The 57,671-nt window shown below is 43.2% G+C and carries 45 protein-coding genes and 1 pseudogene (1 of these 46 only partly in view); 24 read left to right on the top strand and 22 right to left on the bottom strand.

Annotation, left to right across the window (positions count from 1 at the left end; all coding sequences use genetic code 11):
* From MHI01_RS01745 to MHI01_RS01785, 9 genes are all read left to right on the top strand, one after another.
* Positions 1–2,164: the 3' portion of a glycoside hydrolase family 52 protein gene (locus MHI01_RS01745; protein ID WP_340982363.1), read on the top strand. It extends 26 nt beyond the left edge of the window; 2,164 of the gene's 2,190 nt are visible here — the last part of the coding sequence; its start codon lies beyond the left edge, outside the window; the stop codon is at positions 2,162–2,164.
* The gene (locus MHI01_RS01750) at positions 2,161–4,308 is read left to right on the top strand and encodes an alpha-glucuronidase family glycosyl hydrolase (protein WP_340982364.1); all 2,148 of its coding nucleotides are present in this window, start codon (positions 2,161–2,163) and stop codon (positions 4,306–4,308) included. Before MHI01_RS01745 ends, MHI01_RS01750 begins: the two co-directional genes overlap by 4 nt.
* 81 nt (positions 4,309–4,389) lie before the next feature.
* Entirely contained in the window at positions 4,390–5,457 is a 1,068-nt protein-coding gene (locus MHI01_RS01755; protein WP_340982365.1) for an NAD(P)-dependent alcohol dehydrogenase, read from the top strand.
* A gap of 167 nt (positions 5,458–5,624) precedes the next feature.
* Positions 5,625–5,891, top strand: a complete 267-nt coding sequence (locus MHI01_RS01760) for an HPr family phosphocarrier protein (RefSeq protein WP_026081056.1) — start codon at positions 5,625–5,627, stop codon at positions 5,889–5,891.
* A 144-nt stretch (positions 5,892–6,035) separates the two neighbouring features.
* Positions 6,036–6,287 carry a type B 50S ribosomal protein L31 gene (locus MHI01_RS01765; protein ID WP_036613829.1) on the top strand — a complete coding sequence of 84 codons (252 nt, stop codon included), beginning with the start codon at positions 6,036–6,038 and terminating at the stop codon, positions 6,285–6,287.
* A gap of 149 nt (positions 6,288–6,436) precedes the next feature.
* Entirely contained in the window at positions 6,437–6,742 is a 306-nt protein-coding gene (locus MHI01_RS01770) for a Dabb family protein (RefSeq protein ID WP_076317704.1), read from the top strand.
* 150 nt (positions 6,743–6,892) lie between these two features.
* A complete protein-coding gene (locus MHI01_RS01775; protein ID WP_340982366.1) occupies positions 6,893–7,654 on the top strand; it encodes an SDR family NAD(P)-dependent oxidoreductase in 762 nt (253 codons plus the stop codon).
* A gap of 256 nt (positions 7,655–7,910) precedes the next feature.
* Complete coding sequence (poxB, locus tag MHI01_RS01780) at positions 7,911–9,638, top strand: ubiquinone-dependent pyruvate dehydrogenase (protein WP_127549174.1); 1,728 nt, start codon at positions 7,911–7,913, stop codon at positions 9,636–9,638.
* 323 nt (positions 9,639–9,961) lie between these two features.
* Positions 9,962–10,717: an SDR family NAD(P)-dependent oxidoreductase gene (locus MHI01_RS01785; RefSeq protein WP_076250445.1), complete on the top strand. Its 756-nt coding sequence runs from the start codon at positions 9,962–9,964 to the stop codon at positions 10,715–10,717.
* A gap of 108 nt (positions 10,718–10,825) precedes the next feature.
* Here the strand turns inward: MHI01_RS01785 and MHI01_RS01790 are convergent, their stop codons facing one another.
* The 4 genes from MHI01_RS01790 to MHI01_RS01805 form a co-directional block, all read right to left on the bottom strand.
* A complete protein-coding gene (locus MHI01_RS01790; RefSeq protein WP_340982368.1) occupies positions 10,826–12,010 on the bottom strand; it encodes an MFS transporter in 1,185 nt (394 codons plus the stop codon).
* A 228-nt stretch (positions 12,011–12,238) separates the two neighbouring features.
* On the bottom strand, positions 12,239–12,523 hold the full coding sequence (locus MHI01_RS01795; RefSeq protein ID WP_036613842.1) for an ArsR/SmtB family transcription factor: 285 nt from the start codon (positions 12,521–12,523) through the stop codon (positions 12,239–12,241).
* Positions 12,524–12,693: 170 nt separating this feature from the next.
* Positions 12,694–13,035 (bottom strand): ribosomal protein L7/L12, encoded by a 342-nt coding sequence (locus MHI01_RS01800; RefSeq protein WP_340982369.1) that lies wholly within the window; start codon positions 13,033–13,035, stop codon positions 12,694–12,696.
* A 40-nt stretch (positions 13,036–13,075) separates the two neighbouring features.
* Positions 13,076–14,275, bottom strand: a complete 1,200-nt coding sequence (locus MHI01_RS01805) for a cytochrome P450 family protein (RefSeq protein ID WP_340982370.1) — start codon at positions 14,273–14,275, stop codon at positions 13,076–13,078.
* Positions 14,276–14,427: 152 nt separating this feature from the next.
* Here MHI01_RS01805 and MHI01_RS01810 point away from each other — a divergent pair, with 152 nt between their 5' ends.
* The 10 genes from MHI01_RS01810 (at position 14,428) to MHI01_RS01855 (ending at position 31,193) form a co-directional block, all read left to right on the top strand.
* Positions 14,428–15,441, top strand: coding sequence for an aldo/keto reductase (locus tag MHI01_RS01810; protein WP_445744887.1), 1,014 nt, complete (start codon positions 14,428–14,430; stop codon positions 15,439–15,441).
* A 420-nt stretch (positions 15,442–15,861) separates the two neighbouring features.
* Positions 15,862–16,962 (top strand): ATP-binding protein, encoded by a 1,101-nt coding sequence (locus tag MHI01_RS01815; RefSeq protein WP_074095349.1) that lies wholly within the window; start codon positions 15,862–15,864, stop codon positions 16,960–16,962.
* Positions 16,950–19,418, top strand: a complete 2,469-nt coding sequence (locus MHI01_RS01820) for a DUF5682 family protein (protein WP_340982371.1) — start codon at positions 16,950–16,952, stop codon at positions 19,416–19,418. The genes MHI01_RS01815 and MHI01_RS01820 overlap by 13 nt, the downstream gene beginning before the upstream one ends.
* The gene (locus tag MHI01_RS01825; protein ID WP_255319861.1) at positions 19,403–20,626 is read left to right on the top strand and encodes a VWA domain-containing protein; all 1,224 of its coding nucleotides are present in this window, start codon (positions 19,403–19,405) and stop codon (positions 20,624–20,626) included. The genes MHI01_RS01820 and MHI01_RS01825 overlap by 16 nt, the downstream gene beginning before the upstream one ends.
* A 19-nt stretch (positions 20,627–20,645) precedes the next feature.
* Positions 20,646–24,203, top strand: a complete 3,558-nt coding sequence (locus MHI01_RS01830; protein ID WP_340982372.1) for a DUF4132 domain-containing protein — start codon at positions 20,646–20,648, stop codon at positions 24,201–24,203.
* 4 nt (positions 24,204–24,207) lie between these two features.
* Positions 24,208–26,040 carry a hypothetical protein gene (locus MHI01_RS01835; protein ID WP_340982373.1) on the top strand — a complete coding sequence of 611 codons (1,833 nt, stop codon included), beginning with the start codon at positions 24,208–24,210 and terminating at the stop codon, positions 26,038–26,040.
* Positions 26,027–26,305, top strand: a complete 279-nt coding sequence (locus MHI01_RS01840; protein ID WP_036613852.1) for a hypothetical protein — start codon at positions 26,027–26,029, stop codon at positions 26,303–26,305. The genes MHI01_RS01835 and MHI01_RS01840 overlap by 14 nt, the downstream gene beginning before the upstream one ends.
* A 236-nt stretch (positions 26,306–26,541) precedes the next feature.
* A complete protein-coding gene (locus MHI01_RS01845; RefSeq protein WP_340982374.1) occupies positions 26,542–27,084 on the top strand; it encodes a sigma-70 family RNA polymerase sigma factor in 543 nt (180 codons plus the stop codon).
* Positions 27,085–27,097: 13 nt separating this feature from the next.
* Entirely contained in the window at positions 27,098–28,513 is a 1,416-nt protein-coding gene (locus MHI01_RS01850) for a hypothetical protein (RefSeq protein ID WP_340982375.1), read from the top strand.
* A gap of 172 nt (positions 28,514–28,685) precedes the next feature.
* Positions 28,686–31,193: a WG repeat-containing protein gene (locus MHI01_RS01855; RefSeq protein ID WP_340982376.1), complete on the top strand. Its 2,508-nt coding sequence runs from the start codon at positions 28,686–28,688 to the stop codon at positions 31,191–31,193.
* A gap of 154 nt (positions 31,194–31,347) precedes the next feature.
* Here the strand turns inward: MHI01_RS01855 and MHI01_RS01860 are convergent, their stop codons facing one another.
* Together MHI01_RS01860 and MHI01_RS01865 are read right to left on the bottom strand one after the other, a co-directional pair.
* Positions 31,348–31,821, bottom strand: coding sequence for a YbaK/EbsC family protein (locus tag MHI01_RS01860; RefSeq protein ID WP_253508905.1), 474 nt, complete (start codon positions 31,819–31,821; stop codon positions 31,348–31,350).
* Between the two features lie 54 nt (positions 31,822–31,875).
* Positions 31,876–32,433 (bottom strand): helix-turn-helix domain-containing protein, encoded by a 558-nt coding sequence (locus MHI01_RS01865; protein WP_340982377.1) that lies wholly within the window; start codon positions 32,431–32,433, stop codon positions 31,876–31,878.
* Positions 32,434–32,879: 446 nt separating this feature from the next.
* Between MHI01_RS01865 and MHI01_RS01870 the strand changes: the two genes are divergently transcribed.
* From MHI01_RS01870 to MHI01_RS01890, 5 genes are all read left to right on the top strand, one after another.
* Positions 32,880–34,679 carry an ABC transporter ATP-binding protein gene (locus MHI01_RS01870; protein ID WP_340982378.1) on the top strand — a complete coding sequence of 600 codons (1,800 nt, stop codon included), beginning with the start codon at positions 32,880–32,882 and terminating at the stop codon, positions 34,677–34,679.
* Positions 34,676–36,424: an ABC transporter ATP-binding protein gene (locus MHI01_RS01875; protein WP_340982379.1), complete on the top strand. Its 1,749-nt coding sequence runs from the start codon at positions 34,676–34,678 to the stop codon at positions 36,422–36,424. Before MHI01_RS01870 ends, MHI01_RS01875 begins: the two co-directional genes overlap by 4 nt.
* Positions 36,425–36,510: 86 nt before the next feature.
* The gene (locus MHI01_RS01880) at positions 36,511–37,473 is read left to right on the top strand and encodes an ABC transporter substrate-binding protein (protein WP_340982380.1); all 963 of its coding nucleotides are present in this window, start codon (positions 36,511–36,513) and stop codon (positions 37,471–37,473) included.
* A 415-nt stretch (positions 37,474–37,888) separates the two neighbouring features.
* A complete protein-coding gene (locus MHI01_RS01885) occupies positions 37,889–38,077 on the top strand; it encodes a hypothetical protein (protein WP_340982381.1) in 189 nt (62 codons plus the stop codon).
* A 314-nt stretch (positions 38,078–38,391) separates the two neighbouring features.
* Complete coding sequence (locus MHI01_RS01890; RefSeq protein ID WP_081746009.1) at positions 38,392–38,790, top strand: RDD family protein; 399 nt, start codon at positions 38,392–38,394, stop codon at positions 38,788–38,790.
* 675 nt (positions 38,791–39,465) lie between these two features.
* Here MHI01_RS01890 and MHI01_RS01895 read toward each other — a convergent pair.
* The 16 genes and pseudogenes from MHI01_RS01895 to MHI01_RS01970 form a co-directional block, all read right to left on the bottom strand.
* Positions 39,466–39,765, bottom strand: a complete 300-nt coding sequence (locus MHI01_RS01895; RefSeq protein WP_340982382.1) for a hypothetical protein — start codon at positions 39,763–39,765, stop codon at positions 39,466–39,468.
* Complete coding sequence (locus tag MHI01_RS01900; RefSeq protein ID WP_340982383.1) at positions 39,735–40,082, bottom strand: hypothetical protein; 348 nt, start codon at positions 40,080–40,082, stop codon at positions 39,735–39,737. The genes MHI01_RS01895 and MHI01_RS01900 overlap by 31 nt, the downstream gene beginning before the upstream one ends.
* A 51-nt stretch (positions 40,083–40,133) precedes the next feature.
* On the bottom strand, positions 40,134–41,180 hold the full coding sequence (locus MHI01_RS01905; RefSeq protein WP_340982384.1) for a 5-methylcytosine restriction system specificity protein McrC: 1,047 nt from the start codon (positions 41,178–41,180) through the stop codon (positions 40,134–40,136).
* On the bottom strand, positions 41,167–43,272 hold the full coding sequence (locus MHI01_RS01910) for an AAA family ATPase (RefSeq protein ID WP_340982385.1): 2,106 nt from the start codon (positions 43,270–43,272) through the stop codon (positions 41,167–41,169). Before MHI01_RS01910 ends, MHI01_RS01905 begins: the two co-directional genes overlap by 14 nt.
* Positions 43,273–43,446: 174 nt before the next feature.
* Positions 43,447–44,574, bottom strand: coding sequence for a WG repeat-containing protein (locus tag MHI01_RS01915; protein WP_340982386.1), 1,128 nt, complete (start codon positions 44,572–44,574; stop codon positions 43,447–43,449).
* A gap of 102 nt (positions 44,575–44,676) precedes the next feature.
* Entirely contained in the window at positions 44,677–45,465 is a 789-nt protein-coding gene (locus MHI01_RS01920) for a hypothetical protein (RefSeq protein ID WP_340982387.1), read from the bottom strand.
* A 437-nt stretch (positions 45,466–45,902) separates the two neighbouring features.
* Positions 45,903–47,593: pseudogene (ilvD, locus tag MHI01_RS01925) on the bottom strand (dihydroxy-acid dehydratase).
* Between the two features lie 15 nt (positions 47,594–47,608).
* Positions 47,609–48,274, bottom strand: a complete 666-nt coding sequence (locus MHI01_RS01930; RefSeq protein ID WP_340982388.1) for a GntR family transcriptional regulator — start codon at positions 48,272–48,274, stop codon at positions 47,609–47,611.
* A gap of 513 nt (positions 48,275–48,787) precedes the next feature.
* Positions 48,788–50,764: a sigma-70 family RNA polymerase sigma factor gene (locus MHI01_RS01935; protein WP_340982389.1), complete on the bottom strand. Its 1,977-nt coding sequence runs from the start codon at positions 50,762–50,764 to the stop codon at positions 48,788–48,790.
* Between the two features lie 573 nt (positions 50,765–51,337).
* A complete protein-coding gene (locus tag MHI01_RS01940; RefSeq protein WP_340982390.1) occupies positions 51,338–52,654 on the bottom strand; it encodes a sensor histidine kinase in 1,317 nt (438 codons plus the stop codon).
* On the bottom strand, positions 52,641–53,336 hold the full coding sequence (locus MHI01_RS01945) for a response regulator transcription factor (RefSeq protein WP_036673666.1): 696 nt from the start codon (positions 53,334–53,336) through the stop codon (positions 52,641–52,643). Before MHI01_RS01945 ends, MHI01_RS01940 begins: the two co-directional genes overlap by 14 nt.
* Before the next feature lie 26 nt (positions 53,337–53,362).
* Positions 53,363–54,487: a dimethylarginine dimethylaminohydrolase family protein gene (locus tag MHI01_RS01950; RefSeq protein ID WP_340982391.1), complete on the bottom strand. Its 1,125-nt coding sequence runs from the start codon at positions 54,485–54,487 to the stop codon at positions 53,363–53,365.
* A gap of 159 nt (positions 54,488–54,646) precedes the next feature.
* On the bottom strand, positions 54,647–54,964 hold the full coding sequence (locus tag MHI01_RS01955) for a hypothetical protein (protein ID WP_340982392.1): 318 nt from the start codon (positions 54,962–54,964) through the stop codon (positions 54,647–54,649).
* Between the two features lie 86 nt (positions 54,965–55,050).
* Entirely contained in the window at positions 55,051–55,542 is a 492-nt protein-coding gene (locus tag MHI01_RS01960) for a hypothetical protein (RefSeq protein ID WP_340982393.1), read from the bottom strand.
* A 286-nt stretch (positions 55,543–55,828) separates the two neighbouring features.
* Positions 55,829–56,848 (bottom strand): DUF4367 domain-containing protein, encoded by a 1,020-nt coding sequence (locus MHI01_RS01965; RefSeq protein WP_340982394.1) that lies wholly within the window; start codon positions 56,846–56,848, stop codon positions 55,829–55,831.
* On the bottom strand, positions 56,809–57,393 hold the full coding sequence (locus MHI01_RS01970; RefSeq protein WP_076317726.1) for an RNA polymerase sigma factor: 585 nt from the start codon (positions 57,391–57,393) through the stop codon (positions 56,809–56,811). Before MHI01_RS01970 ends, MHI01_RS01965 begins: the two co-directional genes overlap by 40 nt.
* Positions 57,394–57,671: the final 278 nt, after the last annotated feature.

Genomic DNA, 57,671 nt, shown 5'->3' on the forward strand with positions numbered 1-57,671 from the left:
TAATGCACATCACGCACCGATTGGTGCTTTTGCGAGTTTTACACTGGGTTACAAAGGAGCCAAAGGCGGGCTGGGTCTTGAACTCGGCAAGCCGGCTGACCAGAATGTATATATTGGATTACAATCTCGCGATGGCGACAATTATCAGGCGCTTCCTTTTTATGAAGCTTCCGAGGATGAGAGTAGCCGCTATGATGTAGAGAAGTTGGAGAATGGGGACACTGCGTCGACAACAGCGACCAAAGTTCCACAACCTCTTATTACGGCTTTTCGCGATGAAGATATTACCCGTGAATTTACCTCAGGTACGGATACGTGGACTGCTGGAGATCTGACGTTCCGTATCTACTCGCCTGTACGTCCAGTACCTGATCCAACGAATGGGGATCGTGAAGAATTAATGGATGCACTCGTACCTGCCGTATTGGTTGAGATGACGATTGACAATACGGAAGGTCAACAATCCCGCAAAGCCTACTTTGGCTATCAGGGCAATGATCCGTACTCTGCGATGCGTCTGATTGGAGGACCGGAAGGTGGCTCCATCACAGGTGTGGGACAAGGTCGACTTACAGCGATTATGTCAGCAGATGATGGACTGTGGCCCGCACGCGGATTTACGCTGGAGAAACTGTTGCAGGAGAAACATCGGGAGAATCTGGCATTTGGACTTGGCTCAACCGCTGCACTACTGATGGAGGTGCCGGCTGGAGAGAAACGTACGTATCAATTCGCAGTATGTTTCTATCGCGGGGGCATTGTGACGACCGGCATGGACACAACGTATTGGTATACGCGCTATTTCTCCAATATTCAGGCAGCAGGAGAGTATGCACTACAACGCTTTAGTGAGTTGACTGCATCCTGTGGAGAGGTTGAACAGCGCCTTGGATCGGCTGCTTTGACCGAAGATCAATCATTCATGCTTGCTCATTCCATTCACAGCTATTATGCCAGTACTCAACTGCTGGATGCCGATGGCGAGCCACTCTGGGTGGTGAACGAAGGGGAGTATCGGATGATGAACACACTTGATCTGACGGCTGATCAGTTGTACTTCGAGCTTGCCTTGAACCCATGGACGGTGCGTAATGAGCTGGAGTGGTTTGTGAAACGATACAGTTATACGGATCAGGTTCGTTTCCCGGGGGAAGAGAAGTTATATCCGGGCGGAATAACCTTTACCCATGATATTGGTGTTGCCAATGTGTTCTCACGCCCTGGACACTCGGCATATGAGTTGGTTGGCATTGACGACTGTTTCTCACAGATGAGCCACGAGGAGCTGGTGAACTGGCTCTGCTGCGCGACAGTATACATTGAACAGACACAGGATCAAGCTTTTGTGAAAAACATGTTGCCTGTTATCGAGGATTGCTTCGAAAGCATGCTTAATCGTGACCATCCCGACGCAGAGCAGCGTAACGGTCTGATGGGTCTGGATAGCAGTCGTACCCAAGGTGGAGCGGAGATTACAACTTACGACAGCCTGGATGTGTCACTTGGTCAGTCTCGCAATAATATCTATCTGGCGGGTAAATGTTGGGCGGTCTATGTTGCATTGGAGAAGCTGTTCGCAACTGAGAAGTTGGCAGATCTGTCCCATCAAGCAGGGATTCAAGCAGATCGCTGCGCTGCCAGTATTGCTGCACAATTGACTGATGGCGGCTACATTCCAGCTGTTATTGCAGAAAATAATGATTCTCGAATCATTCCGGCGATTGAAGGTTTGGTGTTCCCGTACTTTACAGGCTGTGAAGCAGCACTGGATGTCAATGGTCGCTTTGGCCCTTATCTGAAAGCACTCCAAACTCATCTGAAGACGGTTCTTGTACCGGGAACATGTCTGTTCGAAGATGGGGGCTGGAAACTGTCCTCAACAAGCAATAACTCGTGGCTGAGCAAAATCTATTTGTCCCAGTTTATCGCTAGAGAGCTGCTGGGTGTGGAATGGAATGAGACAGGCAAGGCAGCAGACGCGGCTCATGTCAACTGGCTTCTGCATCCGGAGGAATCCTACTGGTGCTGGAGTGACCAGATCCTGTCTGGTGTGGCGGTTGGCAGCAAGTACTATCCGCGTGGTGTAACGTCGATTCTATGGCTACTCGAAGGAAAAGGGAATCACCTTGGGCAGATCTATGCCAGCAAGGAGGCGGTACAATGAGCCAATCCGTCGTTCAATCTGCTTTGTCAGGTCCACAGTATGATGCGTGGCTGGGGTATCACTCTAAATTGCCAGGAGCGAATGGACTTGCCCAAAAGACGGCTCCTGCGTGGAGCAAGCTGATATTGGTGGAAGAGAACCATGGAGTGATCACAACAGCTCTGACCGAACTTTCACGGGGACTGGGAAGGTTATATGGCGTGAAACCGTCGGTCAGTCATCTGTCTGATGCTCAGGAAAGTGAACGGAACAATCATGCTTCCACTCCCGCAATACGAATCGGCACTTGGACAGGGAGCGATTTGGTGGCTGGGTCGTTCAGTGAGACAGAGCGTTCAACTGTTCAAGGAGAAGGCTATGTCATTCGTGAGAACGAGACAGAGGGTGTACTGGTCATTGGATCAGAGACCCCCCAAGGTGTGCTGTATGGTGCATTCCATCTGCTTCGAGAGCTGACAATGGATCAAGGAAGTGCACATGAGGCGGATGACGCTGTGAATAAGTGGAGCTTCATTACAGAGCAACCAACCAATGCGCTACGGATAATTAATCAGTGGGATAACGTGGACGGCAGCATTGAGCGTGGGTACGCAGGAGAATCCATTTTCTATGATAACGGGGAATTCACGCTGGACTTGGGACGCATCCGGGATTACGCACGTTTGCTCGCTTCCACGGGAATCAATGCTATATCGATCAACAACGTCAATGTACACCGCCGTGAGAGTCTGTTTCTGACGGAACGTTATCTTAATGATGTGGCGAAGGTTGCTGCTGAATTCAGAGCGTATGGCATTCGATTGTTTCTGAGCGCCAACTACGCGAGTCCAATTGAGATTGGTGGATTGCGTACGGCTGATCCGCTGGATGCGCAGGTACGGGAATGGTGGAATATTCAAACGGCCAAGGTGTACGCAACGATTCCGGATTTTGGCGGTTACCTGATCAAGGCAGACTCCGAGCATCGTCCGGGACCATTCACGTATAACCGTGATCATGCCGATGGTGCGAACATGCTGGCCGAAGCCCTTCGGCCATTCGGTGGATTGGTTATCTGGCGTTGCTTTGTCTATAACTGCAAGCAGGACTGGCGGGATCGTTCCACTGACCGTGCACGTGCAGCTTATGACCACTTTACGCCGCTGGACGGGCGTTTTGCCGAAAATGTCATTTTGCAGATCAAAAACGGGCCGATGGACTTTCAGGTGAGAGAGGCGGTATCCCCGCTGTTTGGTGCCATGGAAAATACAAATCAGGTGATTGAATTTCAAATTACACAGGAGTATACCGGGCAACAACGTCATCTCTGTTATCTGGTTCCCCAGTGGAAAGAAGTATTGGATTTTGACACATACGCCAAAGGCGAAGGTTCAGAGATCAAGCGAATTGCGGACGGTTCTCTGTATAAACGACCATACAGTGGCTTCGCCGCAGTATCTAATATTGGTGCAGATGCCTGTTGGACAGGACATCCGCTCGCGCAGGCGAATCTATATGGATACGGAAGACTTGCGTGGAATCCGGAGCTGTCGGCGGAAGAGATTGCCGATGAGTGGGTGAGACTCACATTTGGACATGAAGACGAAGTTGTGCGGCAGGTTACGGGCATGCTTCTGACTTCACTAGAAATCTATGAGAATTATACGGCGCCTCTCGGTTTAGGTTGGATGGTTAATCCGGATCATCATTACGGGCCGAATGTAGATGGATACGAGTATTCCAAATGGGGAACGTATCACTTTGCCGATTGTCATGGCATTGGTGTAGATCGAACCGTGAACAGTGGTACAGGATACACTTCACAGTATCACCCTGAGAATGCTGATCGTTATGAGTCCGTAGACACCTGTCCGGATGAGCTGATCTTATTTTTCCATCACGTGCCATACACCCATGTTCTGCATTCGGGTAAAACGGTCATTCAGCATATTTATGATACACACTTTGAAGGTGTTGAGCAGGCGGAGGCGTTAGCCGAGACATGGAGAGGGCTGGAGGGCAAAATCGCCCCAGTCATTTTCAGCAAAGTTGCTTCATTACAGGACAACCAGGCCGAACATGCGAAGGAATGGCGGGACATGATCAATACGTACTTCTATCGCAAGAGCGGCATTGCGGATGAACAAGGTCGAACAATCTATTGATTGGTGATATGAAGAAAGAAGATACCTTGTTTTCTTTGATGTACAATAGACAGCATGGACATACATGAGGAGGAGAACCGTATGGGACAACATCAACTGCCCGAGACCATGAAGGCCGCTGTCATGACAGAGCCAGGACACATTATTATTGAGGAACAACCTGTCCCGCAACCGGCTTCGGATGAGGTGTTAATCCAGGTTATGGCTGTCGGGGTGTGTGGCTCAGATGTGCATTATTTTGAACATGGACGCATTGGCAGATTTGTGGTGGAGAAACCGATCATTCTGGGTCATGAGTGTGCGGGGATCATTGCTGCTGTTGGCTCGAACGTATCACGTCTGAAAACAGGGGATCGGGTTGCTATTGAGCCTGGGGTGACTTGCGGACGCTGCACGGCATGCAAGGAAGGTCGCTATAACCTGTGTCCGGATGTACAATTTCTAGCGACCCCTCCGGTGGATGGGGCATTTGTACAATACATGGTGATGCGTGAAGATATGGTATTCCCGATCCCGGATCATCTGTCTTATGAGGAAGCAGCTATGAACGAGCCATTCTCTGTTGGTATTCACGCTGCACGCCGCAGCAAATTGGCTCCGGGTACAACCCTGGCGATTATGGGCATGGGTCCCGTTGGACTCATGGCTGTGGCTGCTGCTAAATCTTTCGGTGTAGAGAAGATCATAGTAACGGATCTGGAGGAAGTTAGGCTGGAAGCAGCTCGCCGCATGGGTGCCACTCATACCATTAATGTGCGGAATGAAGATGCGCTGGCTGTGATTCGCGAGTTAACAAATGGTGTGGGTGTTGATACTGCATGGGAAACAGCGGGGAATCCGAAGGCGCTACAATCTGCTCTGTATTCACTTCGACGTGGAGGAAAACTTGCGATTGTGGGCCTGCCTGCACAGGACGAGATCGCACTCAATGTTCCATTTATTGCGGACAATGAAGTTGATATCTATGGCATATTCCGTTATGCCAATACTTATCCGGCAGGAATTGAATTTCTGAGCTCCGGCCATCATGACGTGATGTCCCTGATTACAGATCGTTATTCACTCGAAGAGACACAGCAAGCGATGGAGCGCGCATTACACAATAAAAGCGGCAGTCTGAAGGTCATGGTATATCCGAATGGTATATAAGAACAACCTGGAAAGAGTCCTGCGGTTCAGGACTCTTTTTTTTGTTTTTTTGCAAAAAAAGTATGGGTCAAGCTCCCATAACATGGTATAATTCATGAAGATTTTAATATATAAATGGATACACACCATATTGGTGAATAAGTACTTAGCGAAAGGAACTGAAGGTTGTGAGAGTACATGAATTTATGATACACGCTGATTTTCATCGGGATGATTTGATGTCGGTATCTTCTCAAGCGTCGCGTTTTTCCTCGGATATTATTTTGTCGTATATGGAGTCTGAGCATGAGCATCGTGTAGATGTCAAAAGCCTGCTTGGAATGGCGTTACTACCCATTCGATATGGTAGTGTTGTCAGATTACAGACAAGAGGCAGGGATGAACTGGAGGCTTTGGAGTACATGTTGAATGTACTGGAGAAAGGGACGGCGTGACACCTGATTAGGTGCAAAATCACAGATATCATATTTTTTTTAGCTATTCCTCAAAACCTGCTGGTACTTTGTCCAAAAAAAGAGTATAATAAAATGTAGTTTGATTCTAAAGAAGTACCCATATTAAAGGAGTGTAAATAGATTATGCCAAAAGTTGACATCCATCCAAAGACACAACTCGTAATTTTTTACGATGCAAGTGCTGATTTCAAATTCCTGAGTTCTTCCACGAAGTTCTCTAACGAAACTATGGAATGGGAAGACGGTAACTCTTACCCAGTAATCCGTGTGGACACTAGCTCCGCATCACATCCATTCTTCACTGGTAAACAAAGAAACGTGGATATCGGTGGCCGTGTTGATAAATTTAACCGTAAATACAACATCACCAAATAAGTTTGTCCATACATTACAAAAAAACCTCGGGATTTGTCCTGAGGTTTTTTTGTGTACATTAAAAATTAATTCAACCAATTATTGCGCTTACAACACATTCGGATGTACACTAGAAAACGAGTACGAACATATTGGAGGAGGAAATAGAGATGAGTAGCATCACACATATGGTAACGTTTACACTTTACGCGGGTAAAGATACACCGGAGGCCGAAGCCTTTTTGAAGGAAAGTTCGGATGCACTGGCTGTCATTCCTGGGGTAGAGCAATTTCAGGTTCTGAAACAGGTAAGTGAGAAGAATGAGTTCGATTACAGCTTCTCGATGGTCTTTGCAGATCAGGCTGCGTATGATGCATACAACAATCACCCGGTTCACCGTCAATATGTAGAAGAGCGTTGGGAAAAGGAAGTCAGTCGCTTCCAGGAAATTGATCTCATTCAACATCATAATTAATAGTCTCCACATATAGGGAAAAAGTTGAACTATCATATACAGCATTGAACAATGCTGTATATCTCTCTGATAACGCGCAATTGATGAACAAAAACACCATATTTTCGAAATCGTTTTCGGGCAAATGAATTTAAGGAGGTTTTCGCTGTTATGCAATTGGATCTCTCAGGAAAAACGGCTCTGGTTACAGGCGCAACCGGACAACTGGGGAGAGTCATCGCCCGTACGTTGGCAGCCTGTGGCGCCAATCTGGCTCTACATTACATAAATAATGATACCAAGGCTCGGGAGCTTCAAGGTGAGATTGAAGCACTCGGTCGTAAGGCTGTTATTGTACAGGGAGATATTACAAAGCAGGATACAGCATTTCGGATACGTGATGAGATTCAGTCTGTCCTCGGCGGAGTGGATATTGTTGTTGCCAATGCAGTCATTCAATATGAATGGACAACGGTGTTGGAGCAGTCGCCTGAAGATTACTTGAGCCAGTTTGAATCCTGTGTCATGCAGAGTGTGTATCTTGCCAAAGCTTTCATTCCACATATGCAAAATATCAGAGCTGGTCGGTTCATTGGCATCAATACGGAATGTGCGATGCAAAATTTCACTCATCAATCAGCCTACACCGCTGGTAAGCGTGGAATGGATGGTGTATATCGCGTGCTTGCCAAGGAGGTTGGTGAGTATCAGATTACCGTAAACCAGATTGCACCTGGATGGACAATTAGTGAACGTGATCGGTCCAGTGAGCCTGGACATGATGAGGCATATACGCGTACCGTGCCGCTGAAGCGCAGGGGTGAAGATCAGGAAATCGCCAATGCGGTAGCTTTTCTTGCGTCGGACCTGTCCTCATTTATCACGGGTGCCTATATCCCGGTTAGTGGTGGCAATGTGATGCCTGCTATCTAATGTCTGATTTGGATTCGGAAATCCAGATGGAATAACAATAAACCTAGTTTAACCGTAATCCGTTTGTCATTCGACAAGCGGATTTTTTGGCATTTTGCTATAGCTGGAATAAAGGTTTAAGGGGCTGGTTTTGTTTCATATATCCAGACATACATATTGAGTTGGTTCGGTTTTCGAAAGATTGGGGTATAAGAATAGGTATATTAACCGAGTGGAAACATAATCAAAATGAGCAATTAAAGGAGACTCACCTATTATGAAAAAAACAGTCGCGGACGTTCTGGTTGAATCCTTATTGAACGCTGGCATCAAACGTATATATGGCATTGTTGGAGACTCCTTGAATGCGGTACTCGACTCCATTCGTCGTTCTGGGAAGATTGAATGGATTCATGTACGACATGAAGAAGTAGCTGCATTTGCTGCTGGGGCGGACGCTCAGGTCAGTGGAAGTATCGCTGTCTGCGCAGGTAGTAGTGGTCCTGGTAATATGCATCTGATCAATGGTCTGTATGATTGTCACCGCAATCGTGTTCCTGTACTCGCCATCGCTGCACATATCCCAAGTGACGAGATTGGCAGTGAATATTTTCAGGCGACCCATCCGGAGTATCTGTTCCAGGAATGTAGCGATTATTGTGAAGTCATTACAACAGCCAAACAGATGCCGCGTTCTCTGACGATGGCCATTCAGACAGCGGTCGCACGTTCAGGTGTGTCCGTCGTTGTATTGCCGGGGGATGTAGCAGGACTTGAAGCAGCGGATCTGCCTGTGCCTGAGCATGTGTATCATGCAACCAATCCCGTGGTACATCCTTCTGAGCCAGAACTCGTGAAACTGGCGGAATATCTGAATGAAGGCAAAAAAATTACGTTATTGTGCGGTGCAGGCTGCGCGGGCGCTCGGGAACCCCTTATGCAGCTCTGTGATCGCTTGAAATCCCCGATGGTTATTGCGCTACGAGGCAAGGAATATTTGGAGTATGACAACCCCTATTCCGTGGGTCTTACGGGTCTAATTGGGTATTCATCCGGTTATCATGCCATGATGGACTGTGATGTATTATTAATGCTGGGAACGGATTTCCCATATCGTCAATTCTATCCCGAAGATGCGAAAGTCCTTCAGGTCGACATTCAATCTTCCCATCTGGGTCGGCGCACGAAGCTGGATTACGGCGTATGTGGGGATGTGAAAGCGACCATTGAAACTCTGCTTCCTTATCTGACAGAAGAACACAGTGACAAACATCTGCGAAAAAGTGTGGATCGTTATGTGAAAGTACGCAAAGATCTGGACGAGCTGGCCGTTGGAAAACCGGGTAAAAAGCCCATTCATCCGCAGTACTTGACCAAGGTCATTAGTGATGCCGCAGCTGAAAATGCCATCTTCACCTGTGATGTCGGTACTCCGACAGTATGGGCGGCCCGTTATATCGAGATGTCTCGTAATCGCAGATTGCTCGGTTCATTCAGTCATGGTACGATGGCAAACGCTTTGCCACAGGCAATTGGTGCTCAGGTCGCTGATCCGGGCAGACAAGTCATCTCGTTGTCGGGTGATGGCGGTATTACGATGCTGATGGGTGATCTGTTGACATTGAAACAGCATAATCTGCCGATTAAAGTTGTGGTGTTTAATAATGGAGCACTCGGTTTTGTTGAGCTGGAGATGAAAGCTGCCGGATTTCTGGAATCGGGAACAGAGCTTGTTAATCCCAACTTTGCGATGGTTGCTCAAGCCATGGGCATGGAAGGGATTCGGGTTGAGGATCCGGATGAACTCGAAGGAGCTGTACAGCGTGCGCTTCAGCATGATGGTCCTGTGCTGATTGACGTGGTGGTGAATCGTCAGGAATTGTCCTTACCTCCGAAGATTGATATTAAACAGGCGGAAGGATTCACCTTATGGATGATGAAAGCCGTGCTCAACGGACGAGGGGACGAAATTATTGAATTGGCAAAAACGAATTTGCTGCGTTAAAGTGTTTTGATAAGCGGATATGCACCGTTTGAAGTTATAGAGATACCGACTTAAAAAGTATTGTATTTGTAAAAGAGGAGCATGCAACAAGACGTAATAGTTGTGTGCTCCTTCAATAAAAATGCTGAAAATGTGACTGGTGATTTAGTATGAATACATATTATATGATTTGTTTTTATATCGAAAGTCTATTAGAATAGGTAAAGTCAGGGAGGTTTTAAGCCATTTTTGACCTACATATTGCATCATTGCATGTAAGTACGTTTCATATCGTATTCATCGATCCAATCACAAGATGACACACACACATGGAGGAGATCAACATGAGTCACGCAGGAAAAGTAGCCATTATTACTGGAGCAGGAAGTGGATTGGGCCAAGCAGCAGCATTGAAGCTGGCTGAGAAGGGTGCATCCATTGTCGTTGTGGATCTTGTCGAAGAGACAGGTCTTGAAACGGTTAAGCAGATTGAGAAGCTGGGAAGTAAAGCTATTTTTGTACAAGCAGATGTAAGTAAAGCACCTGAAGTTGAGAATTATGTGAAAAAAACAGTCGAAGAGTTCGGACGAATCGACATGTTCTTTAATAATGCAGGTATTGCAGGTCCTGGTATCAAGCTGATCGAACATACAATTGAGCAGTTTGACCAGATTATTGATATTAACCTGAGAAGTGTATTCTACGGGTTGAAGTATGTAATTACTGAAATGCTCAAAACAGGTGGAGGTTCCATTCTGAACACGGCCTCTACGGCCGGTATTGTTGGTGTACCCGCAGTTGCACCTTACGCAGCAACCAAACATGGCGTAGTGGGCTTGACCCGCACAGCTGCGATTGAATACGGCAAGGACAACATTCGTGTAAATGCGATTGCCCCAGGTACAATTGAGACACCGATGGTCATTCAGTTCGGTAAAGACAATCCTGAAGTGTTCAAGGCAACTGTTGACAGCATTCCATCCGGACGTCTGGGCAGACCGGAAGAGATCGCGAACTTGGTTTCCTTCCTGCTTGGAGATGAAGCGCCTTATATCAATGGTGCAGTATATCCGATCGATGGTGCAGTTACGGCCCAATAAGAGTTCTACTTATCGGTAATAGAATAGCCGTTAAAATGGTTAAAGAGAGGCCACTGTATACGTACAGTGCCTCTCTTTTTGGTTTGTTTTTTGTACTACAAATTCATATCATGCAACGTTGTGCGATGTATTGGTTTGTGTACTTTTGAGAGGTGCTGAACGATACGAGCCTAAAACGATGATGACGGCAACAGCGACTCCGACAGCGCCAATCCAGGTAATGGATGATAATGAAACGTTGCTGACCGCGATTCCGCCAATACCTGCGCCGGCAGCCATGGCTAATTGCATAACCGAACTATTCAGACTTAGCATAATGCCAGAGGATTCCGGAGCCATGGTGATCAGGTTATATTGCTGAGTTGGACCCGAAGACCAGGCGGCAAAAGACCACAAAATCAGAACAAGGAAGACAGCCAGATGAGAGCTTGCTGTTATATTCAACAGGACCAGACTTACGATATGCAATGTCATGCCTGTGATCAGCGTTCGTTTGACACCCAATCGGTCAGCACTGAACCCTCCAACTTTTGAACCGATCAGACTTGCTATGCCAAATGCAAGTAAAGCTGAACTGAGTAGTGCTTCGCTCATTCCTGAAACGGATACAAGGTAAGGTGAAATGTACGTGTAGGCAATGGAATAACCACCTAACCAGAAAAATGTCACCAGCAGTGCCAAAACAATTCGTGGCTGTTTGAGCAAAGACAGTTGTTTCTTCAGCGGAACAGGCGCTTCTGCTTTGGAAGGCGGAATGGCGGCCGAGATTACCAGCATGGCGAGAACTCCAAGAACGGCGATACCGGCAAAAACAAGCTTCCAATCCCAAGATGCAGCTACAAGCCTTCCGAGCGGAACGCCAACGATCAAAGAAGCCGTAAATCCAGTGATTACTGTGGCGATTGCACTAGCTTGTTTGCCCTCCGCCGCTATTTGGGAAGCAACCGTTAATGCCGTGACAACAACAACGCCCGCGCCTAAAGCCATCAACACTCGTGTTGCGACGAACAGTCCATAACCCGGCAACAGGTAAGCAAGAACATTAGCCACAACGAATAGACCGAGGAAGTATAGCAACAGCTTGCGACGGTCCCAGCGCGAAGTCAGTGCAATAATGACAGGTGTACCGAGCGCATATACGAGTGAAAAAATTGTAATGAGCTGTCCGGCAGCGATTAAAGAGATATTCATGGTATCTGCAATGCGATCCAAAATGCCAGCAATGACATATTCGGACGTTCCTACAAGGAAACTGACCAAGGCAAGAACATAGATTTTGAGCGTAGAAGACATGGAAACATAACCTCTTTCTGATTATTATTATATTTTTAGAAATATAGAAATAAAGACGATAGAACAAGACATGAATGCTCTGAATGCAACCCATCTGCGCGAATGGTAATGCTACAACCTAGATAATGAATATTGGTATAAGCGTAAACTTAGGTGACCTAGTTTTACTAATAAATATTGTACATTGTTTCAATATTTCTAATTATATAGAAATATAAATCAAATTTTTTATTTATTTAGCAGATAGGGAACAAACTTTTGTGCGGTCTCCGTGTTTAGGCTGTAGTAGATATACGTACCCTTCTTCTGCGATGTGAGCAGGCCGCAATCGGATAGCTGTTTCAGGTGATGAGACAGAGTCGATAGGGCAACCGTAACAAGGCGGCTCTCCAGATCGGCAGGACACAGGTTGCTTTCGCCCGATAAAATCTGAATGATTTTGTAGCGTGTTTGCTCGCCCAGTGCTTTATGAATTTTGACGACTTGTTCAATCTCATTTGAGTTTGATTGCATAATGATCGGTCCTTTCGTCTTTATTTCTTATTTCTAGTAATATAGAAATAACAGTAGCATATGTCGTTTGAAAAGTAAACTCTCGGTGAAGATTCCAGACTTTCTACTGCGTCTGTGTTAACAGCCGAAAGTCTGGAGTAACTTCCCCCGAGAGTTATGTGAGTTGTATATTACCGATCGAGAGAATCAACATAGTCTTTGGCTTCCTTCAACGAAAGACCTCTGGCTTCACGCAGTCGTTTGATCGCCATAATTTTTTTCCCTTGTTGTATAAGTGTAAGCAGTTCCTGATCCAGATCCGTTTGGGCTGGTTGGCTTGTGTGGGAAGGAAGTGCTTCTTTCGGCGACAAGGTGTAATTGAAGTCGGATCGGACGCTGCCGGTTGAACCGTTCTCCAGACGCTCGACATCTCTTTTCAATTCATTTAATTGGCGTTGCAGGCTGGTGACTCTGACCAGTAACACAAAGATCAGAAGCAGCAAAACGATCGATACCAAGGTGTTCATTTCCATGATGTCATGTGCCTCACTTTCATTTATTCATATTTAGCCATTATTTTAGTTGAACCGGGATTTCCTTGACACCACGAACATTCATACCAGGTCTCCATTCCAGTTCATTCACATCTGCCTGAAGCTGTATATTAGGAAAACGATTCAGAAGTGTGCTGACTGCAATCTCACCTTCCAGACGAGCAAGCGGTGCTCCCAAGCAGAGATGAATGCCTTTGCCAAAAGCCAGATGCGAACTCTTCTCACGTGTGATATCGAAAATATCAGCATCTTTAAACTGCTGTTCGTCCCGGTTGGCGGAATCAAGCGCAACAATGACAAGATCACCTTGAGCGATACGTTGTCCACGGAATTCAATATCTTCCAGAGCCCAGCGGGATGTGCTGAACTCCACCGGTCCGTTATAGCGAAGCATCTCTTCAATGGCATTGTGAATAAGCTCGGGCTGGTTGATCAGCAGTTCGCGTTGCTCCGGATGCTCCAGCAGGGCGAGAATCCCATTTCCAATCAGATTCACGGTTGTTTCATGACCGGCAATAATTAATAAGGAGACAACGCCAAGCAGTTCTTGTTCAGTTAACTGCTGTCCGGATTCTTCCGCAATGACGAGCTGGCTGATCAGATCAGTGCCGGGATCTTGGCGAACTTTCGCAAACCAGGCCGTCAGGTAATCCGTAAACTCCCTGGCATGCTGCTCAAACAGCTCGGCGCTCTTGGCTATGGAAGCATCAATTATCGTATTGGACCAGATGCGGAATTTGTCACGATCGTCAAGAGGGACTCCCAGAATTTCACTAATGACAATGATGGGCAGCGGGAAGGCAAAGTCATCGATCAGATTCATTTTTTCCTGTGACGGGAGGTTGTCCAGCAGTTCATCAGCAATGTCCTGAATATGGCTCCGCATGTCTGTGACCAGTTTGGGTGTGAATGCTTTCTGCACAAGTCCCCGAAGACGTTTATGATCCGGCGGATCGGAGAACAACATATTATTGGAGAAGATGCTTTGATTGTCAGCGCCGTAACGTCGGACCATATCTTTGCTGAAGCGAGGATCTTTCAGGATCTGAACTGCATCCTCGTATCGCGTAATAATCCAGCCGAATTCCCCGTGAGGAAACATGACTCTGAAAACAGGCTCCTCTTTTCTTAACATTTCATATACCGAGTAAGGGTTATGCGTGAATTCTTTCGTGAAAAACGCTGGCTTTGAGGACTCGTTGGATTCATTCGGATTCAAATGCAAAATCTCCTCTCATATTCCTGCATAATACCTGCACCCTCTATATATTCAATACACAAGCTTTTGAAACCTTGTTTTTCTTCATATGGATGATAGAGCAGGAAAATAGAGGAAGATGGAAGAAGACATGGTAGAGAGAATCGGTTATTATGTTTGGTAAAAATGAAAATGAGGTGAACGCTGACATGTCTTACGCACAACTTCCTTTGCATCATCACCAGATTCCGGCAAGTCGAATGGTTCTTGGCTGTATGCGGTTTGGGGGTGAATGGGATGGGTTCCCCATTACTTCAGATCTTGTCGTAGAAGGTCATCGAGCAGTAGAAGCAGCTATTGAAATCGGCATTAATCACTTTGACCTGGCGGATATTTACACACGTGGTAAGGCAGAGCATGTCTTGGGACGAGTTTTATCCGAAACTCCCGGTTTGCGTGAACAGATCATTATACAGTCGAAGTGTGGTATACGTCTTGTGGGTGATGATGAAGGGCCACAGCGTTATGACACCTCAGGTGCACATATCCTGGCGAGTGTGGACGGTATCCTGGAACGGCTCGGCATCGAGCATCTGGATATTTTGCTGTTACATCGTCCTGACCCACTTGCCCATCCGCAAGAGATTGGAGAAGCACTGGCTGAGCTGCATCATTCTGGTAAAGTGCGCCATTTTGGTGTGTCCAACATGGGTTCTGAACAGATTCGTCTTCTTCAGCTTCATAGTAAAGTACCTCTGATTGTGAACCAGTTAGAGATGAGTTTAGACAAAATTGGATTCGTAGAAGCTGGTGTGACGGTAAATCGTCCTCAAGCCAGAGACAACGTGTTTCCCTATGGCACGATGGAATATTGTCAGGCAGAGCATATTCAACTGCAAGCTTGGGGTCCCCTTGCTCAGGGGCGATTTACTGGCAGGGTAGTTGAGGGACAGCGTCCTGAACTTGAGCATACGGCTCAATTGGTTGATCGAATGGCTAAGGAGCGTGGAATTACACCGGAGTCTATTGTACTGGCTTGGTTAATGAAGCATCCAGCAGGGATACAACCTGTCATTGGTTCGATTCGACCAGAACGTATTCTGGCTTGTCGTGATGCAACGAATATTGAACTTACCCGTTATGAGTGGTACGAGCTGTATTCCGCCTCATGCGGGCGTAGAATGTAAGTAGGAACTTCTAAGAGATTGGTTGTTTCGATCAAAATTCATAGATATTGGGTGAAATTTGAACATATAAGAAGACACAGGCTGCTGATGGCCTGTGTCTTCTTTGTAATAATGGGCTTCATTTGGTTGAAACACACGATCGAAAGTGTAATGATTCCTAAGGTCATATGGCCTACAATGCTTTTAAATGGGTAATAAGCATGCTGATTCTGATCCGAAACCAGTGTGTTGGCACGGCTGTAAGGATATTTCACCTTCATATTTGCGCTAGAGGCTATGTCCATGGACTTAGAAGAAGTGCTGATAAGAAGGACGTTTCAACCATTTTTATCGTTTTACCGGGTAGTTGCTGGAGTGCTGTGATAAAATGATAGGAATAAGAACATACGATCTGTTTACGTGAGAGGAGACACCTTGACGATGGAGATGCTTAAACCACCCGCCGAGACATTATACGAGGTTGAATTACGTGCGCTACGAGAGGAAGATCAGGGGAAACGTCCCCCGAACTGGCTGTTATCTCCCGCCTATGTGCGCGATTTTATTATTGGCAGGGATAAGCCTGCGTTATTAAATGGAGAAGAGATCACGATTACCCGCAAATTCTATGGCAATGACGTGTTAATTGAACGTGCAGTGGTTACTCTGGCAGGCAATCGAGGATTAATGCTCGTGGGAGAACCCGGGACAGCCAAGACCATGCTTAGCGAACTGCTGACCGCAGCGATCTCCGGTACCAGTCTAAACACGATTCAAGGTACAGCAGGCACAACAGAAGATATGATCAAATATTCATGGAATTACGCCATGCTGCTTGATAAAGGCCCTTCGGAAGCGGCACTTGTGCCATCACCGTTATATAACGGCATGAAGAAAGGTATTCTTACCCGTTTTGAAGAGATTACACGTTGTCCGGCTGAAGCGCAGGATAGTCTGATCAGTATTCTCAGTGACAAGGTTATGAGCATTCCTGAACTGGACGGTGGTGTACTGTTTGCCCAACCGGGATTTAACGTTATTGCTACAGCCAATATTCGGGATAAAGGTGTAAACGAAATGAGTGGTGCATTGAAACGTCGGTTCAATTTTGAAACTATCAAGCCCATTCATAACGTGAAGATGGAAGCCAAAATTATTGAATCCCAGGCACGAAGCCTGTTATTACATAGTGGAATTGATATTGACATTAACCCGGACGTGGTTGAATTGCTGGCTACAACATTCATGGAACTGCGCACCGGCATGACACGGGAAGGATACAAGCTCGATACCCCTCAAGCATCCATGAGTACGGCGGAAGCGGTGTCTGTCTATGTTCAGAGTGCGATGACTTCCTATTATTACGAAGATAAAGCTATTGCACTGGATCGGTTGGTGCAGAACATGCTGGGCACCATTGCGAAGGAAAACGACAAGGATCTGTCCATTCTCAAAACCTACTTCTCCAAGGTCGTAAAAGAGCGTTCCAGAGAAGAGGGAATGTGGAAGGACTATTATGAGGAGAGAAAATGGATCGGTTAACAGCAGTTCTGGACCCTGATGTTGAGCAGTTACAATCCTTGTTCGAGTCCCAGGTATATAACCTGAGTAATCATACGGTTTATTATCCAATACGACACCATAGCCCTGCATGTTCATATCACTTGTTACGATTAATCGGGGACTACAAACCGGATATTATTCTGATCGAAGGACCGGAGAGCGGTAATCCATTAATTTCGGTGCTGAGTGATGAGGCAACGATACCTCCTGTCAGTCTGTACTATACCTATGAGAGTGAATTGGAGAGAGAAGCTTGCTATTATCCGATGCTTCGTTATTCGCCTGAATATGTAGCTTTGAAAGAAGCAAAACGGCTGGATATTCCGGCGAAGTTTATTGACCTGGACTATCAACACTTCTCCACTCGTGCATCCAAATCCGGCCAGACAGAACAAAAGGAGATCTCCATTCAGGACGAAACCTTGCTTGCGGGGTCTGATTTCATTAACCGATTATGCCAAAAAACAAACTGCCGCAGTTTTGATGAATTGTGGGAAAAGGTGTTTGAAATTGGCGGTCTGGAGAAATCCACTCAGGCATTCGTGCAGGATGTATTCACGTATTGTACCTTATCCCGAATGTGTTATTCCACGGAACGATTACAGTCTTCAGGTGATCTGGCAAGAGAAGCACATATGAGACAACGTATTAATCAAGCGGTGCAGGAGCATGACCGTGTGCTTGTCATTACCGGTGGATTTCATACGTATGGACTGTTGATGTCAGAGAAACATGAATCCCAATTGGAACAGCCAGAAATGGATAAACGGCATACAGACCAACGTTTGGATGGACAAGGTAAACCAGGAACGTCTCAACAAAGTGAGGTTAATCCAGATACGGTTCACCAACAAATGTACCCAATGGTCTATACCTTTGCTGAAGCGGATCGGCTCAATGGATATGCGAGCGGCATGCCTTATGTAAATTATTACGATCAGATCTGGAACCAGCTGCTTCGCAAAAAGAGTACACCGTATAATCTAACGGCTCTGGACTTGTTATCTCGGCTGATGCGCCAATTACGGGATGGACACGAGCATGTATCAACGAGTGATGCAATTGAGGCATACAGTATGATTCAAGGTCTTGCCGGGCTTCGTGGTAAAAGGGAAGGCGGCGTCTATGAGTTGATGGATGCAGCACTCTCTTCCTTTGTGAAGGGTGAGCTTACCTTGGCGACTGATAAACCGCTGCAAGAGCTGCAGCAGTTATTGACAGGAGACGTCATTGGAAGCGTGGCTCCCAATTCATTCAGTATTCCCATCGTGGAGGACTTCAAGGCTCGTTGTACAGAGTACAAACTGCAGATTCGTACAACAGGTCAACACAAGAAAGTGCTGGATCTGTATGCGAAACCGGAGCATCGTCAGATAAGCCAATTGATTCAATGCATCACCTATCTGGTTCCGGAATTCGCGAAACGGCAATCGGGGCCGGACTGGATCGCAGAGCGTGATATGAATCTTGTTCGCGAAACGTGGGTTTATATGTACTCATCCCGCATTGAAGCCAGATTGATAGAAAACTCTCTCTATGGCGGAACACTTGCTGGAGCGGCCACACGCAAAATGGAAGAACAGATGCAGGAAATACCGGATCATCATAGCGGTGAACTTGCCCGACTCATGCTTCAAGCGTTGCTCATGGGGCTTCAAGACACAGCGATGAAACTCTATGAACAGGTACGCTCAGCGCTGAGAACGGACGGGAATTTCCTTTCCTTATGTAACAGCCTGCATGTCTTGAACCGAATTCATCAGCATCGCAGGCTACTGGGACTATCTGACGAGCAACAACTCCCTGAGCTGGTATCCGAGGCTTACAGGAATGCCGTAGACAAGTTGTTACAGCTCTCCAGAGCCAATCCGGATGAACATGAAGCCATTATTCAGGGATTGAAGCTGCTAGCCATGCTCGCGGAGTCATCAGAGGGGTATTTTCAGGATGAGACATTCCGAATTCACCTGAATGAGCTTCTGTCGGATCACCAGCTTCCGGCTCAGCTGGAGGGTGTGTGTGTGGCTATTTCCTCAGGGCTCGGTGACAGGCCCAGGGATGAGATTGTTGATCGTGCTCGCGGGTATATCCATGGTACACCGGATCAGACTCGTCAAACGGCACTTTTTTTACAGGGAGTATTCACTGTAGCACGTGACGCTTTTTTATATGAAGATCAGCTGTTGTCCGAGTTGAATTATTTGATTGAACAGTTATCCTACGACGACTTCATCAGTATGGTACCGGAATTAAGGCTGGCATTCACCTACTTTACACCAATGGAGACGGGCTTGATTGCGGAGCGGGTGGCGAGTCTGCATCAGGTTGAACCAGAGGAGATGTTGAGGCCTGCGGTCGATGAACAGATGCTGATTCAGTCCAAGACGTGGGATGAAGCGCTTCGAAAGGAGTTTGGCGCATGGAAGCTAATATGAATGAAGCGAATCGGACAACGGAAGGAACCGGAGAAATCAATGAAAGTTCCAATCCGGATGGAAGCAAACGAGGGGATCAACATTCTGCTGAAACTTTAAATCGGTGGCGTCTGGTTCTCGGTGAATCGGCGGAAGAAGGGTTGTGTAATACAGACCAATACACTTCTGCTGAATTTCAATATACGGAAATCGATGAAATTCTGGGGTATCTCTATAACCGTGAATACGGTGAAGAACAAGGTTATCGAAAAGAGGGAGGACGCGGTGCGTCTAACCTGACTGTACCGAAATGGCTGCACAAGGTCAGGGATCTATTCCCCAAACCAACGGTCGAAATATTGGAAAAACAGGCGCTTGATCGTTATGGGCTGACAGAATTGTTAACGGACAAAAAGTTGCTTGAATCCCTTGAACCCAACATGAATCTGCTCAAGAACATTATGCAGTTCAAAGGACGGATGAAAGGTGAGGTGTTAAAGAGCGCCAAGGATATCGTGCGAACCGTGGTTGAAGAGCTGCGTAGTAAGCTGGAATCTCAGACCCGAGCCAGTATCATGGGCAAGCGCAGTCGCTATACCTCGAGTTCAGTACGATCTTTGCGCAATCTGAATTTCAAGCGAACTATCACCAAGAATTTGAAGAATTACGATAAAAACAAGCGCAGGTTTGTAATTGATCGTCTGTATTTCGACGGGAATATCCAGCCCCATAACAAGTGGAACATCATCATTGGTGTGGACGAGAGTGGCAGTATGCTGGATTCAGTCATCTACAGTTCGGTGATGGCCAGCATCTTCTACCGCTTGAATGCGCTGCGCACGAAATTATTCATATTTGATACGCAGGTTGTTGATCTGAGCGATAGACTGGAAGACCCCGTAGACGTGCTCATGAATGTACAGCTCGGTGGGGGGACACATATTACGAAAGCGTTGCGATATGGCGAAACGTTAATCGATAATCCAGGCAAAACGATCTTTATTCTGGTCAGTGATCTGGAGGAAGGGTACCCGATCGCGCAAATGTATAAAGCCTGTAAAGATATTATCGATGCAGGATGCAAGCTACTGGTTCTCACCGCGCTCGATTTTAACGGGGATTCAGTCTATAACAAACATGCCGCACAGACATTAACCAATATGGGGGCACATGTAGCAGCAATTACGCCTAACGAACTCGCGGATTGGATTGGCGAGATCATCACTTAAATTCAAGGAGGAATGTGTAATGCTTACCGCAGACCGCGCAGTTGAAACTTTGGTGGAGAAATTCGCAGTAACTTGTTCAAACGAGTATTCATTAAAAACAGATCGAAGCTCCGAAATTATTGATTACGTCTTGGGAACGACAGACAAGTTCCCGGATATGTTGGGAAATTCGAGTCATTATGTGTATCAAACAATTGATCTGCTCATGAAGCTTGCCAAAAAAGACGACGGAGATATCTTTTACCGTGCCGGGGCTATTGTGATATATCTGGAATCCAATTATTCCAAAAGAAATTCATGGAGAACGGATGCCTTTACTGTCTGTATGGGAAATGATTCCGAAGCTTACGGATTAAGCGGGAAGAGCAAAAGCGCTGATCGCATGGATGGATTGTTGTCCCGGTTGGAGAAGATCAAACAGTTTGCAGGCGAGAACGAAATTCTGACTGAATTAAAGAGTAAATTAAAGCGTGCCCAGTGGCTTTTTGATTCCAAAAAAGCGGACAGTCAAGGGGATTACCGGGATGTAATTAATGCATTAATGCTGCTGCAACTATATTCAAGACTCAGTGACACGGCTTCTCATCTTGCAGAGGTTCAATCTTCTGTTCAATCGTTACCAGTGTTGTTTCAACATGTGATGGCTAAAGATGCAGATAAGTTGCGGGACGAGTTACATACGTTGATTGAACCTGTAGTGGTCAGTAATATTCAAGGAAAACATAACGGATCTTCCCAAGAATTAAAGGATGAATTCCTCAAGGAGAAGCGTAGTCAGCTCATAGCTGAGCTGTATCCCAATACATCGTTCTCTCCAAAAGAGCAATGTTCAAACACAGTATTCCATCAAACTATGGTGCTTGTGAGTGGTGCCTTGTTGTTCCTGATTAACATTAGTGGAGGTAAACAACGGTTCCTTGATACAAATAGTGAGATTGGGCATGTTTTGCTTCACACAATACATCAATTACATGAGATTTATCCACTTGAAGTTCGCCGTTACTTGCTGAGTATGGACCCTAGGGCAAAGAGTCCAAATGATCTGCTTGCCGGACTTGTGCCTCTGGATGAGCCTTATCAGTTGGTTGAAATGTTGCGGGACGAGCTTAATTCGTACACGGTATCTTGGAACATGTTACAATCCGCGATCGCGAATCGTCCTGAACAAGCGATTCGAGCATACGAGATTATGAAACCGCCATTCCTCAAACTCTGCATTCAGAAATTCATGGAGGATCAAGGAGTGACATTGCCTAATGCGGAGGGGTCACTGGAGCAAGCGGTATTTAACGCTCTTCGGCATCCTTTGGACGGGGGACGTCAAGGACTTGCGATTGCAAGATACTTAAGTGGGGAAAACACGCTGGAGGAATATTGGGAGGACCCGAATAGTCGTGGGTTGTTTAATCAACTGAATCGGGATAAGAAGCGTGTTCACAACCTCATTAGTATTAGTTTTCTGCCCTTGGACTCGGAGGCGATGCGCAGGTTCGCAATCCTGACTACTCATCCCGATTGGACACTGGATATTATCTCGGACATGTACAATTCATACGCTTTTAGTGGAGAGCAACTGCTTCAACGTTACGGGCAAGACCCTGAGGTGCAACGTGAGAAATTGCTAACCAGCCTGATCTCACTTAATGGCATGACCGACTACAGATACAAATCGATGCCGCATGACGAATACCGCCGAATCATTGAGCAGAATCTGGACTATGCACTGACACAGTACAAGAAACTGCCAACAGATACACGCATTTTAATTCTGGAGATTACCTTTGAACAGCGTGATGAGTTATCGAAGAAAATATTGGCTGAAGCGATTCGTGCCGGACTGCAGGATTCTTCCAAAAAGGCCAACGGCGTGGCGTTAGCGGAATTCAACCGAATTCCTGATCAGGACTTGTATACGCTCATCTACCTCTCGGAGAAAAAAGTGGGAATCAAAGAGATGGCTTTGACCGCGATCCGCAGTTTGGAAAACAGCAAGGAGCTGTATGGTGAGCTTTTGAAGAAAGAGAAGTCCGATGAGTGGAAGAGCTTGATCCAAATTCTGCTGGATACCGCAGATCTAAGTCCAGAGTATGCTCATGCTGCACTCGCTGATCAGGCGGATGCCAAAAAGTTGTCGAGACTGAGCTGGTTGTCCCTGAATGATCTCCCTTCACTGATACGTATTGAAGACAATCAGCCTTTAGATGACCGGATTAAACAGTATGCTTTGGTCCAATCATTGGATCATACATCCGGTCCTAATGAACGGTTGAATGAATTACGAGATTACGTAAGTGAGGCATCGCTCGCTCGTTTTGCAAGTGAACTGCTCCAGGTCTGGATTCAGGAAGGTGCTCCTGCAAAAGAGAAATGGGTGATGTATGTATCAGCCCTCTTTGGCGATATTCACATTGTGAATATTCTGGCTCCGCAAATTAAGGAATGGACAGAAAACAGTCGTGGCGCGATTGCAGCAGATGCTGTAAAAGTGCTCGCTTATCTGAAAGATCCATCCGCTCTTATGGCGATTGACAAGATCAAACGTGGCGTGAAGAACCGTCAGGTGAAAGGTGCAGCAGAAGAAGCATTGCAACTTGCAGCCGATAATATGGGACTCACCTCGGAACAACTGGAGGATCGGCTGGTCACCACACTTGGTTTTGATGAAAAAGGAACCATGCAGCTGAGTTACGGAGAGCGTTCCTTCCTGGTTAAGGTCAATGGAGACTTACAAGTCGTTGTCTTAAATGAAGAAACGGGCAAATCCGTGAAGAGTTTGCCTGCTCCTGCACAGAAAGATGATCCTGAATTGGCAGCGCAGTCCAAGGCACGTTTCACACAGCTGAAAAAAGATCTCAAATCCATGGTTAACATTCAGGCGCAGCGTCTGGAAGAGTCATTGTCCAAGCAACGTCTGTGGTCTGCCGATGAGTGGAAAGCATTGTTTGTACAAAATGTAATCATGCAAAAATTTGCTGTTGGTCTGATCTGGGGAACGTATGAGGATGGCGCTCTGATCAGCACCTTCCGTTATATGGAGGACGGCACCTTCAATTCTGTGGATGAAGATGAGGTCGATCTGCCTTCGGATGCGCAAGTGGGACTTATACACCCGTTGGAACTGGATCAGGCAACGCTTGAAGGTTGGACAACGCAGTTGGAGGATTACGAGATCAAGCAGCCATTCGAGCAATTGAATCGTGAGATTCACCAGCCAGAAGATGAGGATAAAACGAAGAATGAATACGATCATCTGCCCGAGTCTGATTTTTCACCAACGGCTTTCCCCAAAGCACTGGAGAAATACGGTTGGATCAAAGGACCGGCACAGGACGGCGGCTGGTATCATGAATTTTATAAAGAGTACGGAGATCTTGTTGCAGAATTGCAATTCAGCGGTACGAGCATCACGTATTACGAGGGATTGGATGACATTACCCTGGAATCCCTTCATTTCTTCAAACCGAATAACAAGCAATATTATTACTATGGTGACAACAAACCCATTGCTCTAGGCAACGTTCCAGGTCGCGTGTTCAGTGAAACGATCTACGATATTCTGAGAGCAACGGGGCGTTGATGACGTGAAAGGATTCAAGGAAAAATTCCGGATTTTTTCGAAGCTGTGTACGGAGGATTATCTGATTCGGTATGCCAACAAGGGGTTGTACAAAAGGTCTTTGAAAGAGTTGGACAATGGTGTAAGTGTAACGTACACATGGAATGCATCATCTGTGAGTTGTCAGCTCAGTGACGGGACACAATGTACGCTTGAAAATACGCTGGATCATTGGGAATGCTCCTGCCCGGCCGATCATATCTGCAAGCATGTGCTTATTGCAATTCTGTATGATCAACGGGAATATACGGCAGAGGATTCAATGAATGCAGACGAGAAGCATGCGCTGGATAAGGACTCAGGGATATCGGATAATGATCCGTTGGACGTACCAAAAAACGTATCAGTAACAGAATCAGCATCAAACTTAGTATCAAATGTGGACGATCCAAGCGAAATTCCGCATACGGTGTCACGTGAGATCGAGTCTCGCTTCCGCTGGATGACGGAGTCTGAACTTCCCGTGTTAATTAAATCGTATAGTTCTTCCATGATTGAGGAAGTTGTTTTCCGACTGAGATACCCAGAGGAAATTAAGATCATTGAAGATTCACTTCTTACGGTTCATCTGACCACCCAGAATATCGAGGTGTCTTTTACGGAGGAACCGAATCTTGCAAAAGCACTATGTAAGGTGAAGCAGACAGCCGGGAAAATGGCCAAGCTTGAAGCTTTGTTACGGTACCGGAACTTTAAAGGTCTGGATGATACGGATGCATTAAGTGGACGGGTGTACGAGGCCAAGTTCTCTCTTCAGACAGTACAGGAATGTCGGGTTATGCTGGCAGGATTGTTGAAGACGGGACTGGCCCGCCTTCCTCAGTCCCATATGGCACAACTGGAGACATTGGCAATTGCAGCTCATAGTGGCAACCTGCCTGACATAGAACGCAGTTTACGAGGGATTCAAGGAGAACTACAGTTGTTTTTCAACAGACATATACGTTTCTCCATGCAATCCATGTTGGATCGGGTAAGCAAGCTGTATCTTGCACTCCAGGTTCTTGAAGAAGAAAAGGTGTCTGCCATTCAGCAGAGTCAGCTCATTGGCAGTTTTCGAAGTAAATACTATACGGTGCCTTCACTTCATCTGTATGGACTGGGAGCTGACGCGTGGGAGACACGATCCGGTTTCCGTGGAATCACCTATTATTTCTATTGTTTCGATGATGGGGAAATCTACACCTATAGCGATGTACGTGCTGTATATTATGATGATCAGCAGTTCTCGTATACAGAGCATTATGGTGCATTCACACCATGGTTGCCTAATCTGACCTTTCGCCAGTTCGTCGGTGAAGAAGTTCAATTCCATTCAGTTAAAGTGAATGAAGAACGCCGGATCTCTTCCGGGGAAGGTGCCAAGCTTGCGATTTTGCCACGAACGGGTGTGGAAACGTTGAATCTGGGCAAAACCATGCAAGATGTAACGACTGTACTTCAAGAGGAATCGCGGTCGTTCGACTTGTTTGCTGCTCCCAAAGAACGATTGGCTGTAATCAAAGTTGCTCGAATCGTGGACCATAACTTTGTCAAACAAACGCAGGAGCTTGTCCTGACGGTTGAGAATACCGAAGGGGAAAGACTGGCACTCACTCTCCCGTATTCATCTGACTGGCAGGCGATGATCAAAAGACTGGAGTCAGGATATGGGTCCCAATCGCTTGAACACTTCTATGCCTTTGTGCGTGTGGAACCAAAACAGATTAGCCCAATCAGTTTCCTGAAAGGCAAAACGGTGCTCAGTCTGAAACTGGATATCGGTAATGGGAGGATGGGCAGACTTGGAAGAATATAATCAGTTTATGCAGAAAATTAACGGCTGGTCAGAAGAGTTGCTGCTGCGCGGGTTATCTCAGTTTACGATCCGAGATATTGAGGTACTTGAGCAGCTCACAGCGGAATCCTTGCGGTTGCAGATGAGTTTCCTGCATGAGTTGTTGAATCACCTCATCAAGGAAGGGCGTAGCGTGGCTCTTGGACAAGGTAATGAAGAGTTGCTGTTATTTCAGTATTGTCGTCTCACCCAATATGTACAATTGAGTGTGCAAGAAGAGGCGTAATATTGGTTAGTATTCCAAGCGAAGACCCATGAGAGCGATATGATGTAATAAACAAGATGTATTACAAGATGTATTATAGGATAAAAAAAGATTTGTAGAAGACCACAAGGTCACTGCAAATCTTTTTTTATCGTGGAGTAAGTAAAAGTCATTTGCCAAACGAATATAGGTAGGAAGCACGGATCAACACGAGCACTCGTGATCATATGAGCATGGAAGGGAGGGGACATCTAATCGTGGAAGAAGAACAGATACGGAAGGCAGTAGCGAATCGTGATCCTGAGGCCATGGAATGGGTGATGAACCACTACACAGGTTTGTTATGGAAGATTGCTCATTCCATCCTACATCATGCATCGACAGAAGAGATTGAAGAATGCGTAGCAGATACATTTTTTGCTTTTTGGCAGAATCCGGATGCATTCCAGTCTGGGCGAAGTAGCCTGAAAAATTACCTTGCAACAATCACAAAACATAGAGCGATTGATCGCTACCGGAAACTTAATCGAAGAACTGAGCTTACATATGAAGAGGAGATTCATTCGGTGCAAACGGATGATTTGTTGGTTCAGATGATCAGTAAAGAGACATATACGGAACTTAATCAAATGATTGAATCTTTTCCAGAACCGGAACGGGAGATTATGAAACGTCGGTTTTACGAAGGACAGAGACCCCATGAGATATCGGAAGCATTGTCCCTACACGTTAGGCAAGTCCATAACAAGCTTTATCGCTCCAGGCAACGATTGAGGACATGGTGGATGAACAGGAAATAAAGGAGGCGATCAAATGCGAAAATCCGAAAAAGAATTCACTGAGCAGAACCTCTTTAATATTAAAAAGTTGTTCTATGATAAATTGGCGATGAATGAACCACCAACCGTTACGAGATCAGATTCATCATTTTATCCACCTATATTATATCCATCCGATCCATCCGCACAGACCAAGAAGTCCTTGAATAAAAGAAAAAGGTATCGCAAAGCCATCTATATTCCTGTAACCGCTGCGTTATCGTTATGTCTTGTTACAGGTGCAGCTGCATCGGTGGGCATCATTGACCTGCCTTCTATTCTTCATTTTCTAGGTGCAGATCGGATTGGCATTCTTCAGCCTGTTCATCAAGTGAGTGAAGATCAAGGGATTCGAATGGAGGTTATAGGTGCTGTCAGGGACGGAGATACAACGGAAATCTATGTTTCTTTGTCAGATCTGACGGGTCAACGTATTGACGAGACGCTGGATGTATATGATTACAGGGTCACCGGAGGTAATGCAAACAACGCTCAGATTATTCATTATGATGAAGCTAATAAAACGGCTATTGTCCGATTTCTCATTCAAGGAAAAGTGAGCAAAAATCGAATTACCGTTCAGATTAATACGCTGATGTCCGGTACATCTCTTCAAGATGGTTACAACGTACAAGTGGACTGGGAGAAGTTGCTACATGAAAAGCAAATCAATAGCTATGATATCCTGGATCGAGATCGTATAAGTGGCTGGGGAGGTGAAATTGATATTCAAATGGAAACCGATCCAATTCCGGTATTGCATCAGGATGTAACGAATATCCCTGTTGAGGGTATTAATTGGGTGCATATTTCCAATATAGGTTTTGTGGAGGGCAAGTTACACATTCAGATTAATCCGGATAATGAGATTGGCGAGTATAATCATGGATACTTCTACTTCACGGATGAGCAAGGTCAAAAGCTCGATATTCCCCAATATTCTATTAGCTACGGGAGATACATGAAAAATGGAGTAGACATTGGTGGGGATTACGATGAGTATGTGTATGATCTGTCCGCTGTTAACGAATTAGATAAGCTGAGACTTCAAGGCAGCTTTACGAGTATTAGTGAAGTTATACAAGGGAATTGGAAAACGACCTTTAACTTGAGTGAAAATGGTTTGAGTAAAACAGGAAACGTTCAGCTTGATGCAAATGGAGCCTCACAGGCAAATGTTACTCTTTCCGCAGTTGGCGTCACGCTTACAGGTGAGGCACTGAGCAAGATTCGGGTGGAGGACTTGAGTATTGAAGTTCACCTGAAGGATGGTACAAAGTTGTCTGGCGCATCCGGTTTCCTCCAGCTGGATCAGGATCTCATTAAGTGGATATCCCCTAAGACCATTCCGGTGAATGATGTGAGCTACCTGCTAATCAATGGGGAGAGAGTAACTTTACAAGATGAATAATTAAAAAGTGAATTAAAAATCGGTGGATAAGTGCGATCGGAAGTTTGTTCTGTCATCAGAGTGGTAAGTGTGAGTATTCTTTAGTTCAACTTATATAAAATGAATTACATGTCATATCCCGATTTATGACGCATACCATTAGGCGAATGCGGTCATAAGGGAGGAAACTGAGATGTCCATGAGCGAACCGCTGTTAACGCAAATTGTGAAACAACATATTCCGGCTGGTGCAACGGTCGTCACTATTGATAAACCTGTTCAACATCCAGCGATCTATGCGGCAGATCTTACCGGTGACGGTATGCCGGAGATTGCTGCAGTCTATCAGTTGAATGGTGAGCTGTATTTGCTCATTCTGAAATTTGTTCAAGGACATTGGATCAAGATGGCACTAATTAAGGGATTGGGGTATGGGGTGACTTTAATGACTGCAGCCCCTGTAACTTCAACGGCAAGGAACAATCTCATTATCGGTTGGCGGATTGGTTCTATTTGGTCTAAGCTTGCCGTATATGAGTGGACCGAATCAGGGCTCAAAGATCTGGCGCCTGACGATCTATACTATAGCTATGCAGAGATTATAGATATGCCTGGTCCGCATGGTCGAGATGGGAAAGTGGAGATTTCACTCTGGATACATGACACAGGTGAAGCCTATCGTGTGGAGATTATCCGATGGCAGAATGGGAAATGGGTTCCTGCACCGGACGTATATGCAACCTATTATCCAAAAGTGGTGCAATATTACGAGAAACTAACCCAGCAATATCCTGATTATATCTTTTACTGGTATTACCTTGCGGATGCTCAGTACCACGCGGGCCAGTATCCGGCAGCTCTGGCTTCAGTTCAGAAGGCACTCAGTTTCACGGAAGCGTATCCTTCCAGAGAGGTACTACAAGAGCTGGAAAAGAAAATTAAGCAGGCGATGGTCCCTATAAGCCATGCCCGGGTAACGACATGGTTATATCCAGTCTCCGTTCGAACCACAAGTGGGACGCGTTCGGGGTATATGGATTCCCAAGGCCACATTCGGCTTGAGCCGGTTCTGGATGACGCGCAAGAGTTTCAGCCGAATGGATTGGCTGTGGTTGTGAAGGACGGTCGTGCCGGCGTTATTAATCTTCAGGGGCAGTATGTCGTTCAACCTGTATACGATTCCATCAATTCCTTTTCCGAAGAACGGGCGATAACAATTGATTCTCAAGGATTTAAGATGATTAATGAACAAGGTACAGTCCTGACCAAACGGGCGTACCCGTATATCTCAAATATGAACGACGGTCGAGCATTATTTTACGATTCTAATCCTGGTCAGGCAGATGGATCGGTGAGTCGGTATGGTTATTTGGATGCGTCGGGCAATGAGGTGATACCTGCACAGTTCGCTTCTGCGAACGATTTTCAAGATGGCAAAGCGGTTGTGCAGATCAAGGACAATGAATATGCGCTCATTAATCGCAATGGACATCGGCTCGCAACGTATCCATATGCCTATGTGGGACCACTAGGGGATGGACTGCTCGCTTTTCAAAAAGAGGCCTCGGGCAAATATGGGTACATCGACGAACGGGGTAATATTCGTATTCAGCCCAAATTTTCATCGGCATTTCCTTTTAACAACGGGCAAGCGATCGTTAATACAGCAGAGGACTACAAATCGATCTACGGTGTTATTAATACGGAGGGATCGTTTATCATTCAACCCGCCTATAATGACATCCGCGAACTAGGCGAGCATCGTTATGCGCTAGGGCAAGCAATTAATCCGGAGCAGCCGTATATTGGCTCTGTATACGCGATTGCAGATACCAATGGCAGAAGACTTACGGAGTTCCTATATCGCGAAGTAGGCAATTACAAAAATGGCCTTGCTTCCGCATCGGATGGCAGACAAACCTATCTGCTGGATCTGAGTGGAAGACCTGCCGCTGGGTATCCACATGTAGAAGGTTCGGGTACGCTGGAGGTCGTGGCACCAGATCTGATTAAGGCCTATGTAGACCAGCGCTTATCGTATGTGAACCGGGCCGGACAGATCATCTGGCGGCAAAATACAATCGTTCCACTTCATCCGCCGTACCGTGTACGCGAAGAGAAATATAAGCCGAACAGGGACTATCTCGTATATTATCCGCAGGTGGAGGGATTAACGAACCAAGCGGAGCAAATTGCGCTGAATGCCAAGTTGAAGCAACTCTCCCAAGTTAAACCGATCCCTGCCGATCAGCAGCTGGATTATACGTATACAGGTGATTTTGATATAACGTTTTATCAGCAGCAATTGCTACAACTGCAACTCACAGGTTATAACTACCCGGCGGGTGCAGCGCATGGTATGCCTACGATGATCTATGCGATCATTAATCTGACGAATGGTCAGTTGTATGAGTTGAAGGATTTATTTAAACCGAATAGTGACTATGTAAAAGTGTTGAGCCAGATTGTGGGGGATCAGATCAAAAATGATCCTCAATACTCGTATGTGTTTCCGGACACCTATACGGGGATTAGTGGGGATCAGCCGTTTTTTGTCACAGCGGATGCTCTTCATCTCTACTTCAACCCGTATGATATCGCACCCTATGCGGCAGGGTTTCCAACGTTTACGATTCCTTTTGTCCAGATCAAGGATATCATTAATACAGAAGGTTCGTTCTGGAGAGCTTTTCATAATTGATTGAGGGGACAGCCAACATTTTAACGAAAATATACGCTAAGGACGTTGAGGCACAAAGACAGCGGATTTTTCCTGCTTTAAGCAAATGTCCGCTGATGCTTAGCTTATATAACAGTCAAAATGTTGGCGCTACCCCATATAGAACTACTATAAATCAATCATTCCATCCTTTACATACATCAATCCACTCTGAATAACTAGAGTATTTTTCTAATTGTTCTATTGTAAGTTCAATAGCACTATTGCTACTCCCGCAAGCTGGATAGATTGTGTCAAAACGTTTTAGAGATATGTCTAGATAAACAGAAACATCATTTTTAATAGCAAATGGACAAACACCTCCAATGGCATGACCAACCATATCCATGGCTTCATCAGGAGAAAGCATTTTTGCTTTTGTTTTGAAATACTCTTTGAATTTTTTGTTATCCACTTTTGCATCCCCGGCAGCAACTACTAAAACCGCTTGTCCATTCACCATAAAAGAAAGTGTTTTTGCGATTCTCTCTGGCTCACAACCTAATGCAGTTGCAGCCAAATCCACGGTTGCACTAGATACTTCAAATTCGATAATTTCAGAATCCATACCATATTGTTTAAAAAAATCTTTTACTTTTTCAATTGCCATAATCATCACACCTCATTTTAAAATATTTTCTAGAAGATTATAGATGAAACTTGCCTATGTTCTTGGGTAAAAAATCATGTTGTAAATGACACATGGTTCTTGATAGGGATTATTATAGGAATGAAAAACATTAGCACGAAAGCGGAGTGCTTGATTTTCTTTTAGAACAATTTTTTTTGTGTTGACTACCAGCTCTAACATACCTTGTACCACAAAAATATATTCTTCCACACCATCAAGGTGCCTTTCAGATGGATGGTGACATCCAGGATCAAATTCGATATAAAATATTTCAACGTTACGTGTAGGGTCAAAAGGAAAAACAGGAAATGCTCTCATTTTTCCATTATTTTCAATGATAGCGTCTTTGGACCGTGTATCAACCACATTGCACTCATCTTCTAGCTCTTCCAATAATAAAGATAAAGGAACTTTTAAGCCCACTGCGATTTTCCAAAGAGTTGTAATCGTTGGTGAAGACTGTCCTCTTTCAATCTGTCCAAGCATAGGCTTACTTACATCAGTAAGTTTAGAAACATCTTCAAGTGTAAGATTTCTAGTTGCTCGTATTTCTTTTAACCGTTCTCCAATAGTTAATACTGGCGATTGCATTACATCACTCCTTTTGTATGTTATAACATGTTAAAATATAATATAACATACTAACAGTTGAATTCAATAGGCGACAGTTAAATGATGTAAGTAACTCCTTCAGAACTCCTTCACATATTTATCCATACTAAATGGAAAATATTACGGGAGTTACAGATCAAAGAAGTCATATTTATCTATACAAGTAAAAAACGAAAACTTTCTCCAACAACACTTCTTTTGCTTGGCGAGAGTGTAAATACTTCACCAGTCATTCTCAAGTTACGCGACGAGGTCATATGTATGTCCAATAGGGCTTATAAGATGCTGTGAGACAACAATAATCCGTGATGAGGTATTATTGCTCCGTGAAGAGGTAGTGATCATTCAGGGCTCTATGAGATATTAATGTGCGTATATAACACTGAGCTATATTGAGAATGATTATTAATATCAGGAGGGGTGAGATGAACAACTCATCTGAAGTGTCCGGACTAATGCAAGTAACGAAGGAGCGTAAAGGTCTGCTGATCACAGCAAGTATCTTCTCGACCCTGTCGAGTCTGTTGCAGATTGTTCCTTTTGTCGGAGTGTATAAGATCGTCGAGGAACTGCTAACGCATGCGGGGCAACCCTCTGCCATGGACAAAGATTTGTTGATCTATTGGGGGATCGTCGCATCCGTAGCCCTGATTGCAGGGCTTGTTGCCCTCTATATCGGAGGGATGTGCTCACACATTGCTGCGTTCAACATTTTGTACCAGCTCAGAGTGAGACTTGCGGAACATGTTGCCAAAGTACCCATGGGGTATCACACCCGGACGGCAACCGGTGAGCTGAAGAAGATCATCGAAGTCAGTGTGGAGAAAATCGAGAAATTTATCGCCCATCAGTTGCCGGACCTGGTAAGTGCGATCGTTATTCCACTGATGCTCTTGGGATATATGTTCTGGCACGATTATCGCATGGCGCTGACGCTTTTGGTTCCGATTGGAATAGGGTTCTGGCTCCAAAGTCGCCTTTTCCGCAGCGAAAAAGGCCGTCAGGCTTATCGTGATTTTCAACTTGCCATCGAAGAGATGAATGCGACGGGTGTTGAATACGTGAGAGGTATGCCGGCGGTGAAAGTATTTGGCATTACAGCTGATTCGTTTCTAACGTTTAAACAGGCGGTGACGCGGTACCGGGATATTTCGTTGAAAATAACTGATTTGTGTAAAACATCCTACGGGCTGTTTTTTGTAATCATGATCTCGTTATTTACCTTCATCGTTCCGGTGGGTATTCTGCTGTCGAGTGGAAATGCGGGGAATCAGTCGTTTGCGATCACGTTTATTCTGTTTCTGATCATTACCCCGAGTCTATCTGCTCCGTTATTGAAGTTAATGTATCTGGGTAGTGGGATGCGAGAGATTGTGGAAGGACAGAAACGGATTGAATCGGTGTTTGCTGAGCCGGTTGTACAAGAACCTGAGTTGCCCAAAGTTCCGGATACATATGAGGTTGCCTTTCGGCAGGTATCTTTTGCTTATGAGCGCAAGGAGAGCGAAGCATATAAACCCGTACTTGAACAGATTGATTTTGTAGCCAAAGCAGGAGAGATGACTGCACTTGTCGGACCTTCGGGTGGAGGAAAGTCGACTATTGCTAATCTATTACTTCGTTTCTGGGATGTGCAGGAAGGTGAGATTACGATTGGTGGAATTCCGATTCAGGAGATGGGTACGGAGAAACTGATGGATACCGTGTCCTTTGTATTTCAGGATGTACATCTGTTCTACGATACGATTGAAGAAAATATTCGGATGGGCAACACATCAGCTTCACAACAGGACGTTATAGCTGCGGCTCAAACTGCTTGCTGTCATGAATTCATTGAGAAACTGGATGCCGGATATGACACCAAAATCGGAGAAGGCGGCACGTATCTGTCCGGCGGCGAAGCACAGCGAATTGCTATTGCACGGGCACTGCTTAAAAATGCTCCCATTCTGGTCCTGGATGAAGCGACGGCCTACGCGGATGCAGAGAATGAACACAAGATCCAGCTAGGTCTTGCCCAATTGGTTCAAGGCAAAACGGTACTGATTATTGCTCATCGTCTAACAACGATTCGTGCAGCAGAGCAAATACTCGTGATCCGCAAGGGAACGATTGCCGAGCGTGGGGCACATGATCAATTGCGTGCATTAGGCGGAGTATATGAGCACATGTGGCAGGCCCATATCAGTGCGGCTTCCTGGAAGCTTGGAGGTGCAGGACGATGAAGAATTATTTATACAATATATCTGGGGGTAACCCGCGTAGTCTGCTACCTTCGGTAATTGCAGCGATTCTGGACGGGATTGCAAAGATTGTTCCTGCGGCGCTGCTTGTGGATATATTCAATACGATCTATAAGTCTTTCGCTGAACCAGACAAAGGACTGGATATCAACCGAATGTGGGTTGTATGCTGCATCCTGTTTGCCTGGCTTCTGGTGGAGTATGCAGCTTATGCTTCGCTCTATGACAAGACCTATCGGGCAGCATACAGCCTCGCGGCCTCAGGAAGGTTAAAGCTGGCCGAACATATTCGCCATCTGTCGCTAGGATTCTTCGGAAAACGTGATCCTGGGGATCTGACGAACCTGATCCTGAGTGATTATGGTCAGGTCGAGCATACGATCTCTCACAATCTGTCGCAACTGATCAGCGCGATTGTGCTTCCGGTACTTGCTTTTGGCGGACTTCTGTTGGTGGATTGGAGAATGGCCGTAGCCATGTTTGTTGCGGTTCCCTTAGGTGTGGCTCTGTTATGGCTTACGGATTCGATTCAGGCACGACTGAGTGAGAACCATGTTCGAGCCAAAAACGAAGCCGCCAGTCGGCTACAGGAGTATCTGAGCGGTATTCGTGAGATTAAGGCCCACAATATGGGGGGCAAACGTTTTGAACGGCTACGTCGTTCTTTTGACGAATTGAAATTAGCTTCCATTCGGTTAGAAGGTATTATGGGACCGATGATCATGGGCGCGATGTTGCTTGCACGATCAGGGATGACATGGATGATTCTAGTGGGCAGTTATTTGCTTGCTGGTGGTGAGTTGTCCCTACCGGTATTTCTGTTATTTTTGCTGGTAGGTACAAAGGTATTCGAACCGTTAACGGTTGTACTGATGAGTTATGGGGAGATGCGGTACTCTGCATATAGTGCAAGACGCATTATGGATGTGCAGCAGGAGGCCCCGATGGCAGGAACGGGAGATGTACAGCCCAATCAGGCGATTTCATTCGACCAAGTGACCTTTGGATATGATGACCAGCAGCCGGTGTTGAAAGACTTGTCGTTTACGATTGAGCCGCATACCATTACTGCCTTGGTTGGCCCATCCGGTAGTGGTAAGAGTACAGTCACACGTCTCATTGCCCGCTTCTGGGATGTACAGCAAGGCACCATTCGCATTGGTGGCAGACCCGTTGATCAGATGGACCCCGAGAAGCTGTTGCAGGATATCTCTGTGGTCTTCCAGGACGTGTATCTGTTTCAGGATACGATTGGCAACAACATTCGTGTAGGAAAGAAAGACGCTTCGCAATTCGAGATTGAGGAAGCAGCACGCAGAGCTTGTTGTCATGAGTTTATCTCCAGTCTGCCTCAAGGGTACGATACGCTCGTTGGCGAGGGTGGATCGACTTTATCTGGTGGGGAGAAGCAACGGATTTCCATTGCACGTGCTTTGTTGAAAAATGCATCGATCGTTTTGCTTGACGAAGCTACCGCTTCACTTGATCCGGAGAACGAAGCCGCCGTGCAGCAAGCGATTAATGAATTGGTCGCGGACAAGACGGTTATTTTGATTGCGCACCGATTAAAGACCATTCAGAATGCCGATCAGATCTTTGTATTGGACCAAGGTCAGCTCGTAGAGCAAGGAACGCATGCGCATTTGTTAGATCACTCAGGCATCTATTCTCGGTTGTGGCAATTACAACAGGATGCAGAAGGCTGGCAGGTAAAAGTAAACGTATAATAATGAGTTCGATGAGATAGATAAAGTAACTGAAGCAAATAAGCCTCATGTGGCTAATGAACTGACATAAAAGGAGAATGACAACGATGTTTAAACGAATTCCTGTATGGATTGCACTATTCTGTATGCTCACCTTGGCGGCCTGTGGAACGACCCAGACCACTAGTGAAGTGGCCAGCTCCTCAGAGGGAACTGCACAAGCAACGACCAAATTGATTACCAACCCAAATGGAGAAGAGATTACGATCCCTTTGAATCCAGAGCGCATTGTTGATCTATCCGGCTCTACAGAAGAGTTACTGATCATTGGGAAAACACCTGTGGCCACGATGAGTGCGGATTACGGTAACCCGGAAGAAATCACTCCAACCATTAAGGATCAACTGAGTGCAGATACTGTTAATCTGGGCTGGTATGGTTCACCGTTCAGCATTGAAGCTATAGCGGGTGCTAATCCGGACCTGATTATTCTGGGAAAGGATTTTAACACGGATCAATATGAAACTTTATCCAAAATTGCGCCTACGATTGCATTGCCTTATTCTTACTATGATTGGAGAGAACGCCTGACATTCTTGGCAGATACGTTTGGAGAAGAAAGCAAGAAAGATGAATATCTGGCCAAGTATGATGCGAAATCTGCAGAGTGGAAACAAAAGCTGGAGGCGACTGTACATGGTGAATCCTTTGCCGTAATTGAGACATATCCAAACAACCTGGTCATCTATTCCAATAAAGGGGCAGCTGAGATGTTATACGGTGAATGGGGCCTGAAGCGCACAGAGGGTATCCCTGATCCAGAGGGCTGGGGCGGTAAACAGATCGCACTGGAGGCTCTGGCTACCGTTAATCCGGATCGTCTGTTATTGATGGAGAATAGTGAGAACAAGATGGTCGATAGTAAGGTGTGGAATAACATGAACGCAGTGAAGAATGGAAAGATCTACAAAATCTCTAATGTCGATAATTACAATTATTCGTACACAGCGATGGGGAGAATGGAGCTTATGGACCGTTTGGGTACGATGATTCTGGAAGGTCAGAAGTAGTCGTTGGATTAGAGCAATTCATGATGGATTAACTTTAACTTTTAACAGAACCTAATAACGCCTATGTGTAATTGTGTAATTTGTTCGAAATCATGTAACTTGAGCTGTTCTGGCTGCGTTTAGACATTGGGGTGATCTGATGTTGGTGAACGCGGTTCAACGGTACATGGTATTAGGACTTATATTTATAGGTATAAGCTTGACTGCATATCTCGTTCTTGAAAGGGTTGAAGGGTACCATATTACAACGACAGAGTATTACGGCTTACGCAATGCAGGGGGAGTAATATATATTCTTTCGCTTATCCTGGGATTCGGTCACTATTTAGTCGCTTTTTATGTTGTTATTATTAGCCCGATCTCATGGCTGCTGCGGAAATATGTATGCTTTCCTATGGTGAGAACTTTCATCTATATGATTGGGTTTGGATGGGGCGGGCTGTGGGTTTTTGATCTCATGTACAGTCCATATTTCGTGAAAGGATACTATCTGAACCGAATGACATCGATATGGATATTTGCCATCGCGGGGTTAGTTTATGCCATTGTGGAGAATAAGATTTGGCGAAGAGGGCAGATGCAGAACGAACAGAAAGCTACTTAACAAATGTTGAGTAGCTTTCTTGGTTTACATAATTATTATGGTGTTTTCATTGGGGGCTCAGTAGCTAAATACAATTTTTGAAAAGGATTATGTAAGAGTAAGTAGTGAACATGTACAGCAGTAAGTTAATTCGATAGTTTGTTATAAAATTCACAAAGGATGCAATTAAAATGAAATAGGAGTTTTATCGTAAAAAGGTAAAATTTTCTGTTATACTATTTGGGTTGTGTACATAAAGTTAGATATTTTAATGAAGGGAGTTCATGAAGTAAATTAGCCGTTTAGTTTAAAATTGTAGTTTGGAGGAAAGCATTTTGTATAAAGCAGGTTTTTGGATTAGATTAGGAGCAGGTGTATTGGATAGTCTTATTATTTCAATTCCGTTAGTGATTATTGCAGGTGTGCTGACGGGCAACTTTGATACGGATGAGCCGATTGCCAAACTGCTTAGTGCGTTATACTCAATTTTATTACCAGTTTACTGGTATGGTCGAACCATAGGCAAACGTATATGTGGAATTCGAATCCGCCAATACGATACACACGAACCGCCAAAAATTGGTACGATGCTGATGCGAGTTGTTGTAGCTGGACTTGTGTACGTATTAACTTTGGGTATCGGAGTTATTGTGAGTGCTTTTATGGTCGGTTTGCGTGAGGATCGACGTGCGATTCATGACTTTGTAGCAGGAACAGAAGTAGTTTGGGATTAATTCGAAAAATATAAAGAATTCGCTGTACAGGGGTAAAAATCACTGTACAGCTTTTAAATCATTAGTACTGTTTCACAAAACTCGTATTTTGTACATATGTATATAGATCGATGTAATCAAACTCTTTTTTTAAAAAAAGAAGCTTTTCAGGGTAGCTTAATGAAATAGTTCACCATCTAATCCGCAATGACACAATGTTCTTGTCCTTTTCGGCAATGGTACTATGTTCTTGTCCTCAGCCTGGGACAAGAACTTGGTTCCTTAAAACAAAAAAGCCGCTAAATTAGCGACTTTGAATGGAACAATGTTCTTGTCCCTAACAATGACCAAATCAGCACTAAGTGCGATATCTGCATATGTTTCCCCCTCCCGTGATCCAAAATCACATTCAACTTCCTCCTCCTTTTTCTTTGCTCAAGTGCTTGTTATTATCTATTTCAAATGTGATTTCAGTTCCAGTGGAAATACCTCCTAGCGTTGAAGTTGGTCTTTTGATCATAATCCATCCTGTAGTCTGTTAATCGTTAAAAGAGACTCACTTCTACACTTATGGACTATCCTTTTAGTTGTACAAAGTACTGGAAATGGTTCCGTTTTAGTCTTAACTTTCCTACAGTTGTGCTTAATGTTTATTTTTATTGTTAGTCAAAAACTCTAACGAAGTGTTAGAGCTAGTTACTTAGTAGCCCGATGAATAGTTAGTTTGACTAAAGAGCGGAACTCTTCACTATTTAACCAATCTATTTTTTGATTCAACTGAGGGACGGCATTATTATCAAGGTATCTCCAATCATAATTGATTTCTTCAAAGTCATTTGAATTGGCAATTTCCATACGGTTCTCTCGAAGTAGTATGCGAAATTTATATGGCCAGACACCTGTTTTATGTTCTTGCATTATAAAATACTCACTTTGTCTTATATTTCTCCAAAATGTTAGTCCACCTAAAGTTGAAATTGGTTTTCTGAAACCCAAAAAAATCTCCTCCTACCTGGTGATTTAAGATAAAAATTTATATAACTTTTAAGCTCTATCCAAACTTCTTCAATAATGTCTGCTAAATGAAATGGGGCCATACCCTCTAGGTACTTTTCTGTATAATGGCGATTATATTTATCATTCTCTTCACTGTAACTGTAAACTCCAGAAGGTGTAGTAATAAAGAATTCAATATAAATATTTTGTCTTATATATCCTGCTGTTTCCTCTATTTTTCGTCGATAGAAAGCAACTTCTTCTGCGATCTTGTGTACATATTCTTTTGGCAGTGAGGCTAGGCAGTTGTCTTCCAAATAGATAGCATCAATATCATCCTGCTCAATTTCTAAATGTATTATACAAAACTAAGCAAAAAATTGATTGACACACGCTATTAAGTTTTTCTGTATGCCGCTAAAATCTTGTTGTAAATCAAGAGTAACAACAAAAAATTGATTACCCTTAATGTTATACATATGATTAGGTTGTTTTAATGCAGTTGTTTTCGCATAAAGTAACATACCTGCAACCGTTTCATTCGGTTTTTTTCTCCAATTATTTACATATGTGAATATTTGGTAGAGATTACTTGATATTTGTTTTACAGCTCCACCTTCGAACCTTGCTACCATATTCTCAGAATAAAATTTCGCTTCCACAATCAATATTTTTTTATCTTTTTGAAGTACAAGGTCTGTTTGCATAATCGGCAATTCATCTTTGAATTCATCTTCAACCCTCCACTGGATTTGGGGATGGGATACTTTATATTTCGTTTCACGCTTGAAAAATGCATAGATGAACTTTTCATATAAGGATGATAACCTTTGTTCTTCATGAACTTCTTTCATCATTTGAGATGTAGAGCTTTCATCTAGTAATAGCTGCTCATAAAGGTATCTACATACGTCTACTATAAATTGATAGCGAATGTTTTGACGGTTATATCTAACGTTCTTCCATAGTTTCAAATCTAATTCTACATCTGATACCTCTGTAAAGTAAGGCATCAAAGCATAAAAAATTCTTCGTTTTTTTTGACTTATTTTATTGGAACTCGATAGGTAAACGAGTGTTGCTTTAATAATACGATTCAACAATATATCTTCAGAGAAGTCATCATAAACCACTGCAACTTTCTTATTTACCAATGTATTTTTCTTTATCGTAGAATTAATATCAATTTTCCCCTTGATAACATTGGAAATTTCCTCAACACTTGTGTAATCTTTAATTAATCCTTCGCGAATCAAGACAGGTATCCCAATTGATAAAATTTCTGCGTAAAGATTTTCGATGTTCTCAAACTTTTCTATTCCGATTTTTTTATACTCGAACAGATTTAACGTTTGATATGCATAAGAAAGCATATAGTATATATTACGAATTGGAATATTATTATTTCTTTCCATCGTAACATCCTCTTAATCGTTGAGCCCAATTGCTTGCCTTCTGCTCGTCATCAAACCAATACTCAAATAGCTGTGGAATAATTTCATATTCGATTACTTCCTCTACTCGATTTGCAGTATCTACTTTGTAAACATCACCTACAAAATAGCTATGCCCAATTTGAAATCCAGCCCCCAGCTCATCAACAATTTGTTTATTTAAGTTGATAATTTCATCAATAATACGAATTAATGCTTCAGGATTGTTTAATTCGTTTACATACGACTTAAATGTTTCATTTTGGAACGCTGGTATAATTTCAAAAAATGAAAATCTTCTTCTTAGCGCGTAGTCTAATAAAGCTAGACTTCTATCTGCTGTATTCATCATTCCAATAATATATAAATTTGATGGTACAGAAAACTTATCATTAGTATAAAGGAGATTGATTTGCTCGCCTCGCTTATCTGTTTCAATAAGCATCATTAATTCTCCAAGTATTTTACTCATATTTCCACGATTAATTTCATCAATAATAAAGAAGTAGTCTCGTTCTGGATCTCGTTCTGCTTTTCTAGCAAACCTCACAAACGGACCTTGTTTCACCTCAAACCCATCTCCTTCAGCTTTTGGACGGAATCCTTCAATGAAATCCTCATAACTATAGCTTTGGTGGAACTGCACCATATGGATACGCGTTTCATCTTTTTCTCCCATCATCACATACGCTAAACGTTTGGCAATAAACGTTTTACCTACTCCTGGTGCACCTTTTAAAATAAGATTCTTTTTATTTTCAAGTAGAGATATTAGGCGCATAAGCTCATTCTTCTCGATAAAAACATCCAAAAGAAGATCATCTATTGTAAAGGATTCATTTTCTTGAATAGTAGGCTTAGATTCAATAAAACGAATGTAGTAGTCAATTGAACTTCCTGATACGCCTTTATATTTTTTATAAGATTCATCGAATATAACGAAATCTTTCAACTGTTTTAGTTGTTCAACATCTGTTTCACCAAATATTGAAACATCAAAGTAGTGCTCTATATCCTTCAATGCACTTACTTTCTGCATAACTGTTTTATCATTTAAGCTAACTCCTGTATCAGTAACTTGATTGGATAACCAGTTTCGAAATTCATGTATTTCAGCAATTTTGGGATCAATAAAATCTTCATTCATTACTTGATCAATTTCTTGAATAAAATTTGGATAAGGACTTAGAGATGTTAACGCTTTTTGAGGGAAAGTCTGATGTAGTTCCCACTTTCCAACTTGAAGCCAATCTACTTTTCTTCTATGTTTATACTCTGATACCTTGTTATCGAAGTAGTAATCACCCGTAACAACTCCACGTGCGAGGATTTTCTTAATTCCTTCTTTTACATACACAACGTCGCCTGTTTGAATTTCACGATAGAAGTCCCACATAGCCTTTGTATCATTAATAGGGCGAACCCCATTCGCTCTATGCTCAACTATTTTCCGTTCAACAGCTTCTTTTGAATCATATTTTCTTAAATCCCCTATAAAATCCCATCCAAGGGCGATCATGTTTTCTGTGTGGAACTGATTCCATAATCTCGTATTTTCAGCTGGTGAAATTACCCAATAATTAATGCTGTTATCAACTTCATTTTCTTGATTCGCTATTTTCTTCTCTTTTTTAGGATAAGTTAAAGTAGGATTTTCATCATAATATAAAAATATTAAATATGATCGCATTAAAACGCCCCAGTCAGGTATCCCACCTATATTATCAGGCTTACTTCTAATGCCTTGATTATATTCGTCCACCGCGTATTTTTTTCTGAATTCAATTCTTGCGGTACCAAATTTCTCCGGATATCGAGGTGTACCTTTGCCTGTTACTAATCTCTCAATATCCTCATCACTTTGTTCAGTCATTTGTTGATAGATATTTTTATATTCCGAATATGATTGGTATTCAAAGAAATTCTCCTTATATCCACTCGCTAATCCGAACTTTTCCAACAGGTGTCCTAGTTTTTCGAAATATGGCGTGTACCACCCACCTGTTTTTCCACCTAAATTTTCAGTGACCCATGCTTTATATTTTTCTTTTTTGGTATTTACAATATCAATCATGGTGTGCCTCCCAAGCATTTATTATCTCAAATCTATAACACTATACTAAGTTAGGAATGCATTTACTCTCATTGTGTTATCTAGCACATACTAAATGATAATAGCTTTGAACAAATCGTTTCAAAGGGAAATGCATATACTCATTAACTAATGGGCGTGAAATCATTTTTGTTTTTATGTATGCCAATTACCTCTCTGTTTTGTTAGTGGGTGATACAAGCTAGCTCTAGATTCCTCAGGCAATACACAGTCTACTTTTGTGAGATTTTGATTGAGGGTACCATCGATTACCCACATTGGCCAACCTGTTATTACGTTACCAGATTTATTAATGATGTCTCCTGTGTTAACCAGGGCATACTTTGAGTCGAAATAGGATATCAGGTTGAACTGGAATGGTATAACTATGTTTCCCGACTCATCAAGATATCCCCATTTCCCTCCGAATTGTACAGGAGCCAAGCCGTTGTGCAACAATCCTGCAAAGTCATATATGTTATTCACAGTTAGTTTACCTTGTTTATTTATATAGCCCCAATAACCGTCACGTTTCACTGCACAGCAATGGTTTGAGAAATAGTGTGTTTCTTCGAACTGGGGTTCAATCACAATGTTTAAATTTGCGTCTACAAACCCCCATACTCCCTTCATACTGACTGCTGCCAATCCTTCGTAGAATGTAGGGATGTTTTCGAAGTCACGAGGGGTATACACTTTTTTGGACGCTTCGTATTTGATTGACCGTGGTATATCCTCGTAAGAATCCGAGAATTCAGCTATAGTATTCACTGCATTCACAATCTTCACCAGATTAGAAACCGATATAACATTCTTGTTTGCTTCTTTCTTTAGAGATGGTACTAATTCGTTAAGAATGAGGGCTGTGTATTTTGGGCTTCGATTTTTCAAAGAAACGCCTTCATGCGTAAAACAAAGGATAGTTTGTATTGGGGAAAGTGGTAATCCAATGCGATTGAGGAACTGTGTCATTACATATCGCTGATGATCTAACTGACTGTTCGGATCATTATCCTCGTCATAGCGCTTAACTTCGAGTTGTTTTCGTTGTTCGACACCAGGGTTTAAAAATGTGATATCCCCAGACCAATGCTTACTCTCTATAATATATACTCCGCCTGTACCAATTAGCACGTGATCATATTCAGCAGACTGATTACTTCGAGATAGGGTAATACGAATACCATTATAAATCACAAACTGTTCTTTCAATTGCTCAAGTTGCTGTCGAGTTAATTGCTCTCCATGTTGTCCTGCTTTTACCCACGGCTTAGAGGATTTCATTTTGTTCCCCTCCTACAATCGTTTAAAACGAATTCTCTGAAAGACTGATTGTTTCCTGCACAGATATACTTGTATTAAGAAATAAATTACTTTGGCTAGCATCTATACATCATTTCTAAGTATTTTAAAGCTAAAGAATAGCCTGGTAGCTATCTCATATTGATTTATCCGTTGCCGATAATCTCCAAGTGTTAACTCAAGGATTTCATTTATTCTAGCACCAGTTTCAAAAAGCATTCTTATTACGACTTCATCTCTTAAAGACCAACCAATCTCTGAACCAGCTCTGTAAATGATATAAGGAAGATCATGATCTGCAATAATATTTGGCTTCCAATCATTTGCTACAAGTTTAAAATAGGAATCTGATTGACTGCGATATGAAGAATCAGATGGAATCTCTGTTCCTGCTATTTTAGGTAATCGTGGTTTATTCTCACGCATGCTTGTAGGACTAAAACTCCCAATAGAAATACTATAATCAGCATCAAGTAAAGGATTTTGAAATTCGTACAATTTTAGATGTAATGCTGTTTTATAGAACGATTTAATGGCAGCTAGAAAGTGATTAATAGTCTGAGAACTTTTTTTAGTCATTATTACGTACTGGAAATTTTCTTTAGACCTTAGCTTACAGCCCATCTGATAAATTAGGTAATCCTCGACCGCTGTTCTTATAGCCATGTGACTATCAGACCACTTGACTCGGGTACCTTGGTAATTACTACTTTTTGCAAGCCATGAAAAGAATCTCTCCAAAGTCATTAAATAAGATAACGCTGAACTCTCACTAATTCTTTTCTGTTGATAATAATAGAACTCTGTCAAAGGTAAAAACAGCTCATTTTCTCTATTAAATACGAGAATTGAATACTTACTCTGAACGTTCATAGGACACTGGATGTGATAATAATCGCCCGCTATGAATAGCCCCCTAATGTGACACAATATATAAGATGGTTATAATTTTATATGTAATTAAGAATAATATCTACTAAATATTACATTGTATTTTGTACATATGTATAACATTCCTGCACTAGCCGGAACCTGCCTGCTATTCGTAGCGAACCCCCAATTAATGAAAGTCGAGAAACGGTACAAGCAAAAATACACCCCCCAGAATTTTATCGGCTAAACTCAGGGGTTTTTCCAATGTCTATTCTAGGGGGTACACTTCATTTTCAAATGATGAAACTAAATTCTTCATCTTTTTCTTGCGACATTCTTGATCTCTAAAGCTGGCGTTTTTTTGTTTAGCGCGCTTCATGCATTAGTTGTAGTAGCTTCTCCCCTCCCATTTTATATGTAGCATCAATGTTAATTGTCTATTCCATCAAATCTGTTACTGCACCTCTTGAAGCAGAGGAAACTAATTTAGCATATTTGGCAAGTACACCGGATTTCACTTTCAGTGGCGGTTGTGCCCAAGCTTGCGCTCGAGCGGCCAACTCTTCTTCTGGCACTTCAACCTTAATTTCCTGAATGTCGCTATCGATGGTGATAATATCTCCATTTTGGAGCAAAGAGATCGGTCCACCTACTTGTGCCTCAGGGGATACATGGCCGACTACAAATCCATGCGAGCCACCCGAGAACCTACCATCTGTTATGAGAGCAACTTTCCCACCGAGACCTTTCCCTACAATGAGTGCTGTAACGGAAAGCATCTCAGGCATACCTGGTCCACCCTTGGGTCCACAATAGCGTATGACCAATACGTCCCCTTCTTGAATTTCATCATTCATGATCGCTTCTGTCGCTTCATCTTCGCTATCGTACACCTTTGTCGGTCCGGAAAACTGTTGTATCTTCATGCCTGACATTTTGGCGACAGCGCCTTCAGGAGCTAGGTTTCCTCGAAGCACAACCAGTGGTCCATTTGGTTTAAGCGGATTATTGAGTGGACGTATAATCTCTTGATCATTCTGAAGTGGAGCAGCTTCCGCTAAATTCTCCGCCAACGTTTTACCAGTTACGGTGAGGCAATCCCCATGAAGTAATCCCTCAGCGAGCAATAGCTTCATTACCCCGGAAACACCACCAATATCATTCAAATCCTGCATGACATACTGACCACTTGGCTTCAGATCTGCCAAATGAGGAACACGCAAGCGAATTCGTTCAAAATCATCCAAGGTTAAATCCACTTCTACGGAGTGCGCAATAGCTAGCAGATGGAGAAAAGCGTTGGTTGATCCCCCTAGAGCCATAACAACGGTGATCGCATTCTCAAATGCTTTCTTCGTCATAATGTCTCTTGGGTAGATTTCCTGTTCAAGAAGTGAGATGACCTGCTTACCGGCTGCTTCGCATTCCAATGCTTTATCCGCTGAGATAGCTGATGTCGAAGAAGAACCAGGCAAACACATACCCATTGCTTCTGCAGCTGCGGCCATCGTATTAGCGGTATACATCCCCCCACAAGCCCCTGGACCTGGACAAACACTGCATTCGACCTTATGCAATTGTTCGTCTGTTATTTTCCATCTTGATATTGCCCAACGGCTTCAAAAGCTGAAACGATATCCACTTTTTTACCGTCGAGATTACCAGGTTGAATGGTTCCTCCATATACATAAACAGAAGGAATATTCATCCGTCCAATAGCCATCAAACATGCAGGCGTATTCTTGTCACACCCACCGATTGCAACAACGCCGTCAAAACGCTCGGCTCCGGTCACAATTTCAATCGAATCAGCTATAGCTTCCCGACTTGGTAGCGAGAACAACATCCCGCCATGCCCCATCGAGATCCCATCAGAAACGGTAATCGTATTAAAAATTAGTGGAGCACCGCCGTTATTACGTGCGCCCCGCTTAGCTTGCACCGCTAAATCATTGATGTGCATATTACACGGTGTTACTTCACTCCACGTACTTGCTATTCCGATCATTGGCTTTTTAAAATCCTCATCTTGAAATCCAACTGCACGCAGCATCGCTCTGTTCGGTACCCGGTTAGCACCTTCACTGATTACCTTGCTACGAATGCGAAGATCTTTTTTATTTTCCATGTTTCTTCCCTCATTTCAAAGTATTTCGTTCAGTTCCTGCATCGGTCGAATAAAATTTTGTTTCATTAAATTATGGGCATCGTTGCTATTTTTGCCTTCAAAAGCTTTAATAATCTGATCATGTTCTTCAACTGAAGCTAGTGTAGCCGTAATAGGTTGTTTTAAAAATACGTATTTAAATCGCCTAATGTGAATCTGAAGAGATGTATTAAATGTAGCTACATAAGGATTATCTGAGAGCTCCACAATATAATTATGAAATTGCTCATCCACCTCCATAGCCTGATAAACTTGTCCATTTTTAATAGAACTTGCGAATTCCAAATTTATGGATCTTAGTTTCTCGATCTGTTCTGGAACAATAGTTTGGGCGGTGATTTCAGCAGCTAAGGCCTGAAGAGCAGCCATCGTTGAATACATCTTAAAAATATCGTTTTTCTCAATATTCGTTACTTTTGTTTCTTTTCCTGGATGCATGGACACGAGGCCTTGAACTTCGAGTAACTGAAATGCCTCCCGAATCGGTGTCCGGCTGACTCCAAGCGATTCAGCCATTTCCGCATCAATAAGCTTTTCACCTGGTTGCAGTGTTCCATCAATGATCCATCGCTGAATCTGAGAAAACGCTCTTTCTTTTGCGGACATACGGACTGGTAAGGAAAAATTTTTAGGAATTGGCATTGTTTTCATCCTCATTGCAATTATTCTTATATGCAATATATCGCATACACGATCGAGAAGCAATTATTATTTCATTTATTCGCTCAATTAAGTTTATCCAGATAACTACCTGTTTTTATTGAGAGTCTGAGACAAAAAAGAGAACTATAATTTAAGAGTCTTTCTTTGAGAAATGTTACATAAGTAATATATTTTAATGTGAATGTTATTATATAAAATTATTTGGTACTAATGAGGGCTTATGTACTTTTTACTTAAGTATACATCTAATCGTAAATCGGACGATGTTCTTGTCCCTCGACATGAGTTTGTAGTTTTAACTCCCACCCCTCCGTCGTATAATCTACCTAAAACGCCGAACTCATATTCCGAGTTCGGCGTTTTTAAAATTCAATGGACACAATTAATATGATAGAACGTTGTGTTAAACGTCTATTTTTAAAATGCTGTTCTACGTCCGCAGGCTTTTGAATGCCTTCCAGCCCTTAGTTTCGGGCTAGATGTTTTTGTTTGTCAGTAAAAAGTATTTTCGTATAACTTCCCCGTATGCGCATCAAGCACTTCGGGCGTCCGCTCGTGCTCGCTACCAATCATTCGATACACTAGTTCGTACGGGGCCTCTTCCGCCCTAGCATTGTGCATCCGTTCCCATTGCAGACGCAGCTTGGCCTGTGCCGTCCATCGGAGGATGGCTGTCTGGTAATCAAATGAAGGCACGGTCTCCAGCTTCTTTAACTGTTCTGGCCTTATGGAGGGGGACATCAAACTTTTGACCCTCCCATTAGAGCGGTCAACAGCTAGTTGATAGCATTCATCCCTGACAGATACGTCTTGAACATATACACCAAAGCGAATGATTTCCAAACGATCTTCGTCGTCGGTCTCTTCAGTTAGAAGCTTGAGATACGGCAACATTTCGGCTGCTAGTCCTCGGACATAGTCCATAGCTACTTCTATACATGCGTCTCGATCCCAGGTTAATGGAGCTAGTTGATCTGGCTTACCATGCGAAACAAAGTCAATCAGTTGTCCGGATTGGCTGTCTACTCGCGCCTTGACTGCTCCCTCCATCTGATCAGCCCAATAGGCCTTCCAAGACCGGTCATTCTTGGCTGGACGCTCTTCATTCTGTTGCTTCCACACCATCAACTTGGTGTTCGAGCCAATATTGTCGTCTTGTACTAACTGAAATTGGTCGTTGTCTACGCCAATCCACTCTTCTAGGCTTCGTGCGGGCGGGAACTCACCTGGCCACTCGTCCAGAGTTCTTGGGTCAGAGGGGACAGCTTCTGCCCTATAGGCTGTCGGAACTTCCTCCTGTGATGATGCAGTATAGATTAGCCCTCTACTTCGGGGGGCGTAAACAAGATGGACCTGATCGTCACCATCCGTGTACACGGCTTTGTCCAATACACAATATTCCACATGTAGCAAAAAATTCGCCTTCATACACGCCATCTGTTCCTCTTCTGGTGTGATCATGGTTGGGAGTGCTGGCCCTGGAACGGTTCCAAAGTACCTAAATCCGACCACGCGACCGCTGGGATGAACCATAATCAGGCATCCCGTCTCAGGAAGTGGCAGCCCCATCGCCTTCTGCTGTCGTGTGTACACAAACATCCCTTCCATCCACTCCATCTCACAATACGGAAAATCACGCAGTGCGCCGGGATAATGATCTTCCAGGAATTGCTCTGCCTGCTGTTTGAGCTCCTCCTCAGATATCCGTGTCTCGTTGTCCAATGAGGCCCAGGAAATGGCATAGTCTAGCAAGTTGCCGTCCCTGGAGAGCGTGGCAGAAACGGCGTCATCACTCCCCGTTTTAACCCATAAGAATCCCGCTTCTCCCTTCCCTGTTCCCCTCCCGGTGTTCTCTTGATAGTCATTGACGATCAGATCATAATCCGGTGAAACGGCAAACTGGTGCTCTGCCTGTTGTCTTAACTGCAGGCGTAATGTATCCAGGTCTCGTTCGAGAAAATCTTGAGCCATTTCGTTGCGCAAATGTTCCAGCCCCTTCCGTAATTGTGTTTTTACAGTACCTAATGGCATATCCAGGAGATGGGCGATTTGCTGCTGGGTCAGGTCCTTCTTATATTTTAAGAACAGGAGCTGACGCAGCTTCGGATTCAGACTGGCCAATGCACGCTCCAGATCCAGGGTTTGATCGATATCATTAACGACCAATGGCTCTTGCGCCTGCGGGTCTTCGCTCAGGTGAACACGCTTGGATTTCTTCAAATGATTGAGCGCCCGGTTCACCACAATTCTGGTAAGCCAGCTCTCAAACGCTTCGGCTTGCTGCAGCGTTTGCAGTGACTCATAAGCCTTAACCAGGGCATCCTGAACGATATCCTCCGCATCTTTGGACTCCCGTACATAATGGCGAGCCACTCGGTGCAGCTTATCCGTTCGATCCTTTATAAGAGAAACGAAGGCATCGTGATCTCCGTTTTGTGCGGCGTTGATTTGTTGCTGTGCATCGATCATTGTCGTTCACCTCCTGTTATATAGACAGTTAACTCGGGGGTTTGGATTTAATTAATGTAACATTATTCTTATAGTTGTTCCCAAATAAGTGCATATGCTGATTATTTAGATATACACCTAATCGGCAATCGGTACAAGTTCTTATCCTTAGCTTGGGACAAGAACTTGTACCGAAAAATAAAAAAGCCGCTAAAATAGCGACTTCAATGGGAATATGTTCTTGTCCCTCGACAATTCATTTTGGAATGGGCTGGAAAAATGTTGATTCTCGTGATGTCAGGGCATCCTGTCGTCGATCGCTCAGCATGGGCCAGTACCTTCAGTTCTTTCACTTCATCAGTTCCAATTATAAAGGTGAACATGAGTTGTGGCTGGATCTTTATGGCAGATTTCCAGTGCTCGCTTCGTTGAGCCCCTTTACTGCCCATTAGCCCTTTCATCTCTGCTGTACCTTCTTCCAACAGAATTACCCGTTTTGTCGTAACAACTCCGTGCATAACTTCATCGTCGAACGAATTGAATACAGTAAACGTGATAGATTTACGAAAACACGTTACATGCAATTTTAGGTAGCTATTTAAAAGCTCGACTTATTTTAAATTTCAGGATAATCTTGTAATTCTCTTGATCTTCAGATGAAGAGAATTGTCCTATCATCCGATGCATAACTTTTTCTATGATTTTTTCACCCAATTTATAACTTTCTACAGATTCATTATTTATTTTTAATTTGTTTTCTACACAAATCACAAAATGATTATCTTCTATATAAGTAAATAAATTAATTTTTTGCTCTCGATCTGCATATTTTAGTATGTTCGACAGAAAATTATCAAATACACGTCCAATATTTTCCATATCCACAATAATTATGACATCCGTAGGGGAGGCATTTACAAGTACCTGAAATCCTTCCGCTCGAAGTACAGCTGTAATATCTGACAATACATCATGAATTGATTCCCGAACTGAAAGGGTTACTAAGTCTGCCTCCCTCTCTTTATCTAATAAAAAATATGAAAACAGATCGTCTGTACGATTCTTAAGTTGGAGAGCCTTTTGATACGCACTCTCGATTTGATACCTTGTTTCTACACATAAATCTTCTGGTGTATTACGGGCAAACTCTAAATACATGATGAGAGATGTCAGTGGCGTACGCATATCGTGAGACATTTCGGTTGCAAGATTTCTACTCTCATTTTGCAAATTTTCTATCCTTTCTAACCTGCCTAAAAATGCTTTACGTAGTTCCTCTATACTTTCCGCAATCATCGCCAATTCATCATACCCTCGTACCGTTATAGAATAGTCTAATGAGCCGCCTTCAAGGATATGAATTTCATTATTAATTGTGCGTAAATATTTGATCCCTCTACGTATTCCTAATAAAACAATGGTTATAAATAACATTGCGGACAGCAATATTTCAAGCATGTAGGCCACATTATAGTAGTGAGAAAAATAAAATCCATAGATTGAAACGTTACCTGTCCCATCCTTAAATTGTACTGGGTAAGAGTTCCGTCGATCATAATCAGTTTCAGGCTGACTTCCATATGCTCCTTCGTCATCAGCATGGTACAAGGAATCATATTGAAGCACCTGGTTCTGAAATACGTATAAAAATAAATTACTCTTCTGACTTTTAATCCAGTCTGAAAACGCAATACGATCTGTCGTTGACAGATCGTTTGCTGAAACATATTCTGAAAATTTTTGGACGTAAACTTGAGATTCGGACTTTAAACGCTCATCAGAAGTAAAATAATGATCCATAACCCGATTGCTTATGGACTGCAAAAGTAAAAAACAAAGAACACTTATGGTGAGAGCAATAATTATTAAAACAGTCAACTTTTTAGTTATAGTAAGTTTATGAGTGGCCAAAACGGTAACCTCTTCCCCATTCCGTTAAGATATACGCTGGTTTTGCTGGATCTTCTTCGATTTTCAATCGTAATTTTCGGATGTGTACTACTACCGTATTATTTGAACTGTAGAAATAAGGTTCTTTCCAAATACTCTCATAAATATTTTGGGCAGAGAAAATTTTATTTCTTCTGGTCATCAACAGTTTAAGTAGACCGTACTCCAGATCGGAAAGCTCAATCTTCTGACTGCCTTTCCATACATCGTTAAATTGTTCACTTACTTTTAAGCGTCCTCCGATAAGAAATGTTTCGCCATAATCCTTTTTATCTTGATAAATCGTATACCTACGCAACAAAGCAATAACTCTTGCCAGAAGCTCCTGTACAGAAAAAGGTTTAGTTAAGTAATCATCTCCACCAGCAAGCAAACCTTCCGTTTTGTCCAAAGTTCCGGATTTAGCAGTTAGAAAAAGAATAGGAACATTGTATCGTTCTCTGATTCGTATACAAGCCTCCAGTCCGTTTATTCCAGGCATCATAATATCCAGAATCACCAAATCCAATGACTCATTTACTAATTCAATTCCCTGTTCTCCATCTTTAGCTGTTGTTACTTCATAACCTTCACGGACAAGAGACATACGTAGCAGATCACGAATTTCCTGATCATCTTCAACCACTAAAATCCGGCTTGTCATAGTTCACCTCATACTTGATTTAACTTTTAGCTATCCGTGCGAAGCAATGGCTGTGTACTGCAACGGAAAGCTCCACCGAAAGAACGAGAAATTTCGTAATCAACATATTCTACTTTGATTCCTCTTTTCTCAAGCTCTTTTCCAATTGTATTTTTGAATGCAATGTCCGTAACATATACTTTGCTACTGATTGGCAATCCATTTACTGCCAAATCTTGAGCATCCTTGTAACTCACTTCGATTTTGTCCCAATTTTTAAGTTCTTCTGGGAGCCCATTGGCTAACGAATCCATGCTAACAATCATTAATCCATCTCTTACAAAACTGATAGCACAATCCAGGTGCAATGTGCCAGGCTCTAGCTTCACCTCAACCACCTTATAACCTGATGGTGTCAAATAGTTTCTGAGCCAATCAATACCGGCTTTGTTTGAAGCTAGACCAGAATTACCGACGAATACAGTCTTTCCATACACGAGGATATCTCCACCTTCAAGGTAAGGACCGGCAGCAGAGTTGATTCCTTTAGAAACGTCTGGTTGTGGGACAGCTACATGCGGAACGTTATTTTGGGCTGCTTCCTTATCCAGAATACTTCTAACAGGTAAAACCTCAAGTCTCCGGTAAGCCGATTTAAATGAACCTTCAATTAGATGATTTCCGATTGTGAAGAATGGATCTCTGACAAAGAAATTAGTTACTCCTTCGCCACCTGTAATGCCATCTTTCACAGCCCCTAGTTGTTTTTCCTTTTCAGTTAAAAGGCGTGGACGTTGAACCTCAACTCCGTATTTTTCAAGAACCTTTTTAAGATCTTCACGCTCTTTTTCCCACTTTTCCTGTGCCTCTGCCGGATCCGTATTCATTATAGACATGCCTCCTTCAGGCATAGGCATGTCTCCTTCTGGAAAATCATCAAAATTGAAGTGCATAAAAGCTTCAGATTGTGTCAATACAACTCTTTTTAGCGTGGCGAACTCACTCTCTACATATACATTGTTTTTCTCACTTTTTGTAGTCACAGTTCCATTCACTTCCGTAACTCTATTAACTTTAGACACACCAGTCGCCCCTGCCACTGGTAATATGCTAGTTACCAGTACAAGTGATAATGCTGTTGATCCAACCCACTTCAAACTCTTTCTTTTCATATTAATGCCCTCCTAATAATTTGTTTTAATGCTTACAGTTTGAATTATAGAGAGCAATTCTTAACAGTTTATGAAGGCATACTATTTTAATTTAAACTCCTTCCCGTAAGGTCTGACAAGAGATCTTTTAAATGAATCACATCTTCTTCCATCAAAAACTTAGATACCCGCTTCTCCATGTTTTGGCTCACGCAGTTTAATAGAAGGATTGCTAGATAGATAGGTTTCTTCATATGTAAAGCAAAATAAGGAACGTTCAAAACGGATACGGTGCCCTAGGCTGCTTGGTTTTAGACGATCAGGTTGCTTTGCTAAGTATTCCTTCAGGAGATTTAGAGTTACTCCCGAAATATCTACAATCCCTTGATCAGAAACCAACATCTTGAGTTGTAAAGCATACGCACACAATGTATTCAGGCTCAACCCTTGAATTCGTTTATCTGCCTCATAATGATTCCAAAGTTCACTTAAATTCATAATAAAACCTCCTATTAAGAGCAATTAATTTTAGTTTGCTTCAAATAGAAGGTTTTAATTTGGGGCTATTTAACTAAAGTTTCCCGTTAGTTGATTAATGATCTAACCCTTGCCCCAAATAAGTCTTTTGAAGTAAATCCATATTGGTGTATTATTTGGAGATTTATTGTGTTAGCAATCATCTCAATTTCAGATGAATTGTATGAAGTCATATCCATTTTCGAAATGATCACTTGCTTATCCATCTCACTTGATAAAGAAAAGATAATTTGTTTCTTTATATCATCATTTAAACCTTCAAACAGGAGCACAAGGTTTTCAAGGTCATCTTTGCTACCTCTCATCAAACTGGGGGATTGTATAGTAATATGTCCTGGAGATGAAGATTTGATAGCATAAATTTCAATGATGTCATCCATTTCAATTTTTATGTTTATGCCTTCTTCTGTTTCAACAAATAGACACCCCTCATTTAATTCTTTAGAAACACCAGGGAAAAATTCATCTTGAATATTAACTTTAAATACTACTGAACGTTGTTCTTTAACTGTCATCTCAATAAATTGTCTCTTATTCATCATATTATGCAATGTTTCCCCTCCCTTTTAGAGATAAAGTATTCTATATAAAGGAACCAAGTTCTTGTCCCGCGACAAATAATAACTAACAGTTCAACGGCAAGTTTAAAGGCCATCCTCCTTTGTGGGATGGCCTTTCCTGTACATATTCCTCCATTAATAATACTGCCTTATAGGTTTTGTTAGCATTATTCAAATTATAACTGGCTGGAAGATTACTTGGGTCCTTCAGTAAAGCAGAACTAATGTCTAAAGTGCCTTGTTTATCCCTTTGTTGTTTAGAACACTAAGGAGATGTAAGCATCTCTTCAGCAATTTTGACCAGATCCTTTTTACCTAAATTGCTGTCTCCATTATTGGATATTTCATACAACAAATGATTGTGATCGTCCCTCCATCCAATCCGATGGTAAGGAACGGAATTAGTTGCCCTATCCTTAATATCGGATTGAATATAATAGACCTCATTACCTTGGATGTTCAGCTTCTCGGATTTAGCGTGATCGTCCTGGAATATGGTCACTTTGGAGTCGGGGAATATTCTTGTTGCCATTACAGTTACAACGTTCTTCCCCTTGACATAGCGTGCCAAAGAGAAATCAGCCTTATTCCAATTCAGTTTTTGAATATAGACCCGTTGCCCATCCGAAGAAGATTCAGCTTGTCTTCTAAGGTCGTCTGTTAACTTCAGGTAAGCAGCATCTGAGAGATGGTTTGTATACAGATCGGCAGGATAAACGTATCCGTAATCAAACTGGTACCCTTGAGGAAGTTGCGTTATTGATTTTAAAACTGGAGCTTGCGTCCGTGTAATTTCAGCTTGCAAACTGCTGAAATTTGAATACTCGATCCACTTATATTCAAATTTTACGGGGGTTAATTTATCCGCGTTGTTAATTAACTCATCTTTGACATAATAGGCTACATAATCCCCAGGTTGCAATTGTTCTTTAATCTGATTTGTGTAAAAGCCCAGTCTTTTTGTGTAATTGGTAACAAAGTCAGTAGGCTCTTTGGCGGCGGCAGTGTTTAGTACCACCTCTCCTTTATTGTTAAGGAATTCAATATATTGTGAGGCCGCATACCCTGTCACTGATACTCCAAGAACGATCATTGCGGTTAGCCCGGGAACCACGAATCTTTGACGAACTTGTGCTCTGGCATGCAAACCTCTCTTGTGAACTGCCAGCTTATGGACCCGAGTCATGACTTTGTCAGTGACATCAAAATTCTGAAACTCCTCTTGGATCAAGAGATCCATTTCTTTCAGATTTTCGTTTTGAGAAGTACGTTGTAATTTTGGCATAGTTCTTCCTCCTTTGGTTTCATCCATTTTTTGAGTTTGATTTTGGTTCTAGCAAACTTTTTCTTGACGGCATCGGGACTTTTATTCAAAATTTCAGCTATTTCTACAAACGATTTTTCTTCAAAAACGCGCAGAATCAGTAGGTTCCGTTCAACCACATTTAGTTTTTCAAGCGCCCGGCTTAGTGGTTCGTTAAAGAGTTGGTTATCCAGCATCTCTGCAGGACTAATGGCAGTTTGATCTTGAGCCATTAGTCTGAACTTCCATTTCTGTTGCATTTTTTTTCGACGGATTATGTTTATGCAGTGATGATAGGCTATTTTGTAGAGCCAGGCGGAGAAATTCACCTCAGGTTTATAGGCATCTATTTTCTCATAGGCCTTAACCAGAACGTCCTGAACAGCATCCTCAGCTTCCTGTTTGTTTGAAATAAGTCTCCAGCAATACATAAATATCTGTTTTTGGTATTTTTGAACGATATAAACGTATTCCTGAGTTTCGCCCGCTTGTACTCTTTTAATTCTGTATTCAGTTTCCTCATACATGTTTCTTTAAGACACCTCCCAGGTATTAACGATGAAGTTTATATATGTATAACAAACGAGGTAGTTCTAAAGGGACATTTTTTAGAAAAGTCTCTAAATTGTTGTTCAACCATATCCTCCTTATTTGTTTGTGATACAGAATCGGTCTGGTTAATAGGTCTCAGATTATTGACAACAGTACCAATCAAAACCCAAACACTGTAAGAGCAAATTCAACATCTAATGTTTCAATAATAGAGCGTTAGAATCTCTGCTTCTATAGAGCGCGGCTAAAACTC

Source organism: Paenibacillus sp. FSL M7-0656 (assembly GCF_038003225.1).
In the GTDB taxonomy this organism is placed as follows: Bacteria; Bacillota; Bacilli; order Paenibacillales; family Paenibacillaceae; genus Paenibacillus; species Paenibacillus amylolyticus.

What these genes read in the sequence shown, in the direction of transcription:
- MHI01_RS01750 (WP_340982364.1), top strand. Translation starts at nt 2,161, where the DNA reads ATGAGCCAATCCGTCGTTCAATCTGCTTTGTCAGGTCCACAGTATGAT.
- MHI01_RS01755 (WP_340982365.1), top strand. Translation starts at nt 4,390, where the DNA reads ATGGGACAACATCAACTGCCCGAGACCATGAAGGCCGCTGTCATGACA.
- MHI01_RS01765 (WP_036613829.1), top strand. Translation starts at nt 6,036, where the DNA reads ATGCCAAAAGTTGACATCCATCCAAAGACACAACTCGTAATTTTTTAC.
- MHI01_RS01770 (WP_076317704.1), top strand. Translation starts at nt 6,437, where the DNA reads ATGAGTAGCATCACACATATGGTAACGTTTACACTTTACGCGGGTAAA.
- MHI01_RS01775 (WP_340982366.1), top strand. Translation starts at nt 6,893, where the DNA reads ATGCAATTGGATCTCTCAGGAAAAACGGCTCTGGTTACAGGCGCAACC.
- poxB (WP_127549174.1), top strand. Translation starts at nt 7,911, where the DNA reads ATGAAAAAAACAGTCGCGGACGTTCTGGTTGAATCCTTATTGAACGCT.
- MHI01_RS01785 (WP_076250445.1), top strand. Translation starts at nt 9,962, where the DNA reads ATGAGTCACGCAGGAAAAGTAGCCATTATTACTGGAGCAGGAAGTGGA.
- MHI01_RS01790 (WP_340982368.1), bottom strand. Translation starts at nt 12,010, where the DNA reads ATGTCTTCTACGCTCAAAATCTATGTTCTTGCCTTGGTCAGTTTCCTT.
- MHI01_RS01795 (WP_036613842.1), bottom strand. Translation starts at nt 12,523, where the DNA reads ATGCAATCAAACTCAAATGAGATTGAACAAGTCGTCAAAATTCATAAA.
- MHI01_RS01800 (WP_340982369.1), bottom strand. Translation starts at nt 13,035, where the DNA reads ATGGAAATGAACACCTTGGTATCGATCGTTTTGCTGCTTCTGATCTTT.
- MHI01_RS01810 (WP_445744887.1), top strand. Translation starts at nt 14,428, where the DNA reads ATGTTTGGTAAAAATGAAAATGAGGTGAACGCTGACATGTCTTACGCA.
- MHI01_RS01815 (WP_074095349.1), top strand. Translation starts at nt 15,862, where the DNA reads ATGGAGATGCTTAAACCACCCGCCGAGACATTATACGAGGTTGAATTA.
- MHI01_RS01820 (WP_340982371.1), top strand. Translation starts at nt 16,950, where the DNA reads ATGGATCGGTTAACAGCAGTTCTGGACCCTGATGTTGAGCAGTTACAA.
- MHI01_RS01825 (WP_255319861.1), top strand. Translation starts at nt 19,403, where the DNA reads ATGGAAGCTAATATGAATGAAGCGAATCGGACAACGGAAGGAACCGGA.
- MHI01_RS01830 (WP_340982372.1), top strand. Translation starts at nt 20,646, where the DNA reads ATGCTTACCGCAGACCGCGCAGTTGAAACTTTGGTGGAGAAATTCGCA.
- MHI01_RS01850 (WP_340982375.1), top strand. Translation starts at nt 27,098, where the DNA reads ATGCGAAAATCCGAAAAAGAATTCACTGAGCAGAACCTCTTTAATATT.
- MHI01_RS01855 (WP_340982376.1), top strand. Translation starts at nt 28,686, where the DNA reads ATGTCCATGAGCGAACCGCTGTTAACGCAAATTGTGAAACAACATATT.
- MHI01_RS01860 (WP_253508905.1), bottom strand. Translation starts at nt 31,821, where the DNA reads ATGGCAATTGAAAAAGTAAAAGATTTTTTTAAACAATATGGTATGGAT.
- MHI01_RS01865 (WP_340982377.1), bottom strand. Translation starts at nt 32,433, where the DNA reads ATGCAATCGCCAGTATTAACTATTGGAGAACGGTTAAAAGAAATACGA.
- MHI01_RS01870 (WP_340982378.1), top strand. Translation starts at nt 32,880, where the DNA reads ATGAACAACTCATCTGAAGTGTCCGGACTAATGCAAGTAACGAAGGAG.
- MHI01_RS01875 (WP_340982379.1), top strand. Translation starts at nt 34,676, where the DNA reads ATGAAGAATTATTTATACAATATATCTGGGGGTAACCCGCGTAGTCTG.
- MHI01_RS01880 (WP_340982380.1), top strand. Translation starts at nt 36,511, where the DNA reads ATGTTTAAACGAATTCCTGTATGGATTGCACTATTCTGTATGCTCACC.
- MHI01_RS01885 (WP_340982381.1), top strand. Translation starts at nt 37,889, where the DNA reads ATGATTGGGTTTGGATGGGGCGGGCTGTGGGTTTTTGATCTCATGTAC.
- MHI01_RS01905 (WP_340982384.1), bottom strand. Translation starts at nt 41,180, where the DNA reads ATGGAAAGAAATAATAATATTCCAATTCGTAATATATACTATATGCTT.
- MHI01_RS01910 (WP_340982385.1), bottom strand. Translation starts at nt 43,272, where the DNA reads ATGATTGATATTGTAAATACCAAAAAAGAAAAATATAAAGCATGGGTC.
- MHI01_RS01915 (WP_340982386.1), bottom strand. Translation starts at nt 44,574, where the DNA reads ATGAAATCCTCTAAGCCGTGGGTAAAAGCAGGACAACATGGAGAGCAA.
- MHI01_RS01920 (WP_340982387.1), bottom strand. Translation starts at nt 45,465, where the DNA reads ATGAACGTTCAGAGTAAGTATTCAATTCTCGTATTTAATAGAGAAAAT.
- MHI01_RS01930 (WP_340982388.1), bottom strand. Translation starts at nt 48,274, where the DNA reads ATGCCAATTCCTAAAAATTTTTCCTTACCAGTCCGTATGTCCGCAAAA.
- MHI01_RS01935 (WP_340982389.1), bottom strand. Translation starts at nt 50,764, where the DNA reads ATGATCGATGCACAGCAACAAATCAACGCCGCACAAAACGGAGATCAC.
- MHI01_RS01945 (WP_036673666.1), bottom strand. Translation starts at nt 53,336, where the DNA reads ATGACAAGCCGGATTTTAGTGGTTGAAGATGATCAGGAAATTCGTGAT.
- MHI01_RS01950 (WP_340982391.1), bottom strand. Translation starts at nt 54,487, where the DNA reads ATGAAAAGAAAGAGTTTGAAGTGGGTTGGATCAACAGCATTATCACTT.
- MHI01_RS01955 (WP_340982392.1), bottom strand. Translation starts at nt 54,964, where the DNA reads ATGAATTTAAGTGAACTTTGGAATCATTATGAGGCAGATAAACGAATT.
- MHI01_RS01960 (WP_340982393.1), bottom strand. Translation starts at nt 55,542, where the DNA reads ATGAATAAGAGACAATTTATTGAGATGACAGTTAAAGAACAACGTTCA.
- MHI01_RS01965 (WP_340982394.1), bottom strand. Translation starts at nt 56,848, where the DNA reads ATGCCAAAATTACAACGTACTTCTCAAAACGAAAATCTGAAAGAAATG.
- MHI01_RS01970 (WP_076317726.1), bottom strand. Translation starts at nt 57,393, where the DNA reads ATGTATGAGGAAACTGAATACAGAATTAAAAGAGTACAAGCGGGCGAA.